Raw genomic sequence first — 56,403 nt, 5'->3', positions numbered from 1 at the left:
AATATTGTTCTCATCGCTGATGAATTTATTAAGTACTTCAGCAGCTTCGTTCAATTCTGTACGGATAATATCCAGGTACATGGCAACCTCGTAGAGTTTCTTAGGCAAATATTCTGCGGTGCAGTGTAGCCGAAAGGGCAAAAGGCTAGAAGTCTTCCAGCCGTCTTACCTACGATACTTTACGCTTTTCACTCTTCGTGCTGTGACTTTGTGACGTAAGTTGTAATTAGAATGTAAACGCGTTGATAAAGCCATTGTCCTGGTCTAAAACCATAGTATCACCTCAACAGGTCAGACCTCCTACAACTTCAGGAGTTTTACTATGATAGTCCTTAGCATCGTTGCTTTATTCGTGCTGATTGGTGCCCTGTTTTATCACCGCGTCAGCCTGACATTAAGTAGTATTGCCCTACTGGTTTATACCGCTGCCTTGGCCGTTATTGGCTTATGGACTCCCTGGCTACTGCTGCCTCTGGCAATCATTCTACTGCCTTTAAACCTCCCTTCTTTACGTCGTTCCCTGTTTTCAGGCCCTGCGCTGCGTGCTTTCAGCAAGGTCATGCCGAGTATGTCGCGTACTGAAAAAGAAGCGATTGAGGCCGGCACGACTTGGTGGGAGGGCGATTTGTTTAGCGGTACGCCAGACTGGAACAAGCTGCATGGCTATCCGCAACAAACCCTGACCGAAGAAGAACAGCGCTTTATCGATGGGCCGGTCGAAGAGGCCTGCCGGATGGCCAATGACTTCCAGATAACCCATGAACTGGCAGACCTGCCGCCCGAACTTTGGGCCTACCTGAAAGAACATCGCTTCTTTGCGATGATTATCAAGAAAGAGTATGGCGGCCTCGAATTCTCTGCTTATGCTCAGGCCCGCGTGCTGCAAAAGCTGGCGGGCGTTTCAGGAATTTTGGCGATTACCGTCGGCGTGCCAAACTCCCTCGGCCCGGGTGAACTGCTGCAACATTACGGCACCGAGGAACAGAAAAATCACTACCTGCCGCGTCTGGCGAAAGGTCTTGAGATCCCGTGCTTTGCCTTAACCAGCCCGGAAGCCGGTTCTGATGCCGGTGCAATCCCGGATTTTGGCGTGGTGTGCATGGGTGAATGGCAAGGCGAACAGGTTCTTGGCATGAAACTGACCTGGAACAAACGCTACATAACACTTGCTCCAATCGCGACCGTGCTCGGCCTGGCATTCAAGTTGAAAGATCCTGAACATTTGCTGGGCGATACCGAAGAGTTGGGCATTACCTGTGCGCTGATCCCGACCGATACCCAAGGGGTCGAAATTGGTCATCGCCACTTCCCGTTAAACATTCCTTTCCAGAATGGTCCAACCCGTGGCAACGCAATTTTCGTACCTATCGACTATATTATTGGCGGTCCAAAAATGGCCGGTCAGGGCTGGCGCATGCTGGTTGAATGTCTGTCGGTAGGTCGCGGAATTACCCTGCCTTCCAACTCTACCGGCAGCCTGAAATCCCTGGCCGTTGCTACCGGTGCCTACGCCTATATACGTCGTCAGTTCAAACTGCCGATTGGTAAAATGGAAGGGATCGAGGAGCCGCTGGCGCGCATCGCGGGCAATGCTTACGTGATGGATGCCGCCGCTACGCTTATCACCAACGGCATTATGCTCGGTGAAAAACCGGCCGTACTGTCGGCAATTGTGAAGTATCACTGCACCCATCGCGGTCAGCGCGCGGTGATGGACGCCATGGACATTACCGGTGGTAAAGGCATCATGCTCGGTAACAGCAACTTTGTCGCCCGTTCGTATCAGGGTGCGCCAATCGCCATTACTGTTGAAGGCGCGAATATTCTCACGCGCAGCATGATTATTTTTGGTCAGGGTGCTATCCGCTGCCATCCTTATGTACTAAAAGAAATGGCCGCGGCTGAAAGCAAAGATTTAACCCGCTTTGACCGCGCCCTCTTTGGACATATCGGACATATTGGAACCAATAAAGTACGCAGCCTGTGGTTAGGCTTAACCCACGGTCGCACCAGCCGCGCGCCGGTTAATGACGCGACTCGTCGTTACTATCAGCATATCAATCGTCTGAGCGCCAACCTCGCGCTGCTGTCAGATATTTCGATGGGCGTGCTTGGGGGTAGCCTCAAACGTCGCGAACGTATTTCGGCGCGTCTTGGCGATATTCTCAGTCAGCTTTATTTAGCCACCGCTACGTTAAAACGCTATGACGAAGAGGGTCGCAACGAGGCCGATCTGCCGCTGGTGCATTGGGGCGTGCAAGACTGTCTGAATCAGGCCGAGACGGCGATAACCGATCTGCTGCGCAACTTCCCGAACGGTTTTATTGCTGGGTTGATGACGCTGGTGATTTTCCCGCTGGGTCGGGTACATCGCGCGCCTTCAGACTTACTAGATCATGAACTGGCTCGCATCCTTCAGGTGCCTTCTGCTACTCGAAGCCGCATTGCCCGCGGTCAGTATCTGGTGCCAAGCGAGCATAATCCAGTGGGTCAGCTGGAAGAAGCTTTACGAGATATTATTGCCGCCGAGCCGGTGCATAAAAGACTGTGTGAAGCGATGGGTAAAAAACTGTCATTCACTCGTCTGGATAAGCTGGCGCAGATGGGAATGGATGCCGGTCATTTAAGCGCCGAAGATGCTCGTATTCTATCCCGCGCGGAGGAAAGTCGCCTGCGCTCAATCAACGTCGATGAGTTTGAACCGGACCAGTTGGCGCAGCAAAAAGCGCCAGAGGAAAAACCATCGCCTAAACATACCGAAGCCGCTTAATAGATGGAAAATAGCCACCCTCACAGGTGGCTATTAGCTTACTTGCTCGTTGTGGTAATGATCACGTTGAGAGAGTTATTGGAAATATTCCAGCTCCCCTTTCCGAGGCTCACTGCCACAGCCGAAACAATGATGAAGATACAAAGGTATCTTTTCATTGCGCGGTCCTTGCTCAGACCGCTTCACGGAACCACCACCGGAGATAAAACCGTGAAACAAGCACTTAGGCGTGCCTGCGGTTACGGCCATTAGATATCCTTTTCTAAACCCGGTGCCCACTTGCTTAAGGTGGCGAAAAGGCCAGCGGCCATCCTACACCAATTTGGCTTAGGGATCGCTTGACAGAGAATAATATTAAGGTCAAAATTAAATCACTAATCTGTGCTTGCGTTAAGTTAGTTCAAGCCCGCTGGAAAGGCCGCTTACCGGACCAGCACAAAAAAACCGCCATTGGCGGTTTTTTTGTGGGCGGTGCACAGGGCGATTTTCAGAACTTTTTTCATAAAAGTCAGGAAATAATCAGCCTTTTTTCGGGCGAACGCGCATAGTAAGACCTTTCAAGAAGTAGGTCATTTAAACGCCTAAACCTACCGAAGCCGCTTAACAGATAGAAAATAGCCACCCTCACAGGTGGCTATTAGCTTACTTGCTCGTTGTAGTAATGATCACGTTGAGAGAGTTATTGGAAATATTCCAGCTCCCCTTTCCGAGGCTCACTGCCACAGCCGAAACAATGATGAAGATACAAAGGTATCTTTTTATTGCGCGGTCCTTGCTCAGACCGCTTCACGGAACCACCACCGGAGATAAAACCGTGAAACAAGCACTTAGGCGTGCCTGCGGTTACGGCCATTAGATATCCTTTTCTAAACCCGGTGCCCACTTGCTTAAGGTGGCGAAAAGGCCAGCGGCCATCCTACACCAATTTGGCTTAGGGATCGCTTGACAGTCGATATTATTAAGACCAAAATCGTCTTGCTTAGGCGTGCTTGCGAAACAATGAAATACATGAATATGATACCGCTGGAAAGGCCGCTTACCGGACCAGCACAAAAAAACCGCCATAGGCGGTTTTTTTGTGGGCGGTGCACAGGGCGATTTTCAGAACTTTTTTATAAAAGTCAGGAAATAATCAGCCTTTTTTCGGGCGAACGCGCATAGTAAGACCTTTCAAGAAGTAGCGCAAAACCTGATCACCGCACGGGCGATAGTTCTTGTGGCCTTCTTTACGGAAGAACGCGCTCAACTCACCTTCAGAAACTTTAAAATCAGCAGCAGCCAACACGCCCTGCAAATCTTCAGTTTTCAGTTCAAAAGCCACGCGCAACTTTTTCAACATCACATTGTTGGTTACACGCTTTTCAACTTCTGGAGCCGGGAAGCGATCGTCTTTACCACGTTTGAAGAAAATCAGACCATTGAGGAAGTTCGCCATCACTTCATCCGGGCAAACCATATAGTCCGCTTCGTCTTCTTTTTTCAGATAACGCGACATCACCGCCGGAGTAATAATTGTGCCGGTAGACGCCAGAATCTCAATCAGCCGGCCTTCGCTCAAGTCGAGCATATAGCGTACGCTGCGCAAGACATCGTTATTCATCATAATTCTTTATTCCCGTGTGGGTGATTGGTAACCGAGGAACTGCTTGGGGATTACCCGCTGGCGCCTCGTAGCCGGGCATTATACAAGTCTGGGACGCAAGCGCCCCTTCTTTCTGATGAGATATTTGATGTATCACGCAGCCTGAATCAAGGTCAGGCTGCTTTTAAACAATTAAGTGAAGGAAAATTAACCGTTTTGACGGATGCGAGCGATCAGCCCTTCGATATCATCAATTTGTGGTGCAGTAATAATTAGCCACTGGCCTAGACTTAAAGCATGACGCTGGCATTCGTGGCGCATTTCTTGGTCGGCAATGTTTTTCAGGTCAGCAACGTTCGAAAAGCCAATAGTGCGACGTATCAATTCAGAACCGCAATAGCCTACCGCATCATGCCAGATATGCTTGAGATAATGTTCCGCATAGCCCGGAATCTTAAAGGCCAGGTCCTGAGTTTTATCCCGTGCCAGTTGCAGGAAGCGCTCGGAGAAGCTCAGCCACAGATCACGTAAATCCTGTAAACGCTGTTCACGCCCGTCCGCCGCCTCACGCGTAGCCACCAAACCTGGTAATCCACAGTAATTCAGCAGCAGATTCCCCATGGCCGACCCCGGATCAAAACCAATCGGCCCATAAAAACCAAATTCGGCGTCGATCACTTTCAGACGACCTTCAGCGACAAAAATTGAGCCACTGTGCACATCACCGTGCAATAAAGCCTCAGCATTGCTGAGAAAACGCTGTTTAAGATCCCCTACCGCAATACGTAACGATATATCGGCGCGAAGTTCATCAACAGTAGGTTGCAAAGCAGCGTCATAACAATTGCGCTCATGCTCGATATACGGATCGGTAAAAAACAGATCTTCAGTGATCAGACAAAGCTCAGGGTTAAGAAAGCGGCCAACTTCCGATTTTTTATGCTCGGCGTTCTGATAAAGATCTGAAGTATGGAACAGAGATTGCGCCAGATATTCGCCAAGCTGGCTCGCAGCCTGAGGATAGTATTTGCCTTTTACCAGCTCACCGCGCCAGATTTCATAATCAGAGAGATCTTCTTGCACCATCACCGCCAGCTCAGGGTCATGATGAATAACTCTCGCCGTGTGCTGAGGGCAATGCTCATAATGGACAATCAGCGTTTCAGCTTCGATTCTCGAGCGGTCAATAGTCAAAGGCCAGGACTCACCTACACAACGCACGTACGGCAATGCCTGTTTCACAATGACTCGACTAATGCCCTGAGTATCGCGGATTTTAAATACCAGATTCAGGTTGCCGTCACCGATTTCATCGGCAGTTATCAACGACAGTGGATCGTCCACGCCACCAAACTGACGGGCATATTCCACGGCATCCGCGGCGTTAAATGTGTAATAACGTGACATCCTAACCTCTCGTAATCTTTCTTGTGCAACCCGACATGTTATGTGGTTCAACAAAGCCTGAAACCAGAATGGTGCTCGGCAAAAGCAAGTAGCCATAAAAGCATTTAGACGTCTATACATCCGAAACTTATGTTGGCAGAATAAGCAATCAGATGCAACCGCGCAACAGGGATTTCAATCACAATGCAGACTCTCACTACTACCAGTTTACGTATCCGTAAAAGTCAGCTGTGGATACTGGATCAGCAGGCTTTACCACAGCGCGCTGAATGGCATCTTTGTCGCAGCGTTGAAGATTTGGTCGGGCACATTCAGGCTCTGCGCGTGCGCGGTGCTCCACTGATAGGTTTATCCGCCAGCCTGCTGCTCGCACAGCTGGCCGAAGGCGGCATGCCAGTTGCAGATCTGCATCAGGCTCTGATTACGCTTCGGGAATCGCGTCCGACCGCGGTAAATCTGATGAACAATCTGGATCGAATGAAAACTGCACTGGAACAACGTTTTCATGTTCCGGCGATGGTGCAAGAAGCAGAAGGGCTGGTGGGCGAAGATCGTGAGCTGTGTAATCGCATTGCCAGCAACGGCGCGCAGCTGGTAGCTCCGGGTAGTCGCCTGCTAACCCATTGTAATACTGGCGGACTGGCCACTGCGGGCGTCGGCACTGCACTGGGCGTAATCCATCGTGCGCATCAACAGGGTAACGTTTCACAGGTATGGGTCGATGAAACCCGTCCTTTATTACAGGGCGGACGCCTGACCGCCTGGGAATTAGGCGAGCTGGGCATTCCTTACAAGCTGATTTGTGATTCGATGGCCGCCAGCCTGATGGCAAAAAAACAGGTCGATGCGATTTGGGTCGGCGCTGACCGCATTGCCGCCAACGGTGACGTAGCTAATAAAATCGGCACTTACAGTTTGGCGGTACTCGCGCGCTATCACGGCATTCCGTTTTACGTTGCCGCGCCGCATACTACCCACGACTCACACTGCCCTAATGGTGATGCAATACCAATCGAACAGCGCGCAGCGAGAGAAGTTACGGGCGTTTCTGGCAGTTTCGGCGACGTGCAGTGGGCACCGCAAGATGCGCAAGTTTACAATCCGGCATTTGATGTCACACCGGCCGAGTTGATCAGCGGGTGGGTGCTGGACAGCGGGGTAATATTACCCGAGCAGGTCAGAGACGGGATTTTTAAAACAGCCTTGAAAGCTTAGCTACGATTGAGACGCGAGTTCTCCATCCTGGCCGTCCTCCACTGTAAAAAAAGTGGGGGACGGGACTTTAAAAGCTGCTCCCTGCCTTATAAATTAACTAATTCCATTCACATCAATAAGTTAGATAAGTTTGCGAGAGGACTTTTTATTACTCACCGAGTCGCGGATAAGCATCGGCAATCGCGTCGCCAGTAAAATGTGCGACCCAGCCTTCTGGATTGTCGAACAGGCGTATTGCGGTAAATGACGGCGAACCGCCCATATCAAACCAGTGGCGGGTGTTGGCCGGTACCGAAATCAGGTCATTCTTCTCGCACAGGATCTGGAAAATCTTGCCTTCAAGATGCAGGCAGAATAAACCTGCACCATCGACAAAAAAACGTACTTCATCTTCGCCATGAATATGTTCGGACAGAAACTTGGTACGCAGAACCTCGCGCTGTTCATGGTCCGGACTCATGCTAATCACATCCCAGCTTTGATAGCCCTTCTCGGCCACCAGTTTGTTGATTTCATGCTGATAAGCGGCGATCACCTGTTCAGATTCAGGATTGCTGCCCAACTCGCGATCCGCCTGCCAGCGCTCGAAGCGAACATCGATTTTCTTCAATTCGGCGGCGATAGCATCACCATCACGACTTTCCCAAACAGGTGCTGAAGGATCGCTATCGCTGAAAATAGTCAGTGCACTCATTGCAAACTCCTGGTGAATGAGATCAGTTAAGTTCTATCTGATCAAAACGGTTAACCTGCCTGTGGTCACTCACTTCGTCTGGCTCGTCGCGAATCAGCTGCACCGTTTGCCAACCCGCTTCACGCGCGGCATCCAATTCCTGGCGAATATCAGACAAAAAGAGCAAATCCTGCGCCGGCAGCAGCAACTGGTCGGCAATACTTTGATAAGACGTTACTTCGCGCTTGGCACCGACGCGGGTGTCGAAATAGTCAGTGAACAGCGGCAGGAGATCCCCTTCTTCGCTGTAGCCAAATAGCAGTCTTTGCGCATCGACCGAGCCTGAAGAATAAACATAAAGTTTGATCCCCTGCTGCTGCCACTGCACCAACTGCGGCACGACGTCAGGATAAACGTGGCCGCGGAAATCCCCTTCGGTATAACCCGTGCGCCAGATAATGCCCTGCAACGTTTTCAGCGCCGGTGACTTCTCGTCTTTATCCATATAAACATACAGTTGGTCAACCAAGTCGACAATTTCTGCCTGCGGCTGGTTAATCTCTTCGCGCAATGCATCGAGCGCCTGCAGTACTTCCAAATCCTGTCCATGCCGGGTAATAAAATCGGCAAGGCGCGCTCTGGCATAAGGGAAAAGCACCTGATGCACGAAGCGGATGTCGGTTGTGGTCCCTTCAATATCAGTCACGATGGCACGGATCATTTAGCCTCCAACAGGCGAAGTTGCAGCTCACACTGGAATAAAAACTCCAGTCCTTCAAGATGACGGCGCGCGTGGGCAACAGTTTTGCCCCAACAGGTCAGGCCGTGTCCACGAACCAGAAAACCATAGTGTAGCGGATGAGACTGCGCCCATAAGGCAATCTCTGCTGCCAGAGCGGTAATATCCTGACTATTATCGAAAATTGGGATGATGACCGTATCAAGATGCGTGTGTTGGCCAGCCAAAGATTTCTGCATTTCATAGCCCTGCAATACCAGCCCGTCGCTGCGTTCAAGGCGGGACAACACGGTAGAATTTACCGAATGGGTGTGCAGCACCGCGCCAACTTCAGGAAACAACTGGTAAATCAGCGTATGTAACCCGGTTTCCGCAGACGGCCTTCTGCCGCTGGGTGCGTGGTTGGTCGCAATCTCGACGCGCAGAAAATCATCGCTGGTCAGCGTGCCTTTATCTTTACCGGATTCAGTAATCAGACAGTATTGATTATCTTCGCGCACCGACATATTGCCGCCAGTGGCCGGGCACCAGCCCTTGTCGCCAATCCAGCGGCAGGTAGCAAGCAAAGATTCCAAGGGGTTATTTTCGGTCATTGTTGTTCCCGCAAGCCATGCATTAAGGAAGTCCATCTCGCACTGATTCTACTTATTATGCTGATTCGCTATGAGCTAGACGATAAAAGCATTTAGCCGTTTAAACATCTAAGCGTCTCGATTGCCAAATATTATCATCGTGCGGTAGTATCAACCAATAGGTATCTATCATATTGGTATCGATGAGTACTATCACGATACGACTTTTTATCGCCCAGACAGCGACCGGAGCAAGAAAAGCCATGAGTACAGCAGCACTTATTCCACAGAGCAAACTGCCCGCATTAGGAACCAATATTTTCTCGCAAATGAGTGCGCTGGCGCAAAAGCATAATGCTATCAATCTGTCGCAGGGATTTCCCGATTTTGACGGCCCGGAGTATCTGCGCCAACAGCTGAGCGTGCACGTTGCGGCGGGGTCTAACCAGTACGCGCCAATGACCGGCACGCCTGCGCTGCGTAACGCGATCGCCGATAAAACCGAGCAGGCCTATGGCTATCGTCCCGATGCCGAAAGCGATATCACTATTACTTCAGGCGCTACCGAAGCGCTGTACATTGCCATCACCGCGCTGGTCTCGCAGGGTGATGAAGTAATAAGCTTCGATCCGAGCTATGACTGTTACGCCCCGGCGGTTCAACTGGCAGGCGGCATCAGCAGGCGTATTCAGCTTCAGCCGCCAGAGTTCAAGGTTGACTGGGCGCATTTCGCCGACCAAATCACCGATCGTACCAAAGTGATTATCATTAATACGCCGCACAATCCGACCGCGACTGCATGGAGCAAGCAGGATGTTGACCGACTGTGGCAAATCATCGCCGAACGCAATATTTTCGTGATAAGCGATGAAGTCTACGAACATATTTGCTTCGCCAAACAAGGCCATGCCAGCGTGCTGCTGCACCCGCAGCTGCGCCAGCGTGCGATTACCGTTTCTTCGTTCGGCAAGACCTTCCACATGACCGGCTGGCGTGTGGGTTACTGTCTGGCTCCTGCGGCAATCAGCGCCGAACTGCGTAAAATTCACCAGTTTCTGACCTTCGCAATCACCACGCCGGTACAGTTGGCACTGGCCGATATGTTACGCGAGCATCCCGAGCACTGGCAGGAACTGCCTGAATTTTATCAGGCCAAGCGCGATCGTTTGGCCCAGGGGCTGGCGAAAAGCCGTCTGAAAGTGCTGCCAAGCGAAGGCACCTATTTCCTGTTGGTGGATTACAGTGAAGTCTCTGATTTGGATGACGTTGCATTCTGTCAGTGGTTGGTTGAACATGTTGGGGTGGCCGCAATACCGCTGTCGGTATTCTGCGCCGAGCCTTTTCCCCATAAACTGGTCCGCCTGTGCTTTGCCAAGAAGGAAGCCACGCTGGACGCTGCCGCGGAGCGCCTGTGTCAACTTTAAAGATTTCGCTGTTGCAACAACCACTGGTTTGGCTGGACGGAGAAGCTAACCTGAAGCACTTCGACTCGCTGCTTGCACCGCTGGTTAATCGTGATTTAATCGTACTGCCGGAGATGTTTACCACCGGCTTCGCGATGCAGGCGCCGGAACGTGCATTGCCGGAATCTCGGGTGATCGAATGGCTGCATCAGTGGGCAAACAGGCTTAATGCCATGGTCGGTGGCAGCGTGGCGCTGTCGACGCCAAAAGGCGCAGTCAACCGTTTCCTGCTGGTTGAACCTCAGGGCAAGGTCCATTTTTACGACAAACGTCACCTGTTCCGCATGGCCGGAGAGCATAACTATTATGTCGCAGGTAAACGCCGGGAGATTGTCGAATGGCGCGGCTGGCGTATCCTGCCGCAGGTCTGTTATGACTTGCGCTTCCCGGTTTGGTCGCGCAACGGCCAGGATTACGATTTGGCGCTGTATGTCGCCAACTGGCCTGCTCGCCGCACTCATCACTGGCAAGCGCTGCTGACCGCCCGCGCGATTGAAAATCAGGCTTATGTTGCCGGTTGCAACCGCATTGGCGACGACGACAATGGCCACCATTACAGCGGCGACAGTCTGATCATCAACCCGCAGGGTGAAGTTTTGGCACGCGCCGAACCGAGTGCTGCGATGACTATCGAAGCAGAGCTCTCTCTGGAAGAGCTACAGGATTACCGCGAAGCCTTTCCCGCCTGGCGAGATGCAGACAGTTTCCTCCGCCACGAATAATTCAACTGATTAATTGCTGATAATTTCCTGATTATCAGCAAAATCCTTTGCCGTTAGCTGAACAATCAATAACAAGTTTTGATTCTGCTCATCATCCCTGAACGCCAATCTATAACCTTCAACAAATGTAAACTCACAATGCTTCAGGATAGCTGGTGTAATTCTTGCATTAAATACCCCCGTTAAAACATCTGACAGAGGGTAACTGATGACAATCACGTTTATTGCACACTCCACACCTGAACCTGCATTTTATGGTGCGCTGGCCGCGATACTTGCTGAGTTACGGGCGTTGCCGCTGTGCCACCTGCCGGTTAGTTACGACAGCAAACGCTTTATCAATGCTCGCCAATATATCTCTCCACAGGGACAGCAGATTGCCAGTGGCTTACTGTGGCTCGAGCGTTTGACTGGTCGCGGAGCCGGTGCTGAATTTGACATGGAATCTTTGATAAATCGGGCGCTTAGAGAAGATATTGTTGTCCCGCTAAATCAACCGCTTTCCTGCTCCTGCTATCAGGATATGTTGCAACAGATCCGCGAAAAAGACATCTCCATCGAGTCATTGCAGGTGGTGAAAAATCAGGACCGTTACCAGTTGGAAGACTGCGAAAGTGGCAAAGTACGCAGCAACGGCTGGGCGCGTGACAGCTTTGGCCGCTGGGTGCTCGGCTCAGTAACACAGCCGGTGATGCGCGGTGGAAAACATCTTCATTTGGCAATTTTAGGCGATGCCAGCGAGCATCGCGATAGCTATCCCGCCACACTCGCTGCACTGGGTGATGCCGCCGATGCACTGGCAATGAACATTCAGGTCACTTATATCCCGGCAAATTTAATGGGCAGCCAGCTCGAAAGTACGCTTTTCGATATTGACGGAATTATCTTGCCGGGCCTGGCGGTGCTAGGGTCGGAAAGCGTTCATACCAGTACCGCTAGCCAACTGGCGGTGGCGAAATGGGCGCTCGACAATCAAATGCCTGTACTGGGCATTAACGGCGGCATGCATATGATGGTGGCAGCGCTTGGCCAGAAAGTATTGGGAGACGAAGCGATCGCCCTGCCCGGCCCGTCAACACTGGGGGCGGTGCAATCCCGCCTGCCATTAATGGATGAGCCAGTGCGACAGGGAAATTACAAGGTAATGTTTAAGTCGGGCAGCAAGTTGGCAAAAGCCATGGGGAGAGAAGTGCAGATGCGCTATAACCAGCGCTGGCGGCTTAGTCCACATTTGCTGGACAAACTGTCGTGTGAGGGTTTGCAGGTAAGCGGCACCGATGAGTCAGGCCTGTCTGCCGAGTCGATTGAGCTTGAAAATCATCCGTTTTTTGTCGGCGTGCAGGGAAATCCCGAGCTGCAATCTCGCCGTGAACGTCCCCATCCGCTGCTGATGGCGTTCCTGCAACAGGTCCGCCAAAATAACAGAGAGCGGGACGTCAGCCACGATTCGTTGACTAAGAGTGTGCGGTTAAAGCATCCGTATTTCTTAATGGGTTAAACAAGGCGTTCAAAGTCACCGCTGCCAGGCAGGCGGCGCTTATCCCCGAATGCAGCAGAGTTTGTACCCAGTCCGGAAAGTGATCGTAGAAGGTAGGCATCACAATCGGGATCATCCCGAAAGCTATCGAAGTTGCCACCACCACCAGGTTCATATTGTCTTTGTAATCCACTTTCGACAATGTGCGGATCCCGCTGGCCGCCACCGATCCGAACAACACTACGCCAGCTCCGCCAAGCACGGGTGACGGAACCGATGCCACCATCGTGCCCAACTCTGGCAACAGCCCCAAAGCGATTAAAATTCCGCCTCCGGCCGCAACTACAAAACGACTTTTCACCCCCGTGAGTGCCACCAGCCCAATATTCTGGGCAAATGAACTCTGTGGAAATGAGTTAAATACCGGCGACAACGCGCTGCTCAGCATGTCCGCGCGTAGCCCTTTGGCGATGCGTTTTGAATCGACCGGCGAGCCGACGATCTCGCCGATCGCCACCAGACCAGCGGTAGTTTCAGTCAACAATACCAACACAATCAGTAACATGGAAAGAATTGCGGCGATATTAAACGTCGGTAAACCGTAAGCAAATGGCGACGGTATCGCCAATAATGGACCGTGACCCAGCTCTGAGAAATGTGTCTTGCCGAGAAACACCGCAACTACAGTAGCAAGCACCATGGCCAGCAACACCGCAACGCGGCTAATAGCCTGATTTCCAAAGCGGTTAAGTAGCAAGATCACTGCCAAAGTGAAAGCTGCCAGACCAATATTGCCGGTCGATCCCCAGTCTGCTGCGTGGGCATTGCCGCCCATCGCCCAACGCACCGCCACTGGCATCAATGACAAACCAATCACAGTCACTACCGTACCCGTAACTATTGGCGGGAAAAAACGGATGATTTGTGCGAAATAAGGCGCGATAAACAGACCAATCAATGATGAGACGATGACTGCGCCAAACACCTCTGGGAGACCACCGCCGCCGGTCACGATAGTGACCATGGTGGCTACACCCGCAAATGACACGCCCTGCACCAATGGCAGGCGCGCCCCCACTCCCGGCAAGCCCAGCGTTTGCAGCAGTGTTGCCAGCCCGCTAACAAACAGCGCGGCGGTGATAAGCATCCCGATTTGTGGAGCGCCCAAACCGGCGGCGCTACCAATAATCAGCGGCGGAGCAATGATACCGCCGTACATCGTCAGAATATGCTGCAAACCATAGGCAAAAGTTTTACCCGCCGGCAAACGGCAGTCTTCGGGGGCCTCACATGCGGCGTCGGGTCTGGAATCGTCTTTCATTGAGCCACTCCCCGCTGTCAGCTTCCGCGATAAGTTGAATAAGAATAAGGGCTGAGCAAGATAGGCAAATGATAATGCGCCTGATCGGCATAAATAATGACGTCAATAATCGCCAGGTTATAAAGAGTTTCACGACCTGTAGCCGCAAAATACTGACCGATGTCGGCATACAAACGATAATTACCCGCTTCTACGCCATTTGGCGTCAGGTCAGTCGCTCGCCCATCGTTGTCGGTGGCTGTTTCACTCATTTTCAGGCTGTGTGGACCGTCGATTTTCTCCAGCCAGACGCGAACCTGAGTTGCAGGTTTACCTAAAGAAGTATCAAGAATATGCGTGGTGATTTTGGTCATCAGTTAAATAACTCCTTAAAGCGCAGCACGGTTATCTGCTGTAACTGTTCGGCGGTTTCCTGCCATTCCTGCTGATCGCTGTTGTGTAAACGACGTTGCAAATGTTCAAGAATTTCAGCTGGCGTTCTGCCTTTGGCACGAATCAGAAACACTCGGTTAAAGCGCTGCTCGTACTGCTGATTGCCCGCAAGCAGGGCCTGAGTCGCTTGCTGTTCGAGTCCTAAAGATGCCTGCTCGGCGCGAGAAAGCGCGGCCTCTTTGCTTTCACCCGTCATCCGCTCACCAATCCGCGGATGCTGGGCCAGAGCGCCGCCGACTGCCGCTGACTGCCAACCGCTGCTGGCTTGAGTGGCAAAATCTACGGCATCATCGACAGAATTAAACGGGCGAGCGCTGCTCACCGCGTTTACCCACTGCGGGATATTCACGCAAGGGCTTAGCACGGCACGCACCTGCTCCGCTGACAGTGCATTAAATTCCTCTAAGGTCATCTTCGATCCCTGATTAATTTCTGAGTAATTGCAGATTTTTTACTGATTAAAGCTTAATACCGTATCGATATAGGCCTGCGTAGCGTAAGCCACGTCTTCAACAGTCACGGATTCATCCGGATGATGACTGATGCCATCCTTGCAGCGCACAAACAGCATGCCTACCGGCCAACGTTCGGCAATGGCGATAGCGTCATGCCCTGCTCCACTTGGCAATGGCATTGATGCGCCTTGCAGGGCCTCCACACTTTGCGCCAGTCGCTGTTGCAGGCTCGCATCACAAACCGTAGCCTGAATACCGTAAAACTGTTCAGCATTGAAAGTCAGGCCACGACGAGCGGCGATTTCTTTGGCTTTGTCCAGCAGCGTGGTCAGCAGTTCACCGAGCGCAACGTCTTCCGGCCCGCGCACATCGAGGGTCAGCTTGACTTCGCCGGGGATCACATTCACCGCGCCGGGGAAACTCTGGATATGTCCGACGGTTGCCACCAGATTTTTACCCCGCGCTGTCGTCAGGGTTTCAATGGCTACCATCCACTCAGCGGCGGCGGCCAGGGCATCCTGACGATGCCCCATCGGCACGGTTCCAGCGTGACCTGCATGCCCGATAAAACCGCAGTTAAGGCGGCGTGCGCCGTTGATTGCCGTTACCACGCCCAGCGGTAATTCGGCCGCCTGCAGGCAAGGACCCTGTTCGATATGCAGCTCAAGATAGGCACAGAAATCGTTGATATCGCGCTGTGAGGTTAAAATATCGGCTGGATTCAGCCCCAGACCGAGCATCGCCTCGGCGACAGAAATACCCTGCGCATCGGTGCGTTGCAGCCAGTCCTGTGGCCAAGTGCCGGTCAGACCGCGGCTTCCCAGCAGAGTGATGCCAAAACGCGTGCCTTCTTCGTCGGCAAAACCAACAATTTCCACCGCCATCGGCAGGCGAATGCCTTTCGCATGTAAATGCGTGACCACTTCAATCGCGGTAAGCACGCCCAGCGGGCCATCATAGCGACCCGCGTTGCGAACACTGTCGAGATGTGAGCCTAGCAGCAGCGCCGGAGCCTGCGAGTCAAGGCCTTCATAGCGCCCGCAAATATTCCCCACGCTGTCCTGCCAGGTCATCATGCCCACCGCGGCCATCCATTCGCCAACCAGCCGGTTAGCCTGAATATGCTGAGCGGAGAGATAAACGCGGGTCAGTTCGCCCGGAGTTTCGCTCAGTTCGGCCAGCGTGTCGCACCGTGCCATCACTCTGAGCGCCGCCTGCTCTGCTTCTGTACTCAATGGGATGGCTGCAATCATTACTGGCCTCCTGCCACGCTGGTATGAGTTGCCAGGGAATAGTGATCCCACGCCGCCTGAGAACCTGCGCCGTATTTAGAAGCGAAGCCCAGACGATTCAACACGGCTTCCAGCGCGACCAGAGTTTGCATCACACAGTCTTTGCGCGCGTTGTAACCCATGGTGCCGATACGCCAGATTTTGCCGCTCAGCGGGCCAAACGAGGTGCCGATCTCAATGCCGAAATCATTGAGCATAGTCGAACGAACCTGCTCGCCGTGCACGCCCTGCGGGATAACAACGCCAAGCACGTTATTCATACGGTGATTAAGGTCGCCAAATACCTCAAGCCCCATGCCCTGAATACCGGCCAGCAGCGCGTCGCCGTGCAGCTTGTGGCGCGCAATAGTGTTTTGCAGACCTTCTTCGAGGATCACGCGAGCGCATTCACGGGCGGCAAACAGCATGCTGGTCGCCTCGGTATGGTGGTTTAGGCGCTCAGGCCCCCAGTAGTCCATGATCATGCCGAGATCGAAATAATTGGAATAGATCATCTCTTCGTCGCCGTCGGCGTGATCGGCGGTGCGGATCCCCTCTTCAATGCACTTACGACGGCGGATCTGCTCTTCAAATTTTGGGCTGATGGTCACCGGCGAACTGCCAGACGGGCCGCCGAGACATTTCTGCAAACCGGCTGAAACTGCATCAATACCCCAGGCATCGGTTTCCAGCGCGTTTCCGGCAATCGACGCCGTAGCATCGCAGTAAAACAGCACGCCATGACGACGGCAAATTTCGCCCAGCTGTTCCAGCGGTTGCAGCATGGTGGTGGAGGTGTCGCCCTGCACAGTCAGCAGCCAGCGCGGTTTAACCGATTGAATTGCATCTTCAATCTGTTGCGGATCAAACACTTCGCCCCACGGCACTTCAATAGTGTGAACTTCAGCGCGGCAACGGCGAGCAATCTCGCACAGCAGATGGCCAAAGCGGCCAAATACCGGTACCAGCACTTTATCGCCCGGACGAATGCCAGACAGAAGCACGGCCTCGATTCCAGCGCGCGAGGTGCCGTCAATCAGGAAGCTCCACTGATTTTCGGTTTTGAACACCGCGCGATACAGCGCCATGACTTCATTCATGTAGTTGGTCATCGCCGGATCGTACTGGCCAAGCAGCTGGCTCGACATTGCTCGCAGCACGCGCGGGTCGGCGTTGATCGGGCCCGGCCCCATCAGCAGGCGGTTAGGCGGATTGATTTGACCTAATTTTGAGATGTCCACAGTAATTATCCTTTTTAATCAAAACATTATTAAATATCCAACATCATTCGAGATTCAGGCAGGCGGCATCTCAGTGCTTGCCCATTAACTGACTCTGCATCCTGAAAGATAAAGGATATTAGGAGGTGGCTTCGTTCAGGCCACGCACCGACGCAATAAACTGTTTAAATTCGGGAGTTTGCGGATTGGCAAACAGCGCCCGACTTTCGCCCTGCTCCCAGACGGTGCCCTGATGCATAAACACCACGCGGTCCCCGACTTCGCGGGCAAAATTCATTTCGTGTGTTACCAGCACCAGCGTCATACCTTCTGCCGCCAGCTGCTCCAACACTTTCAAGACTTCCCCCACCAGCTCGGGATCGAGCGCGGAGGTAATTTCATCACACAGTAAAACTTTGGGATTCATCGCCAGCGCGCGGGCAATGGCGACGCGCTGCTGCTGGCCGCCGGACAGATTAGCCGGATAATAATCCACGCGATCGGCAAGCCCGACCTTGGTCAGCATCTGAATCGCCAGCTCGCGGCATTCGGCGGCGCTTTTACCCAGCACCCGGCGCGGCGCCAGCATGACGTTTTCCAGCGCAGTCATGTGCGGGAACAGGTTGAAGTTCTGGAATACCATACCCACCGAACGGCTGATTTCACGCGCCTGTGAATCGCGACTGGAGATAGTCATGCCGCCGAGTTTAATGCTGCCGTCCTGATAGGCTTCGAGGCCGTTCATGCAGCGCAGCAGCGTACTTTTACCCGAGCCACTGCGGCCAATGATGCAAATCACCTCACCGCCTTCGATATCCAGATCCACGCCTTTCAGTACATGGTTCTGACCGTAATATTTTTGAACCTGATTTATAGTGATCAGCGGCATTACTTTTTATCTCCAAGCAATGTTCTTTCCAGATAGTGGCTGTAAAGAGAGAGTGGATAACACATCAGGAAATAGCCGCAGGCGACTAATCCAAAGACTTTAAACGGCTCGTAGGTCACGTTGTTAAGCATGGTTCCGGCCTTGGTCAGCTCGACAAAACCGATAATCGACGCCAGCGCGGTACCCTTGATGACCTGTACCAAAAATCCCACCGTCGGCGCGATGGCGATGCGCAGCGCCTGTGGAGCAATCACTCGCCACAGAGTTTGACCAAAACTCAGACCAAGGCAGCGGCACGCTTCCCACTGTCCTTTTGGCAAAGCATCAATACTGCCGGACCAGATATCGACCAGATACGCGCTGGAATAAAAGGTCAAGGCAAAGGCGGCGGCAGTCCACGGGCTGACGTTGATGCCAAACAGGCCCAGTCCGAAGAACGCCAGAAACAGCTGCATCAGCAGCGGTGTGCCCTGAAAAACTTCAACATAGACACGCACGACATTGACCAGCCAGCGGCGGCGCGTCAGGCGCATCAAAATGAGTGGAATAGTCACCACCGTGCCGCCAATAAACGCCACCAGCGACAGCATAATAGTCCAGCGCGCCGCGAGCAGCAGGTTGCGCAGAATGTCCCAGTCGGTAAAGGTCATCATCAGCTGTAACTCCCAAAGAAGCGGCGTCCGACGAGCAATAACAGCTGACGCATGGCAATCGACAGAGCCAGATAAAACAGCGTACAGACGAAATAAGTCTCGAAACTCAGGAAAGTGCGCGACTGGATCAGGCTGGCAACAAAGGTCAGCTCCTGATACGACACCTGCGACACCACCGACGATCCGAGCATCACGATAATGCACTGGCTCACCAGCGCCGGATAAATACGTTTCAACGACGGCGGCAAAATTACCCGAAAGAAAGTCTGGCTGCGGGTCAGGCCCAGCACGCGCCCGGCCTCCCACTGCCCTTTTGGCGTTGCCTGAATACCGGCGCGGATAATCTCGGTGCTGTATGCGCCGAGGTTAATCAGCATTGCCAGCAACGCAGCCTCACCGGCGGTCATTTTCAGACCCAGAGTCGGTAAACCAAACACGATAAAGAATAGCTGCACCACGAAAGGCGTGTTGCGGATAGCTTCCACATATACGCCCCACGCGCGTCGCAGTGCGACCTTGTTACCGCAGCGAATCGCCGCGCCAAGGATACCGATGGCAATACCACCGATAGTCGCCATGAATGTCAGCTCGATGGTGGTCCATAAACCGGCCAAAAGCTGTGGCAGATAGGGCCATAATGCTGTGAAATTAAGCTGATACGTCATGAAGATCCTCCGTTGCGCGCGACAGTTTTTTCATGGCAGATCAGGCACCCAGATTGGCTGGCAGTGGGGCTTTCATCCATTTTTCAGACAAAGTGTTTAAGGTTTTGTCCTGCAATGCCTGGTCGATCAACGCGTTAACTTTCGCCTTCAATGCCGGTTCGTCTTTACGCATGCCGATAAAGCACGGAGAGTCTTTCAGCAACACTTTGGATTCAGGCGCTTTCTGCGGGTTCTGACGGGCAATCGCCGCGACGACCAGATTACCGGTGGCGATAAACTCCACCTGACCTGACAGATAAGCAGACAGCGTGGTGTTGTTGTCTTCGTAACGTTCAATTTTGGCGTCTTTAGGTGCGATATCGCTTAATACCAAATCTTCTACGGCCCCACGAGTTACGCCGATAGATTTACCAGACAACTGCTTAACATCGCTGAGTGCGTCGCCTTTGGCACCAAATACGCCAAGGAAGAACGGCGCATAGGCCTTGCTGAAATCGATAACTTTTTCGCGCTCTGGATTTTTGCCCAGGCTAGAGATCACCAGGTCTACTTTGTCGGTCTGCAAATATGGCACGCGGTTGGCGCTGGATACTGGCACCAATTGCAACTTAAGTTTCATTTTGTCGGCCAGATAATGGGCCATGTCGATATCGTAGCCTTGCGGCTGCATATCGGTGCCAATCGAGCCGAACGGCGGGAAGTCCTGCGGGATCGCCACGCGCAGCACGCCACGTTGTTGAATATCTTGTAACTGATCGGCCAACACCAGCGGTGCCTGAACCATCAACATCGCTGCACCTACCCACGCCAACAACCGTTTGTTCATCTTCATTTACGACTCCCCGGGATTTAATAGTTTATGAAACGATAGATTCTTATTCCAGGCATTCTGCAACTAATGTGCCAAAAAATTAAAATAGCGCCGATGGCGCAGCAATACTGCGCTAGCTCAAGATTTACAAGGGGAAATAAGCAACGGACGTGAAACGAACTTTGCCCCGGAGTAGAGCAAAATGAGCAAACTCGAAAAAACATAGCGCACTTTTATTGTGCAAAAGCACCAATTCAGGGCTTTATTTTGATCTGTCTAGCGCTGTTCCAGCTCGTCCAGATCGTTATACAGGTCAGTTATCTGATGAATTCTCTGACGACCAGAGGCCAGCATTTCATGCAGCAAGGCGTTACTTAGTAAATTGGCGAGACTCATGGCGGCGGAGTAAGAGTCAAAGGCTGAAACACTGTCCAGCGAGGCGGCAAGATGCCAGCGCGCTAACGGGATCAATGATTGCGCCTGCGGTTCACAAATCAGCAGCACGGGAACATTCATTTGCTGCAGCTGGGTGAGAATCGCGCGGGCGGTGCGCGGGCGGCGACGGAAGGCGACAAAAACCACCACGTCTTGCGGCGTTAGATCAACCAACTCCTCGGACACCGTCTGGCCCGGCTGCGGCATCATGATCACCTGATTTCGCACCTGCAACAGCTGCTGGCGCAGGTGTAGAGCGACCGGATAGCTGTTACGCAATCCCAGCAAACGCACCTGTCGGGCCAGGCTTAGCGCGGTGATCACCGCAGTAAACTGGCTGCCGTCAATCTGGTTAATCCACTGCGTCAGGTTGGCCATTTCCTGCTTGTAATGACGTGACAGCAGCGTGTTGCCCTGCACCGCATCACGGCTGTCAGTCAACGGCATCCCGCTCTGGCGCAAAGTGCGCACTTCATCGCGCATGTCGCGATAGCTCGGGTAGCCGAGGCGTTTGAACAAGCGGCTGACGGTGGCTTTGGACACGCCGCTAAGCCGCGCCAGCTCGGCGCTGTTGTAGCTCATCAGGTCATCAATGTGATCGAAGATAAAATCGGCAACCCGCTGTTCCTGCGGCGTAAGCTCGGCGTAATATCCGCGCAGACGTTCATCGATCTGTTTCATTTGCTGTTTCCTGTAACCATCGTTTCAGCCGAAGATAACACGCCCAGTATTGGCTTGGGCAAATTAATTTTATCGGCTTTATCTCCTGCCGAGGTTCACATTTTTTAAATTTTTATCCATAAGGGGAGGATCTGGAACACCTCTTGCTTGTATGAATAGAGAAACGAATACAATCCGATTTTGAAAAGGAAGATGGCATGATTAACAGCAACAGCGCCCCGCTGGGTATGGCGGTTACCCCTCACCACCTCGCCAGCCAGAGTGCATTGGCGGTTCTGCGTGAGGGTGGCAATGCCATTGAGGCCATGGTAGCTGCCGCTGCCACCATTGCGGTGGTTTATCCGCACATGAATGGTCTTGGCGGAGATGGTTTCTGGTTAATCGTGCCGCCGCAGGGCAATCCGGTGGCTATCGACGCCAGCGGTGCCGCAGGCTCGCTAGCGTCGCTGGATTTTTATGCCGGCGAAAGCCACATTCCGCATCGCGGGCCAAAAGCTGCGTTGACAGTAGCAGGCACCGTTGGCGGCTGGCAGGAAGCGCTAAAGGTTTCAGCGGAATTCGGCGGCGAGCAAAAGCCGTTATCCCGATTACTGCGCGACGCCATTCGCTACGCGGCCGACGGTTTTCCAGTCACCGCCTCGCAGGAAGCGGCGACCCGTAGCAAGCGCCACGAACTGGAATTCATGCCATCGTTTGCCGAAGTCTTTGTGCCGCATGGGCACGTGCCATTGTGCGGGAGTCGTTTCACCCAACCGCGACTGGCCGCTACGCTGCTGCAATTATGCGACGAAGGGCTAGACAGTTTTTACCGCGGCTCGCTGGCTGACAGCATGGCCGCAGATATGCAAAAGCTCGGCATGCCGCTTACCCGTGATGACCTGGCCGACTATCATCCGCAGCGCCGCACGCCGCTGAAACTCAAACACAGTAAAGGCGAAATCTACAACCTCACACCGCCGACACAGGGTCTGGTCTCACTGGCCATTCTCGGCCTGACTGACCGCCTGAATCTTGAGGCGATGGACGAAGGCGCCACCATCCACAGCATTGTTGAAGCCACCAAGCTGGCATTTGGCCTGCGCGACCGCTTTATTACCGATCCGCGCATCATGTCTCAAGATGCACAGGCACTGCTCGACCCCGCCTACCTCGATGCGCTGGCGACGCGTATTAATCCTCATCGTGCCGCCGATTGGGGCAAAGGCAAGGGGCCGGGCGATACGGTATGGATGGGTGTGATGGACAGCAGCGGTTTGGCGGTGTCATTTATCCAGAGTATTTATCACGAATTCGGCAGCGGCGTTATTTTGCCGGACAGCGGCATCATGTGGCAAAACCGCGGTGCATCGTTCAGCCTTGATGCCGATCATTTGTTGGCTCTGGCTCCGGGCAAGCAACCCTTCCATACTTTGAATCCAGCCGCTGCGCGCCTTTACGACGGCCGCACCATGGTGTACGGCTCGATGGGTGGAGACGGCCAGCCACAGACACAGGCAGCCGTGTTTATCCGCCATATTATTCAGGGTAAATCGTTACAGGAAGCCATTAGCGGCCCGCGCTGGTTACTTGGCCGAACCTGGGGGCAAAGTTCAGATTCATTGAAACTTGAAAGCCGCTTCAGTCACGCAACGCTGGCTGGTTTACGTCAACGCGGTCACGACGTCGAGATGCTTCCTGAATTCAGCGAGGCCGTCGGCCATGCCGGGGCAATTATTCGCCATACCAACGGCATGTTCGAAGGCGCCTCCGATCCGCGCAGCAACGGCAGCGCAGCGGGTTTTTAATTTACAGAAGGGAGTGTTTACTCCCCAACCTTAGCCCTGCTCCAACGCAAAAGAGGCGGGGATCGATGAGAGGAAAATTTATGAAAGCGACACCTGCTGCAGCACCGGCCGACTGGGCGGCCTATATCAGCCAGATGGAAGCCGTGCTGGCTCTGGAACTGGACGACACGCGCCGTCAGGAGCTACTCAATCAGTTCACCCGTATCGCGCAAATGGCGCAGCCTTTGATGGACTTGCCGCTGGACCCGCGCCTGGAAATTGCCGGGGTTTATCACGCATGAAACCTTTACATCAGGCCAGCATTAGCGACATTCAGCAGGCAATCAAAAATGGTGAAGTTTCAGCCACCGAGATTGCCCGGCAAACCTTGGACAACATCGAGAAAGCCGATCCAGCGATCAACGCGTACACTCATGTCACTCATGCACGCATGCTCAGTGAAGCAGGCAAAATTGATAAACTGCGCGCCAGCGGTGCGACCTTACCGCCTTTGGCCGCAGTGCCTTACGCAGTGAAAAACCTGCTGGACGTTACCGGTCAGGTCACTCTGGCCGGGGCGAGCCTCAACAGCAGCAATCCGGTTGCCAAAGAAGATGCCTGGACGGTTTCGCGTCTGGCCGAACAAGGCGCGCTGCTGTCCGGTATGTTGAACATGGATGCCTACGCCTACGGTTTTACCACTGAAAACAGCCATTATGGCGCGACCCATAACCCGCGCGACCTCACACGCATTGCGGGTGGTTCTTCGGGAGGATCCGCCGCTGCGGTGGCCGCCGGACTGGTGCACTTTACACTCGGCAGCGATACCAACGGTTCGATTCGTGTCCCCTCTTCGCTCTCCGGCATTCTGGGCCTGAAACCCACTTTCGGGCGCATCTCCCGACGCGGTAGCCAGCCGTTTGTCGCCAGCCTGGATCATATCGGCCCGATGGCGCGCAGCAGCAGCGATCTTTCGCTGGTTTACGATGCCTTGCAGGCGTCTGATGCTGGTGACGCATTTCAGGCGCATAAGCCGAGCGTAGAAACTTTTTCACAGCTTTCTCGCGGTCAGCAAGGTTTGCGTACTGCCGTATTGGGCGGCTATTTCGATACCTGGTGTAACGATGATGCCAAAGCTGCTGTGAAACGTGTGGCACAGGCGCTGGAATCTCAGGAAGTAGTGGAAATGCCTCAGGCCGAACTCGCCCGTTCAGCGGCATTTATTATCACCGCTTCCGAGGGCGGTAATCAGTATTTGCCGTTGTTACGCACTATTCCCGAACAGTTTGAGCCGCTGTCGCGCGAGCGTTTGCTGGCCGGGGCGATGATCCCTTCAGCCTGGTACGTGCAGGCGCAGCGTTTCCGCCACCAGTTCCAGCAGCAAGTTCTGCCGATGTTTGAACACTGGGATATTTTGATCGCCCCTTCCACTCCGTGTCCGGCGACAATCATTGGTCAAGAAAGCATTGAAATCAACGGCGTTTCGCTGCCAACGCGCGCCAGCATGGGCATGCTCGCTCAACCCATTTCATTCCTCGGCCTGCCGGTAGTTTCGGTGCCATTAACAACTGCCAATGGGCTGCCGATTGGTTTACAGTTGATAGCCCCGCCGTGGCGCGAAGATTTATGCCTGCGCGCGGCCTGGGCATTGGAACAACAGGGGATCGTCAGTGCCAGCGCTTCGCTGGTTGGCTGATAAAGTGTTTTTAAATGAGCATCGAGAAAAAAATGAAAAGTGAAAATATCGATCGTCCGGCGATCCTGGCAGAAGTGAATGCGGCTTTTTATCGTTACGAGCAGGCGCTTATCACTAACGATACTGTGGTATTAGATGAACTTTTTTGGCATGACCCACGCACTGTTCGCTTTGGGGCCGGTGAGAACTTGTATGGCATCGACCAGATCCGTGAGTTTCGCGCCTCACGTCCGGCGCAGGGTCTGGATCGCAGTCTGCAAAACACGGTGATCACGACTTATGGCGACGATATGGCGATCGCCAGCACCGAGTTTCGTCGTGAAGGCAGCGATAAAACTGGCCGCCAGATGCAGACTTGGATCAAAATGCCCAGCGGCTGGCGGATAGTGGCAGCACACGTGAGCCTGATGATCTAAATTCCTATTTTTATATAAAAGTCAGGGATTTAAACCCCCTTCCCTCCGCCTGCGGGGGAAGGCTGGAATGTGGGAGCAAACGACTCAGAGCTTATCCAGCAACAGGTCTATCGCCATTAACATTCCTGACGAGCCAAAAGCCTGTTGCGGGCTTTCTTCGATGGCCAGCAACGTACTGGCCCGCGCGGCTGCCGGTGAATTCTCAGGTACGATGGCGATAACCTGTGCGCCGGAACTGACCGCAAGCCGCGCTATCTCGGCTAATCCCTGGTTTTCAGTGCCCACCGAAAGTATCAATACCGCCTGCTGCGCCGTCAGACCAGTCGCGCTCAGCCGCATCAATTCTGCATCATGAAAAGCATAAGCCGGATGACCCGCGCGCAGTAATCGACTCTGCAACTCGCTGGCAAACAGCGTACAACGGCTTTCGGCCGAGAAAATATACACTCCCTTAATTGCCGCTGAAATTGTTGCTGCTGCCTGCAAAAATGCCTGTTCGTCAAAAGCTGCCAGTTGACGATTTGCCTGCTGCTGACGTTGAATAATATTTTGCTGCCATGATTCAGAACCTAAAGCGGCAGATTTTACCGGCTGAGCCGCCATATATTGCGAACCCACCGCGCTGGCCTGCGCGAGTTTCATTCGCAGATCGCGAATATCGTCGCAGCCCATAGATTTTGCGAAACGGGTAATGGTCGCCGGACTCACTCCAGCCTGCGAGGCAAGCTGCTCAATGGTGGCCGAAGAGGCAAAAGCAACATCGTCGAGGATCGCCTGTGCGACCTTGCTTTCCTGTTGGCTGAGCTGATTTTGCTGCGCGCGTATTTGATAAATAATATCGCCAATGTCTTCGTAGCCGATTGATTTAGCAAACCGACGCATCATCTCGGCACTGACACCGGGCAATTTACCCAGCGAAGTCGCGGAAGCAAAAGCGATGTCTGTCCCGCCAGGCACGGGTTTCGAGACCAGCGTATTTGACGCTGGCGGCGAATGCTGTGCCCGCATGTGAGTCATAAAATCATTAATATCCTGACAACCCAACGACTTAGCGAAAATCGCTACCGTCGCGGTGCTCACTCCTGCGCGCGCCGCCAATTGCTCCAGCGTGGCAGCAGAGGCGAAAGCCGGGTTTTCGAGAATAACCTTGCCGACCTTTTTTTCCTGCCGGCTGAAGGTTCCCTGCAAGAATTGAATTTGATAAACAATATCCACTGCTAAGTTGCCCTTGTTCATTCATCGGCTGGTGACGACGTGCTGCATCTACCCTGATAATCCGCATAATTTTCGCACAGCGTCGTCTCTAAGCTCAGACTAGCAAAATGAAAATAATTTTCAAAGGGATTATCTAACTATTATTTCGATTTGCTTTTAGATACATCATAAAAACACAACCAATTGATAAATATATAATTTAATAAAACCATTAAACTTGCCGACGCAAAAATAAATCGCAGATCACAATCATGAAAAAAAATTTCACTCACATATTCAACCTATCCAACTGTTTTATATGATTTTTATTCAAAGTCATAATTAAAACCTATGAATTAGCCTATTTACTTCACCTCTCGCCTGGCGTTTTATATTTCCACGGCCACTGAATCCTACAAATGAGAAAATGAATTATGCAAAAGATTTTCCTATGCTGCGCCGCCGGTATGTCTACCAGTATGCTGGTGCAAAAAATGAAAAGTGAGGCCAATAAGCGTCAATTATCTATCGACATTGAAGCGGTTCCGGTTGCCGAATTCGAGAGAATTATTTCTTTGGCGGATATCGTTTTACTTGGCCCACAGGTTAAATATGAACACGCTCGCTTATCTGATATTGCCGCCACTCACGGCAAACGGGTTGAAGTCATTAATATGATGGATTACGGCACCATGCGCGGCGATAAAGTATTAGATCAAGCTTTGAGCCATATTTCCTGACCTCTGATTAATTAGATAATAAAACTTACCTATTTTCAGACAAAAGATAATGACGCCACTGTTCAAGGAGCTTTTGTGACGCTGGAAAATTTAATATTAGAAAGCGCAGATTTAGAAAATAAGCTGATGGAATTATTAGTGCAGGCAGGTAGCGCGCGCAGCGCATTATTGAGTGCCCTGCGCGAGGCTAGAGGAGGTGAAATTAGTAATGCACTGATTCTGGTAGACGAGGCTAAATTATTTATATCTGCTGCGCACAAAATACAAACTGAATTAATTGGTCTGGATGAAGGAACAGGGAAAATCCCCGTGAGTCTGATTCTGGTTCATGCGCAGGATCACTTGATGAACGCCATGCTTATTCAGGAACTCGCCAGCGATATGATTGAACTGTATCGCCGTAACCCACAAGGAAATTGAGATGACCAAGATAACCGTTATCGGCGGTGGCAGCAGCTATACGCCCGAACTTGTCGATGGACTTATTCAGCATCACGGTGAAATCGGCTTAAGCGAACTCGCACTGGTTGACGTAGAAGCCGGACGAGAAAAGGTGCAAATTATTGCCGACCTGACACGGCGAATGTTTACTCGCAACGGACTTGAGCAAGTCAAAGTTACAGTGCATTTTTCACTGGAGGAGGCGATAAGCGGTGCCAGCTTTGTTTTGACTCAACTGCGCGTCGGACAGCTCGCCGCCCGCGCAGCGGATGAACGGCTAGGTCTTAAATTCAACATGTTGGGTCAGGAAACCACCGGCGTCGGCGGCTTTGCCAAGGCGCTGCGCACTATACCGGTGATGCTGGATATCGCCGACGCGGTGGAAAAGTTTGCGCCAAATGCCTGGATTATAAACTTTACCAACCCTGCGGGCATTGTTACCGAAGCCGTTAGCCGCCATAGCAAGGCTAAAATCATCGGGCTTTGTAACGTGCCAGTGAACATGCATCACATGGTCGCCAATATGCTCAAGGCGGCTTATGAAGATGTCGAGCTACGTTTTGCCGGACTCAACCATATGGTGTGGGTGCATCAGGTGACTTTGCGCGGAGAAGATGTCACCGAGTCGGTGATTGAGCGACTGTGCAACGGTGAAACGCTAACTATGAACAACATTAAAGATACTCCCTGGCCACCGGCTTTCCTGCGCGCGCTGGGCGCAATCCCTTGCCCTTATCATCGCTATTTTTATCAGACCGAGGCGATGCTGGCCGAGGAGTTTACAGTGGCTGCCGAGCGCGGCACTCGCGCCGAGCAGGTGATGAAGGTGGAAGCCGAGCTGTTTAAACTGTATGCCGATCCCAATTTGGCTGAAAAACCCGAACAGCTTAATTTTCGCGGTGGGGCTTTTTATTCCGAAGTAGCCGTCGAACTGATCCGCGCCATTCACGGTAATTCCGGTAAAGTGTTAGTGGTCAATACGCAAAATAAGGGGGCAATTGCAGGACTTCCTTTTGATGCGGTTGTTGAAACTAACTGTGTTATTGATGCACAGGGCGCTCACCCTTTGTCATTTGGTCCTCTGCCGTTGGCTATGAATGGACTAACTCAGCAGATAAAGGATTTTGAACGCCTGACTATTGAAGCCGCCGTAAAAGGCTGCAGGAAAAGTGCAATATTGGCGCTGGTTACTAATCCATTAATTGGCAATGCCAATATTGCAGAAGAAATGCTTGAAGAAGTACTCACACTTAATCGTCGTTACTTACCGCAGTTTAATTAATACTTTTACCAAAATATTTCGATTCGCAGAAAGGCGGTCACTACATGGCTACTCAACGGCTGACTCTACTAATTAGCTGAGGTGAAGACAAGAAACCTACCAATCTGCGGATTGAAATATAAAGATAAAAGAAAGGGGGGACTATGGCTAATATAAATACACTAATAGAGCGTTACGTATTACCGGCTGCATTAAAAATAGCCGGACAGAAACATATATTATCCGTTCGCGATGGTATTATTCTTAACATGCCGTTTATGCTGATTGGATCGTTCTTTCTTATTTTTGCCTATCTCCCCTTCCCTAGCTATGCCAATTTCATGGGGGATTTATTCGGGGCAGCATGGCGCGATAAGCTGCTTTATCCTGTTAAAGCCACCTACGATATTATGGCAATTATCTCCAGCTTCGGTATTGCCTATCGGCTGGCAGAAAAGTATCGCGGGCTGGACCCATTAAGTACAGGCGCTGTATCCCTGGTGGCCTTTCTGCTGACCATTCCACAGCATACTTTATTTGCTCCAGTGGTTGGCGCAGAAGCCATGATGGTGAAAGGCGTACTGCCCATGAATTTTATCGGCAGTCAGGGCCTGTTTGTGGCAATTCTCATTGCGCTGCTTTCCACCGAGATCTACCGTTTTGTACACAATCGAGACCTGGTGATCACTATGCCCGAGGGTGTTCCGCCTGCAGTGGCAAAATCGTTTCTCAGTCTGGTGCCGGGCTTTTGCGTATTAGCGGTAGTGCTGGCGCTGAGGCTGATTGTCGAGGCCACGCCGTTCGGCGATATTAATACCATGATCGCCACGATTATCGGCATTCCGATGCATCACATTGGCGGCACTCTGCCGGGCATGATTTTCTCGGTAGTTCTCATCGGGCTGCTATGGACGCTGGGGTTGCACGGAGATGCCATCGTGCTGGTATTTATCCAGCCGATTTGGCTGTCGAATATGTCCGAGAACCTGACTGCGTTTCAAAATAACCAGCCGATTCCGCACATTATTACCCAGCAATTTTATGATTTATGGATAGCGCCGGGAGGAACCGGGGCACTGTTGGGATTAGTGATTTTTATGCTGATCCGCAGTCGCAGTGCGCAGATGAAACAGCTGGGGCGCATCGCTGCACCGGGCTGCCTGTTTAATATCAGTGAACCGATGGTGTTTGGTATTCCGCTGGTAATGAACCCGTATTTCTTCCTGCCGTTTATCCTTACGCCGGTGGTGCTGGTGATCGTCACCTACACCGCGATGGCGACCGGCTTGGTCACGCCGCCAGTGGGCATTGCTTTACCGTTTACTACGCCGATTTTCATCAGCGGCTATCTGGCAACCGGCGGGCATATTTCCGGCACGGTTATTCAGGTGGTGAATCTGGCTATCTCGATGGTAATTTACTACCCGTTCTTCCGCGTATGGGACAAACAGAAATATCGCGAAGAGCAGCAGCACATTTCCACTCAGGCGGCTCAGGCTCAGGCCGAAGTGAATGGCAAAGTCACGGTAGGGTAAAGTGATTGCAGGCCGAGAGCTTATAAACACTCGGCCTGTAAAGCATCAGGCTTGCTCTCGCCTCAGCTTCTGATGCTGTTCGAGCTCATAATCAATAAATGCGCCGATCATTGTGCGGTAAACTTTCTCAATAATTTCTTCGGGCAATCCTTCATCGGCGGCTTTGATACACACTTTATCGAGCACCTGCTGAACGCGATCGGGCGCGCGCACGTCAGCGTGGTCGGTTTTAAACGCCGCAGCGGCCTTAACACATTTTCCGCGCTGGGCGATCAGTCTGACCAGTTCATTATCAAGTTGGTCGATCTGATTTCTGACATCCTGAATTGACGAAAACTCCACTTAATGATCTCCATAGCTAGTACATGAGTTCGTTAGATTACAGGCAATTCGGGTTAAATCTAGTATTAAATCGAAGGGCAAAAGCGAGGCCTACGGCTCTGCCTATCCAGCCCTTCATTGAAAAGGCTATTAAAATAAGCAGAGCGTGTTTAGCTTTGGAGGATCGGGATGATTTACTTCACCGGATGATGCTTAACCCAGTGATCGGCGATTTCCTGGCGTTTACAGACCCACACTCGGTCATGTGATTCAACGTAATCCAGGAAACGCTGCAAGGCACGAAAACGCCCCGGTCGGCCCAAAATGCGGCAATGCATGCCGATTGACATCATTTTTGGCGAGGTTTCCCCTTCGGCGTAAAGCACGTCAAAACTGTCTTTCAGATAAGTATAAAACTGCTCACCGGTATTGAAACCCTGCGGCGAGGCGAAGCGCATGTCGTTGGTTTCAAGAGTATAAGGGATAACAAGGTGCTGGCGGATTTCGCCGGAATCCAGCTTTACCGGCGTCCAGAACGGCAGATCATCGCCATAATAATCGCTGTCATATTGAAAACTACCGTGCTCGGCCACCAGCTTGCGAGTGTTTGGACTATCGCGACCGGTGTACCAGCCCAGCGGTTTTTTGCCAAACAGATCGCCCAGAATTGCCACGGCTTTCTGCATATGCTCGACTTCTTGCTGCTGACTCATATCTTGATAGTGAATCCAGCGCCAGCCGTGGCTTACTACGTCGTAATCCGCCTGCTTAATCGCTTCTACCACTTCAGGATTACGCGCCAGCGCCATCGCCACGCCAAACACCGTTAACGGCAGACCTCGTTTTTGAAACTCTTGATGGATACGCCAGAAACCGGCACGAGAACCGTATTCATACAAAGAATCCATCGACATATGGCGGTCCGGGAAACTCGCGGCACCAATAATATCGGAAAGAAACTGCTCGGAACCGGCATCGCCGTGCAGAACATTATTTTCGCCACCCTCTTCATAATTAAGCACAAACTGCACGGCAATGCGCGCATCGTTCGGCCATTGGGCGTGAGGAGGACGGCCAGCATAGCCAATCAAATCGCGTGGGTAATCCTGGGTGAAACTGTAATCAATATCAGACATAAGATTCTCTGCTTGTTGCCAGTTATTAGGGTCTTAAATGGCTTTATAGGGTCTGCCAATCAGTTATTCAGACCTTTAAAGCGCCCGGAAAGGGGTTTGGAAATCGGATAATCGAGGTCACCAAATTTACTGGTGGTCAGACGCAGAGCATGCAGGGATTCAATCAGGCGCACTGCAGCACTCACGCCGTCGATCACCGGAATACCCAGTTCCAGGGTCAGCTCTTGCGCCAAATCGGCCATGCCACCGCAGCCAAGAACAATTGCTCCGCTGCCATCATGTTGTTTAGCTTTAATACATTGGTCACGGACTTTCTGCTGTGCGATTCCGCTGCCATCATCCAAAGATAATACTGGAAGATCAATCGCATGAAGGGCTGCACAGTGACGCTCAAAACCGTATTGATGCAAAAGATGACGGGCAATCACCAGAGTGCGTGGCAAAGTTGTAACCACAGAAAAACGCGTCGCCACGAGTGTCGCCATGTGCATCGCAGCTTCGGCAATGCCCACCACCGGTGCTCGGGCAATTTCACGCGCGGCGAACAATCCAGGATCGCCAAAACAGGCAATAATGTGCCCGTCAACGCCCGCTTCGCGCCCTGCCTTGACCTGCTGTAGAACGCCAATCGCTGCAATCGCCTCATCAAAATGCCCCTCAATCGAGGGCGCGCCCTCTTCTGGGCATACAGCGAGGATTTCAGTTCCCGGCGCAGCAACCTGACGCGCGGTTGCAGCCATCACTTCGGTCATACCAATACTGGTATTAGGATTGATTAATTGTATACACAGCGAACGGGGGAAGGATTCGGCCATTACTGCACTTCCTTATCGTGGGTCTGCGGCATCGCAATGCTGGAAAACATCTGCGTAAAGTCGGGTGTCGGGCCTTCGTTGTTCTCAAAACGCAGGCTGGCAACGATATTGTCAAAATGGCGGGCCATTTTATCCGCGAGCGCCGGAGCATCACGTTTTTTAAGCAGATCTAAAAGATCGTCGTGATCGTGGCAACGACATCCCTGCTGCCACGGAGCGCCCCAGGCGGCGATCGCAAGCGAGGATCGCAACGTCAGCTGGGAAACAGTCTCGGTTAACACTTTATTGCCCGAAATCGCCTGTAACTGCACATGAAAAGCGGCCGAAAGGCGGATCGCCGCTGTACCGTCGCGATCTTCGTGGGCTTTCTTCTCTTCACTCACGATCTTCTTCATGGCTGCCAGATGTGTTGACTGGCAGTGCGCAACAACTTCGCTCATGTTGGCGCACTCTAAAATCTTGCGTGTAGTAAAGACGCTGCGTGATTCTTCTGCATCAGGAACCGTGACGTGCGCACCACGTTTGGGCAAAAGTGTCACCAGCTGCACTGCGGCAAGGCGTTGTAGCACGCGACGGATCCCGGTACGACTCACGGAAAACGCTTCAGCCAACGCTTCTTCAGGCAGTTTGTTGCCCGGTAAAAGTTTATGTTCAACGATCGATTTTACCAATGCGTTGTAAATGTGGTCGTCCTTATCCTCAGTAAAGTAAGCCGTATTCAGGCCATTCCAGCTGGTCATCGTCACTACTCCGTATACCGAACATATAACTTATCGTATACATGAAATTCTTTTTTTGTATACAAAAAATGAGATTTGGCCTAATTCCTGCAATGAACATTTGAATGGTTAATTTTTTGGATTGCCGGACACCGGCCTCTCTTCTTTCAAATGTTGTTATGACAGGAGCACGATTTATGCCAAACAAGGGAAACACCTCTGCGGCAGCCCCGGAATTAAGTGCTGGTATCATCAAACCGCACTATAGCCCAAGGCTATGCAACGACGATCTGGCGCCAACTCGCGATCAGAATTGGAGCTGGTACAACATATTTTCATTCTGGATGTCAGACGTACACAGCATGGGCGGATACGTGGTTGCCGCAAGCTTCTTTACTCTCGGGCTGGCAAGCTGGCAGGTGCTGATTTGCCTGCTGTGCGGGATTTGTATCGTGCAGCTGTGTGCCAACCTGGTGGCCAGACCAAGCCAGCAAGCGGGCGTTCCCTACGCGGTTATTTGTCGTCAGGCGTTTGGCGTGTTCGGGGCCAATATTCCGGCGGTGATTCGTGGGCTGATCGCGTTTGCCTGGTACGGTATCCAAACTTATCTGGCAGCAAGCGCGCTGATGCTGGTACTACTGAAATTCTTCCCGGCGCTTAATCCGCTGACTCTACCGCATTGGCTAGGTCTTTCTGCATTGGGCTGGATTTGTTTTGGCGTGATGTGGGTGCTGCAGGCGATGGTTTTCTGGCATGGCATGAGCGCCATCAAGCGCTTTATCGACGTCGCCGGTCCAGCGGTTTATGTGGTGATGCTGATGCTGGCAGGTTGGATTGTGTACAAAACCGGTCTGAGCAATATCTCCTTTACCCTGGCCAGTAAATCACTGAGCGTTGGCCAGCAAACCTGGGAAATGATCACAGCAACCGCGCTGGTAGTGTCTTACTTCTCTGGCCCGCTACTCAACTTTGGTGACTTCTCGCGTTACGGTAAAAACATGAGCGAAATTCGCCGTGGTAACCGCTGGGGCCTGCCGTTTAACTTCCTGCTGTTTTCGATCGTCACTGTAGTGATTGTTTCTGGAACTCAATCGCTGTTTGGCACCATGATCACCGACCCGATTGAAACTGTCAGCCGCGTGGGTAACAGCGTTGCTGTCGCACTCGGCCTGCTGACTATGATTATTGCCACTATCGGCATTAATATTGTTGCCAACTTCGTGTCACCCGCGTTCGATTTCTCCAACTGTTCACCGCAGAAAATCAGTTTCCGTACCGGCGGGATGATTGCCGCTGTCGGCTCTGTATTGCTGACTCCGTGGAACCTGTTCCAATCGCCAGAGCTCATCCACTACACGCTGGACGTGCTGGGCGCCTTTATCGGGCCACTGTTTGGGATTTTGCTGGCAGATTACTACTTAATCAAACGCGGTCATCTTGACGTGGATGCGCTGTTCAACGCCACGCCTGCTGGTCGTTACTGGTATCGCAATGGCTTCAACCCGAAAGCAATCGGTTCACTTATCCCGGCGGTATTGATTGGGCTGGTCATTAGCTTTACGCCGAGCCTGCATCAGGTGGCGAACTTTAGCTGGTTTATCGGGGCATTCTTGTCGGGCGGTTTCTATCGCTTTATTGCCCGTCACGATCGCGCGGCCAGTACTTCAATGGGTTATGTAAAAGCCGAACTGGGCAAAGAATAGTTTAGGCCGGTTTAGAAACAGCGAAGCCCTGATTCATTGCTGAATCAGGGCTTCTGAATGTGGCGGAACGGACGGGGCTCGAACCCGCGACCCCCTGCGTGACAGGCAGGTATTCTAACCAACTGAACTACCGCTCCACTTTCTTACTGCTACTGCCGCTCCATGTCACTGGAACGAGGCGAATATTACGGTTGGTCAGTGATTCCGTCAATGCTTTTTCTGCCAAAAAAATTCATTCGCCTAGTATTTCGTCATCACGGTGATATAACCGCCAAAAAGCCATTAATTTTATTCAGTTGCCGGTGGCGCAGGACGCCATAAACAGCTGCCGCCTTTCTTCTGCACCAAATCGAGACGCGATTCATGCGCGACCAATTCTTCGTCGCTGGCCAGCAGCACCCGTAAACCCGATGCAGGACGCATAATGGGTTGAATATCAAGACCATCGGCACCGGTATTCTGCTCGCCCTCGTGGGAGAACTTCATTAGCGTCTGCCCACCGGTCATCATCAGATAGACTTCGGCGAGGATTTCGGAGTCAAGCAATGCGCCGTGCAGGGTTCGCTTGCTGTTGTCGATTAGATAACGGTCACTGAGCGCATCGAGGCTGTTGCGCTTGCCGGGAAACAGCTTGCGCGCCATAAACAGGCTGTCGGTTATCTTGCAGAAGGTTTCGGTTTTGGGAATGTTGCGTCCCAGCATGCCGAATTCGTAGTCCATAAAGCCAATATCAAAGTTGGCATTGTGGATGACCAGCTCGCCACCGCGAATATATTCAAGAAACTCATCGGCAATTTCGGCGAAGGTCGGTTTGTCGGCAAGAAATTCGTCGCTGATACCGTGAATGCCAAACGCTTCAGGGTCGATCAGGCGATCCGGCTTGAGGTACATATGGAAATTGCGACCGGTCAAACGCCGGTTGATTACCTCAACGGCACCGATTTCGATGATCCGGTGCCCTTCATAGTGGACACCCAGCTTATTCATACCGGTGGTTTCGGTATCGAGAACAATCTGTCTTGTAGGGGTAGTTAGCATATTGCAGTGCTCATAGCGCTCGTTTATGTCAGACTTGGCTTTTACATTCTGATGGAAGAGTCTACCAGAGATGCGCAAACAGGTAGAAATTTTCACCGACGGATCTTGCCTCGGCAATCCGGGACCCGGTGGTTACGGCGCAATATTGCGCTACAAAGAACACGAAAAACCCTTTAGTGCCGGTTATCGGCTGACCACGAATAATCGCATGGAGCTGATGGCGGCGATTGTCTCGCTGGAGGCATTAACCACGCCGTGCGACGTGACGCTGAGCACCGACAGTCAGTATGTTCGACAGGGCATTACTTTATGGATCCATAACTGGAAGAAACGCGGTTGGAAAACGGCAGATAAAAAACCGGTTAAAAATGTCGATTTGTGGAAACGTCTGGATGCCGCCATTCAAACCCACACTCTGAACTGGATGTGGGTCAAAGGCCATGCCGGGCATCCGGAGAATGAGCGCTGTGACGAGCTGGCGCGCGTTGCTGCCGGTAATCCTACGCTGGAAGATGTCGGCTATCAGCCCGAAAAATAACAGACTACGTTTACCCCGCCATACCTTGCGCAAATTTGTTTACGGAAATGAAAATAATTTGCGCATTTCTTCCCCCCAAAAGGAATCATTCCGCCTATTTATTGGCAATAAAAAGCCTATCCTTCAGGAGTAATATTAATTTAACTTTGTTGATTCAATTTAATATTCATCAGGCATGGTGCGAATTATATCGGTATCAGACAAGGTTTTTGAATATCAAAAAGGAGATACTATGTATAAAAGTTCAAATTTACCCGTGACTAATAGTGTCAGGGAGTTATCAAAACGATTTGGTCAGGCCTTGTGTGTCAACACCATTCAAAGCTCTGTTAAGCCCACCAACCCTGCAAGTAGTCGAATTATCGATAAAAAAATACATTTGATTTGGGTCGGTGATGACTGGCAAGGTCTAATAAAGCACAAAGCCAACATTGAAAATACAGCCCGAAAGAATCCGAAGTATCAGGTTGTTATTCATATTTATATAAAAAGCTCCGCAGGTAGTAATTTTTCGGATTTAAAGTTTGCAGAGAAAAATATCGAAACTGTTGATATGAATAACGAAACATGGTTTTCAATTTATAAAAAAAGCAAATATTTTAGGCAAGCAGAGCAGTCGATGAATGGCGAAAGGAAAAATTATGCATCCACCTCTGATATCTTGCGAAAAATTCTGATCCGCAATTTGGGCGGTATCTATAGTGATGCGGATGATATCTACACTGGCTCATTACCTGAAAAATTGATAGCCGATCCGCATGAGATCCTCACCACCAAGGGAACCACGTTTTCACGTTGGGGCAATGTGAAAGGCGTTCACAGTAGTGCCTTCGCCAGCCACAAAGACAATAATATTCTTATAAAAATTATCAAAAGCAGTTTTGAAGAGTTCGTTAAAAATGAGGACATTATTTATCGTAAAAATTCGACAACTAATCATCTAGATAATAATTTCCGGCTGAATTCGGGAACCGCAGGATCATTGCATTTTTCAAAATTTGTTATGAATCAGAGTGAAGCTTTCCAAAAGGCCTATATTCTTTCCGATCAAGATCCTGAACATCGTCTTGTCAAAAGACACATGCCGTTCGCGAGCATATTAAAACAGGTCGTTACCTCCGGCATTGGCGAGTTCGATAAAGACCAACAGCTTCGTATGGTGGAAGAGCTTGCCAAAAGCTCGGGCAGGATCATAATCTGAAAACCAACCATATATGATATTCCTTCCGACAGCCCCCTCATCTCTGTGAATTGAGCTTTTGCGCTGACCAGCAGAAACTTAAATCCTCAAAGCGTGCCTTTAATCCTCATGCTTTTTACGATAGCTTTTGTTGGCTCCCACCGGCTGGGCAATCGACTGACGACGAGCAGGCATTTTCTTGGCCGTCGGTAGCAGCGGCAACGTGCGTTTTCTCGCGACGATCACCGTCATACAGCCAAGCGCAGGAAGATGCGCGCTAAGCAAACGCCCCCCCTGCCGATGCCATGGCAACACTTGAAAACGAGCTTTAAACATCACCTCGTAGTTGAGCAGGCTTAGCCAGTCGATTAAGCGTGTCTGAGTGAACATGCGGCTATTAAATGGCTGTCGCTTGCGGAAAAAAGGCACGCATTTGCCTATTCCCAGTAAACTGAATGGGGCAAAGCCGCTCAACACCAGCCAACCATCGTCAATCAGCACTCTGTCGACTTCGCGCAGAATGCGGTGTGGGTCGGTGGCATAATTTAGCGTGTGGCACAGCAGGCAGGCATCTACCGATTTTTGCTCAAAAGGCAAATAGTACGGATCGCCCTGCACATGCAGGCTTTCGCCCTCTGGGGCAACGTTGACTTGATGCGAGATCGGGCAGTCTTCGCTGTTGATTTCAACACTTAAATTTCCGATTTTAAGCAAATGAAAGCCGTACAACTTGCTCCACCAGGGTTGCAGTTGCTGTTCAAGCGCGGCACGGTAGTAATCACCACGAGGAATATCATTCCACGATGAAGGCACCACCAGCTTTTTATGAATTTGGGCTGACTTCATATTTTGTGTTCAACTTTCAGGCAATTGCTTAAGGAGTATGTCATGAATCTTATCAGTATTCCGGCGTTACAGGACAATTACATTTGGCTGCTGGATGACCAAAAAGGTCATTGTGTGATCGTTGATCCCGGCGAAGCAGCACCCGTGCTCAAAACGTTGGCCGAACGCAATCTGACCCCTTCCGCTATCATGTTGACTCACCATCACGGTGACCACGTCGACGGCGTTAGCTCAATTATCAAACAGTTCCCTACTGTAAAAGTATACGGCCCAGAAGAAACTTCGAGCAAGGGAGCTAAGATAATTCTTAAAAATGGCGATCGGGTCGAAATTGGAGGGGTAAACTGGGCAATTTTTGCTACGCCAGGGCACACATTAGGTCACATTTCATACTATAGCGCGCCTTACCTTTTCTGCGGCGATACGATGTTTTCGGGCGGATGCGGAAGATTGTTCGAAGGGACGCCCGAGCAAATGTACCAATCGTTTCAACGCTTAGCTGAACTTCCTGACGATACGCTTGTCTGTTGCGCGCACGAATATACAGTCTCAAATCTTAAGTTTGCACGCTCAATTCTCCCAGATGATTCTGATATTTTGGTACATGAACAATCTGTGCTGGATAAGCGTAAAAACGGACAATCATCTCTGCCTACAACCCTAGGTTTGGAACGTAAAATCAACCTATTCTTACGATGCCATGACTCTGATTTACAAAACAATTTAAACCTTAACGGAAGCATTACATCTGACTGGCAAGTTTTTGCTCATTTGAGGCATCTCAAAGATACCTTCTGAACCTTTTAGTTGTCTTTTTTGACAGGGCAAAGTAGTATTGCTCGTCTTTTAAGCAACTATGACACACACATGAAGGCTAAAGCGATTATCTTCGCCTCAGTGTTGCTAGTGGGTTGCCAGGCGTCCAGGCAGGACGTCAAGGTACCAGAACAGCATGCACAGAGTTTGTCTTCGGCAAGTCAAAGTGAAGCAGGAGAGTACGCAGACGATGGGCAGTCGACATCGGCGCATTGGTTGGGCACTAGTGACCCCAATGCGCAAAAGAATCTGTGGAACTTCATTGGCGACGAGCTGAAGATGAAGGTTCCGGATAATTCCCGGATCCGTGAGCAAAAACTAAAATATTTAAAAAATAAGAGCTATCTCCACGATGTAACATTACGGGCAGAGCCGTACATGTACTGGATCACCGAGCAGATTAAGAAACGTAATATGCCGATGGAACTAGTACTGCTACCCATAGTGGAGAGCGCTTTTGACCCCAAAGCAACTTCAGCAGCCAACGCCGCTGGGTTATGGCAGATTGTGCCAAGCACGGGTCGAAACTATGGTTTGAAACAAAACCAGTGGTATGACGGTCGCCGCGATGTTGTGGCATCGACAACTGCTGCGCTTGATATGATGCAAAGCCTGAACAAAATGTTCGGCGGTGACTGGTTACTGACCGTTGCAGCCTACAACAGCGGTGAAGGTCGCGTGATGCAAGCGATAAAACAGAATAAAGCGAAAGGTCGACCGACAGATTTCTGGTCATTGGCGCTTCCTCGGGAGACGTCGATTTATGTACCGAAGATGTTGGCACTTAGCGATATTCTTAAGCATAGTAAAAAATACGGTGTTAGCTTACCGAAACCTGACGAAGACCGCGCATTGGCGCGTGTTGAAGTGGGCCAGCAGATGCAGTTAACTCAGGCGGCTGAGATGGCGGGCATGTCACTGACTAAGCTGAAATCGTATAATACCGGTTACAAGCGTAATGTAACGGCCCCTAACGGCCCTCATTACATTGTGTTGCCAAAAGCGCATGCAGATCAGTTTAAAGACTCTCTGGCTGATGGAGACATCAGTGCGGTGCAGGAAACAAAACTGGCGAGCAACAGCACGTCTGGCGCAGCTTCTTATAAGGTCCGCTCCGGCGACAGCCTGACAGGAATTGCAGCCAAACTGAATGTGAAGTCCAGTGACTTACAGCGTTGGAACAATTTACGCTCGGCGAGCGTGCTAAAAGTTGGGCAAACCCTGCAAGTGGCAGACAGCGGCGTTAGTGGCAGCAGCGACAGTATTACTTATCAGGTGCGCAAAGGTGACTCGTTATCGAGCATTGCCAAGCGCAACGGCGTGAACATCAAAGATGTGATGCGTTGGAACACGGGTCTGGACAACCTCCAGCCGGGCGAGAAGCTGACACTCTATGTCAGCGGCAAGCAGAGTCCTGACAGCTGATATTACTGTGAAATACTCGCTGTGATCGTTAGTAAAAGCACCTTCGGGTGCTTTTTTATTACCTGAAATTCAACGAATTTTCATAACACTCACAAGTTAAGAAATAATCCCCTTCCAAGTTTAAATCTGCAAAAGAAACGAGTTGAATCAGTGCGAAAACCGCCCCTTTAAATAAGATGACTCCACACTGGCCGTTACTATTAAAATAATACCCTCCTTCATAAAATAATATTTATCTCACCCATCAATTTAACCTTGAAAATACCCCCCCCACGCCACCTCGCCTTGCAGAATATTATTTTCCAAAAAGTAAAACTCATAGGCCATATGCTCTTTATCCTTCGAAATTCTGTGATTAGAGTCACAAAAATATGACATTAGGAATCTAAGCTGCTATATCTAATTAACAGTGAGAAACAGACCCGACCAGATAAAACACTTAATGGAGAGGGGATAGACAGTATTGCCGGCCTATATTTCTCACCTGCTACCACCTTGATTGGCCACCTATTTTTCCCCTCACACTCTTTCGCAAGGATGTATTTGAACCACTGATATAAAACTAGAAAATAAGGTACTTATGACGCAGATTAATCTAGAAAAGATTGAACCACTCTCGGAGACGCAGGGGGGCGAAAATAACGTTCCTGCCCAGGTTGAAAATAGTGAATCCAACAATTTTCTTAGCGCAGATGCGTTTCTCCTTACCGCCACAGGCATCGCTGCCATCGCTGGTTTTTTATATGGGTACGACACAGGGATTATTTCAGGCGCACTGCTGCAAATAACCCACGACTTCTCCCTCACAAGTCACGCGCAGGAAATGGTCACCAGTGCCATTCTTGTTGGTGCGGTTATTGGCGCTTTATGCTGCGGTAAACTGTCCAGCGTGATTGGTCGCCGCTATACGGTAATGACTGTCGCAGGTATTTTTGCCGTTGGCGTTATCGGCTCAGGTCTTTCTCCTACCGCTCTCTGGCTCGGTATGGCGCGTATCGTGCTTGGCTTTGCCGTTGGTGGAGCTTCGCAAATTGTTCCGGTATATATCGCCGAGCTGGCACCGCCGGCAAAACGTGGTCGACTGGTGACCTTTTTCAATATTTCTATCGGTATCGGCATCCTGACCGCTGGCCTGGTTGGCGCGTTTATGCAGGATATCTGGACCTGGCGCACGATGTTCTCGGTCGCTGCCATTCCGGCGCTAATCCTGCTTTTCGGCATGCTGCCAATGCCCGAGAGTCCGCGCTGGTTAGTGGGTCAAAAACGAACCAAAGAGGCGCGTATTGCGCTGAATATGGTCCGTGAGACTGACCGCGAGGTTCGCCATGAACTGCGAAATATTCAAAAAGTGCACGATAAAGTCGAGCGTAAAAGTGTCGCAGGCTGGAAAGATTTAAAACAACCCTGGATGCGCCCTGCCCTGTTTGCAGGTCTGGGAGTTGCCGCCTTTACCCAGCTTTCGGGCATCGAGATGATGATTTACTATACCCCGACCTTCCTGACCGATGCCGGATTTAGCCGTGCAGCGGCATTGCACTCCGCGCTGGGCGTGGCTGTGATCTATCTGGTGCTGACAATAATCGGCAAGTTGGTGGTTGACCACGTTGGCCGCCGTGCATTGACGCTGTGGATGATGCCAGGCGCGATCATCAGCCTGTTCCTGCTGGGCCTGATGTTTATGCTCGACAGCCATGGTCAGCAATACGGCTGGTTAATCGTGACTTGCCTGTTTGCCTTTATGGTGTTTAATTCCGGCGGGATTCAGGTAATCGGTTGGTTACTGGGTTCAGAAGTGTATCCGATGGGGATAAGAGAGAAAGCCACCAGCCTGCATGCTGCAACCTTGTGGGGTTCAAACTTGCTGCTGACCGCGACTGCGCTGTCATTGGTTAGCGTATTGGGAATTGGCGGTGCGATGTGGTTTTACGCCCTGCTTAACCTGTTAGGTTTCCTGTTTATCTTCTTTATGGTGCCAGAAACCAAAGGGCGCTCATTGGAGGAGATTGAAACTTCTCTGAAAGAGGGGCGTTTTTATCCTCGCCAGCAGAATAAAAAGTCCAAGGCAATGAAGCCCGTTGATGAGGCTGCCTAAAATTTAGATTAAATAGCATTGCTACACCATGCCCCGGTCCAGCATCCGCTGAGCGGGGCATTTTTATAGCTCGATTCCCGGCGACGGGCTCTGCGCCAGAAACTCGACCAGCAGTGGATTGTGATCTGAGGCACGAGTTTCAAGCACCTGCGCGCTGGTGACACTTAAACCACGATAAAAGATGAAATCCAGCGGTCGGCCAAAAGCGGTACGACGCAGATCGGCCGGGAAGCGAACTTCCTGCAAATTGACATTATTGGCGAAGCCGAATAGCGCATTAATACGTTGGCGGCTCCAGGCGTTAAAGTCTCCCGCCATCACTACCGGGCCTTTGTGATTGGCAATTTGCTCGCCAATCGGGTCCAGCTGCTTACTGTAAACGTCTACACCAATACTGAAATTTACCGCATGAATATTGACCACCATTAACAAACGCCCATCCACCAGCGGATAAACCGTGACCAGCGCTGATTTTGCCAGGCGTAACAGAGGTTCACGTTCTCGCAGTGGGCAGCAATAGACCGGATGCGCGGCGGCAAGCGTCATAACCCCGGAAGGGTGTTGAGGCAAGTCAAAAGCCGGTACCTGATCGGCAGCAAGGTAATGTGACGTGGCAAAATGGATTAGCGCCGGAGTGGTTTGCGCCTCCTGCAACAGCACTAGCTGCGCATCTTTACCAAAGCTCTGCAATACGGATAGCCAGTCAGCGCGCTGCTGCTTAAAGATATTCCAGACCATAATCCGCAAGATGTTCGAATTGGGCAGTGCAGCTCCCGGCGGCAGATCCGGTCCCAGATGTGCGAGCACACCAGGGAATATTTGCTCGACCGGTTGACCTGCAACATACCTCATTGCATACGTTTTTTTCGGCACACTGTTAACCCATTCTACCCAGCGTTGTTTTTTGAAAACGAACGCTGGCGATATCAATATCGTGAATCTGCTGTGCGGAAAATTTCCCTTCAGCGGTATTTGTCAGTATACGCCGCCGTTGGGTAAGACCCAATTTGTTTACATTGGTATACATCCTGTAGGTAAAAAAACCGATTTATCCGACGACGCATCAGCACTGATATGAGTAATGCGGACAGTATTCAGACAATTATCAGGTTTTACTCAGAGCATAAGAATTGGGAAAACTTGTGATTAAATGATAAAAACAGCCATAGTTGATAATTACTCATGCTGGAGAAGCAACAATGAAAGCAAGCTCAGAAGAGCTGATGGTGTTTGTGACTGTGGTGGAAAGTGGCAGTTTCAGCCGTGCGGCCGAGCAGCTTGAACAAGACAATTCAGTCGTTAGCCGAACCATTAAAAGGCTGGAACAGAAGCTTGGCATCCAGTTGCTTAACCGCACAACCCGGCAAATTAGCCTGACCCATGAAGGCGAACGTTACTTCACGCGAGTACAAAAAATCCTGCAGGAAATGTCGGCGGCGGAAAACGATCTGCTGGAGCATCGTAATGATCCTCAGGGTTTGTTGCGCATTGATGCCGCAACCCCGGTTATCCTGCATGTGCTTTCACCGCTGGTAGCAGAATTCCTTGAACGTTATCCCAAAATGACCCTGTCGCTCTATTCTTCCGAGAGCAATATCAATCTGATTGACCAGAAAGTTGATGTCGCAATTCGCGTCGGTGAACTGGAAGATTCAAGCCTGCGTGCTCGTAAACTGATGCTGAGCTACCGCAGCGTACTAGCATCCCCTGACTATCTGCAAAAATGGGGAACGCCAAAAAGTGTGGATGATTTGGCTAACCACCGTTGTTTGGGATTCAACGAGGTTATGGCATTAAATAAATGGCCGCTGCTGTGTTCCGACGGTCAACAACTGACTATTACGCCGTTTATCAGCGCTGGCAGCGGCGAAACGTTGCGCCAGCTATGCCTGGCAGGGAATGGTATCTCCTGTTTGTCTGATTTTATGACTCGCAAGGACGTCGTGAACGGCGATTTAGTCGAGCTGCTGGTGCCTGACCTGATGCGAATAGCTATGCCGCTGCATGCGGTGTATTACAGCGATCAGTCAGTAAGCACACGGATTCGCTGCTTTATTGATTTCCTGAGTGAAAAGCTGAGTTAAACAGGCTTTCTCTTGATACTGCCGATTTCATGAAAAAAGCCCAAACCTGGATCAGGGCTTTAGAGTGATGGACCGTATAAACTCAGAAATAAATCAGGAAAAAATCAGTCCCAATCTGGCGCTAACCCTTGCGGACTGACTAAACGCCCGTCGCGCTCCAGTAAGGCAATCTGCGCCAAATCTTCAGCAGTCAACGTCAGTTCCTGTGCCAAAAGATTACTTTGCAGATTGGCACGCTTGGTCGATGAAGGGATAACCGCATACCCCAGTTGCAACGCCCAGGCCAGTACCACCTGAGCAGGCGTGGCGTTACGACGCTCTGCGATTTGAATGATAGTTGCCTCTTTTAACGCCTCTCCGTAGGCCAGCGTCATGTAAGAAGTAATGGCGATGCCGTGTTGAGTCGCGAATTCAACCACTTTATTATTCTGCAGGAACGGCGATAGTTCTATTTGGTTGGTGGCAATTTCTGCCGCGCCTACCGCGTCGATAGCTTCCTGCATTAGCGCCACGGTAAAGTTGGAGATGCCAATCTGGCGAGTCAGCCCCAGCGCCTTTGCCTTGGCTAGCGCCTGCATGGTTTCTGCCACGCTGACCGCCTTGTTCGGCGACGGCCAGTGAATCAGCGTAAGGTCAACATAATTGGTTTTCAGCTTGCCCAGGCTGATTTTGAGGCTGTCAATCAGCGCATCGGCGGTTAGGTTTTCAATCCAAATCTTGGTGGTAATAAAGATATCTTCACGAGGAACCCCACTTTCACTAATCGCCTCACCCACTGCGGCTTCGTTGTCATAAATTTGTGCAGTGTCGATAGCGCGATAACCCAGTTCCAAAGCCGTAGTTACGGAATCTTTGACAATTTTATCTTGTAAACGGAAGGTCCCCAGACCAAAGGCAGGTATGTTCATTTTTACTCTCTCAATGTTGTTGTCAATAATCTGTGACCCCGTGAAAGGGTCAATATGGCGAGAGTATGAACGGGGAGTTAATGGATAAAAATAGCCCTAATCGCATAATACTTTTGATTAATATGCAACAGTCTGGCAACTACTCTTTGTGCTGATAGCACAGCCAATCGATATCAGGAACGGCCACTAAACGCGTTACCAGGGGATCATAATGCAAGCACTCAATTTCTTTGACATCGCCAGGCAAAGCGAGAGCCAAAGAATTCCCATCCTGTAAACCATGGAACAACCTACCCGTTGCTGAAGAAGAGAAAGTCTGCAGTTGCGGATTAATACTCAACTCAGCCATGGCCCAAATTCCCGATCCCTGCTGTTTTAATGCGGCTTCACGCAGGCACCAGAGCTGCCAGAATGCCTCCTTGGGCTGGGGCTGATGGCTTAACCAACTTTGTTCTTCCACGCTAAAAACTGCCTGAGCCAAGCGCAGCATGTTAGGCCTATCACGATGAACCTCGATGTCGCAACCTACAGCCCCATGCTTAGAGATCGCCACCAGCAGCCGATTGCCACTGTGGCTCAAGCTGAACTCAGGCTGTGCTGGATCGGCAAAAACGGGTTTTCCACCGGGCTGGATAACAATTTCAGCCAGCGTTGACTGGTTGAAAAGGGTAAACATAAGCTCGGCGAGCAGCGCCCTGCCTGCCAAAAAAGTTGCTGCGCGCTGTGGGCTAAAGCTCTTGGCGGCGGCCAATATGGCAGAGGGTAAACGCGCTGAACAACAAAGTTCGCTGACCAAACCGGTTGCCAGTGTAGTTTTCATCGTTATGGCCAACGACGGAATATAAGCGAAGTATTGATGCCGCCAAAGGCAAAGTTATTTGACTGGATAAATTCCGTATCAATTTGACGATTTTCGCCGATGATGTAGTCCAGATCGCCGCATAAATGATCCGGCTCGGTCAAATTAAGCGTTGGGAAAAATTGCCCCTCGTTCATCATCTCAATCGACATCCAGGCCTCCAACGCACCACAGGCACCCAAAGTATGACCAAAGTAACTTTTCAATGAGGATATCGGCGTCGTGCTGCCAAAAACTGCAGCCGTCGCGTTACTTTCGGCAATATCACCGCGGTCGGTCGCAGTACCGTGGGCATTGACATAACCGATTGCTGCAGGCGAGATCCCGGCCTGATTAATTGCTTTGGCAATACAAATTTGCATGGTTTCCTGCTGCGGCTGAGTGATATGCGCTGCATCGCAGTTAGTGGCAAAGCCGACAATTTCGGCGTAAATTTTTGCTCCGCGCGCTTGAGCGTGTTCCAGTGACTCAAGAATCAGCGTGCCGGCCCCTTCGCCAATCACCAATCCGTCGCGCTTTTTATCGAAAGGACGCGGTGAAAGACTGGGTGTATCGTTTTGCTGACTAGTGGCGAACAAAGTATCAAACACTGCCGCCTCTGAAGGACAAAGTTCTTCTGCACCACCGGCAATCATCACCTTCTGATAACCGTGACGGATAGCCTCATAGGCATAACCGATGGCCTGACTGCCCGAGGTGCAGGCGCTGGAAGTCGGGATAACCCGCCCCTTCAAGCCAAAAAATAGCCCGGTATTTACCGCCGTAGTGTGTGACATCATCTGCACGTAAGTAGTGCCGGTGATGTTATTGGTATGCTGTTCAGTCAGCATGGTAGCAAATTCGCTGACCGGTTTAGTGCTACCGGTGGAGGAGCCGAAAGCAATTCCCGTTTCTCCGCCAGTCAGTATAGGGTTACCAATCAGACCCGCCTGTTCCAGCGCCAATTCAGTAGAACGCGTGGAGAGCAGCGATACGCGGCCCATCGAGCGGATGCGTTTACGGGTGTAGTGTTCCGGCAGAGTAAAATCGTCGATGGGCGCGGCGATATGAGTATTTAAGCCCTTGTAGATCAACCACTCATCCATATGGCGCACCGCATTTCGGCCTTCGAGCAGGCGTGCGGAGATTGACTCCCAGCTATTGCCGAAGGCGGTAATTCCTTTCATTCCGGTGACAACAACTCGTTGAATACTCATACCATACCGCCGTTAATCGAAATCACCTGTCGGGTAACATAGCCCGCGATGTCTGACATCAAATAGCTGGCCAAACCGGCGACTTCCTCTGCAGATCCCATGCGTTTCAACGGGATGATACTCATAGCGGCCTCTACGGCCTGCGGCTGCATGTCGAGCATTCCAGTATCAATCAGGCCAGGGGCGATACAGTTCACGGTAATCTTGCGCTTGGCCAGTTCCAGCGATAGCGCTTTGCAGGCGCCAATAATGCCTGCCTTGGCGGCGCTGTAATTGACCTGCCCGCGATTACCGGTAATGCCCGAAACGGAGGAAAGCGCAATAATTCTTCCGCCCTGTCGCAGGCCAATCATCGGCATGACACAAGGATGCAGGACATTATAGAAGCCATCGAGATTGGTATGAATCACGCCATCCCAATCTTCATCGGTGAGTGCGGGGAATGCACCATCGCGAGTGATACCGGCATTATTTACCACCCCGTAGTAAGCACCGTGCGCGGCGATATCGGCTTCAATCGCCACCCGACACTGCGAACGATCGCTGATATCGAAAGCGATCGTTCTGGCGCTGCCGCCCGCCTGGCGGATCTGTTCGGCAGTATGCTCTGCGCCAGCAAAATCGCGATGATAATGCACCACCAGGGTGAAGCCGTCTTTTGCCAGTTGAATAGCAATCGCCTGACCAATGCCCTTGCTGGCACCGGTAACCAATACTGAACGCGTCATGTGGCTGTCCCCTGTAATAATCTTTTTGCTTCTTCAGCTTCAGGCTGATAAGTGTTCAGCCTGGCCTGCACCAGCTGCGTATCCACCTGAGTTTGGCTATCTCTGGATGCAATGGTGCATTCAAAGCACGCAAGCTTGTCGTCCTTTAACAGCTGGCTGACGTGAATGACCAACAAGCTGCCCGCTGGAAATGCCGCAATGCTGCATCTCATGCCGCGTCCGCCCAAAAGCATGCCAAGCTGCGGCTCACCCCCCTCTTGCTGGGCATGCCATCCATTCCACACGCCTACCGTCTGCGCCATCAATTCAATCGCAAACCACACAGGCAGCTGACCATGCTGGTCAAGAAATGGTGCCAACAAACCATCGGCGCTGACTTTTACCTCGCAACAGGCGGAGTCTTTGCCGACACCGAGGACATTTTCCAGCATCACCATCGGTGCTTCATGCGGTAAATAATGTTCTGCGGCCAGAAAAGTCATCACGGTTTACCCAACAGAATGCTGGCGTTATTACCACCAAAAGCGAAAGAATTGGAGAGGATTACCGGTTTTTTCAGCCGCTGTGGCTGTAAAAGCAGGCCAAACGCTCCCAAACTGGTATCCAGCTCAGCCATGGAAAAATCCTGTGGCGGCAACGGCAAATCACGCTCCAGGATAAGCCATCCCAAAGCAGCCTCTGTCGCTCCGGCGGCTCCCAGAGTATGTCCGGTGAGATGTTTAGTCGAACTACAGGGCGTAGCGCCTGCAAATAGTCGCTGAATCACCTGCGCCTCTACCCGATCGTTTTGCTCGGTCGCGGTACCGTGGAGATTAATATAGCCAACATCCTGTGAACTCAGGTCCGCTTGTTCCAATGCCATGCGCATCGCCTGTTCCGCGCCTTCTCCCTGCGGATGCGGGGCCGACATATGCCAGGCATCAGAAGATTCGCCTACGCCCAGTAACGCCACCGCAGCAGGTTCGCGGGTCAGCAGAATAAGCGCCGCGGCTTCACCAATATTGATGCCGTCCCGGTCGGCAGCAAACGGCGTGCAGCGGCCCTCAGACAATGCTTCGAGGCTGTTAAAGCCGTTGATTGGCATGCGACACAGGCTATCCGCGCCACCCACCAGCGCAACGTCAGCCAATCCAGATTCGATTAAACGCTGACCGCTGATGATTGCTCGGGCACTCGATGAGCAGGCGGTAGACAGCGTATAGGCCACGCCGCCAAGGTCCAGCAGCTTGCTCAGAAACTGCGAGGGGTCGCCCAGTTCCTGCTGCTGATAGTAAAATTCGTGTGGGAAAACGCCCTCTGGCTGGCTAAATTTTACCGCATCTTCACCCTCGGCAATACCAGAGGTGCTGGTGCCAAGGACTACCGCAACGCGATCTTTGCCGTATTTTCCGATCGCCCTCTCAACCTGTGGGCGTATCTGTTGCAGCGCGGCCATCAGCAGCTGATTATTGCGACTGCGATGACACGCAAGAGCTTGTGGTACTTCCGGCAATGCGCCTGATACTAGCCCAAGCCAAATGTTTTTTTTGCTGGTTAGCCATTGATCTTGCTGCTGCATACCCGGAGATTGCCGGGCGACAAGGTTTGCAGCGATCTCGTCAAGCTGTGATCCCAAAGCATTGACCATGCCGACGGCGGAGAAATAAATCATGCATCACCCCCGACGTTTTGAATCGCAATGTGGTAATGGAACACATGTTGAGTAATGGCCACCGGCTGCCGACTACTATTTTGCACGAGGTAATCAATTTGCGTAATAATCTGCCCTTTATCGTCATACAGCGTGCGCTGAGCGACTGTATCTACTAGCTTCCAGCCCACCGGCAGCAAAGGTTGCCAACGGTTTATCGGCCAGTAGCTCAGCATGATATCTGCCAGTACCTGATTGGCAGGCGGCAGTTGCGCAATCTTAATCGCCTGCTCGGTGTGAATGCCGTTTTGATCGTAGAGCACTTTAAACAGGCGGATCCCTACCGGCGAAAGTCCCGCCAGCTGCAGAGTTTGTCCGTCGGCTACCAGCAACACCAGCATCGATTGCTGCTTCCCGTCGACGGTGGCAGTCAACAGCTGTTGCTGTTCGAGCTTTTCATTCAGCTGTGGCGCTGGCAGCAACACCCGCACGCCAGGCTTTAGCCAAGCCTCCGGGCGCATATCAGGTTGAGAAGGCGTGGCGCATCCCGCGAGTAGCAGAGTGATTATCAAAAACAGCAACCTGCCTTTAATCATTTTTTTATTCCTCGTTTTTTCACCGGCAAGGTCAGCGGGGAAAGTAGAAAAGCGGTAAATATGCCGCTGCTTAGCACAATACCAAAACTGCTAATCGCCTGCGTTGAGCTGAACACCAACATGCCGAAAGTTAGCTGGGTGGTGACTACTGCCATAAAAATCGCAAACATCGAGGTTGTCGGCGTTCCCCGTGGATTGGTAAAGAACAGGGTGTAATTGATGCCAATTCCCAATACCAGAATCAGTGCCAGCAGCGAGAACAGATTTAAACTGTGCCCGCTCAGACCCAGCGCCGCGACACCCATTGCCAGCGATAATAGCGTTGGAATACAGCAAATCAGCCCGTGCGGCCAACGAAAGCGCCACAGGTAAATCGCAGCGATAACACCGGCGGCCAATGCTAATAGCCAGGAAAGCATCACGCGGTATTGCGCGAACAGGTCGCTAAATTCGGTTTTACGATCGATCCAGCCGACACCGGGCAGCGATTGCGCCAATGATTGCATGGCGGCGCTGTCGGTAACACCGTTGACCGGCACCAGCGCTGCGCTGCGCCCGTTTGGCAAAGATAGCCACAATAGTCGCCAGCCTTGACTCACCACACTTTGCTGCCATTGACCGGGCGAGACCCATTGCGCTGCAATATCGGCAGTCTTTACGCTGATCCCCGCCTTTTGCAGCTCGGCAGCGACCTGCGGGGCTCGCTCGGTTATCAAAGCCAGATCGGCTTTTTGTCGCTGCATCGACGGCAACCCTAGCAGACGATAACCCGCCACCAGCCCCTGCTTTTTGGCGATGATTAATTTAGGCTGCAATGCTTCTACACGCTGCAAAGTCAGCTCTGCGCTTGAGCCGTAAACCACCAACCATTTCTGGTCGTTGGACTGCCCGGTCAGCGCGGCGATTTGCCGCTCTTGCTTGAGCAACTTGGCAGGCAACGCTTGCAGTTGCCCGATATCATCGTTGGCGTGAAGTCGCGACCAGCCAATTACCGCCAACATCAGTACCGCGAGCGGCAGCCCGATTCGCAACGCTTTAAGATTGCGCCAGGCGTGCAACCAGCCAAGAATCAACGATATACTCGGCGTTGGGCCGACCGGTAGATGCCTGGAGAGATACGGATACCAGCAGATCACGGTAATACAGGCCGCGCTCAAACCTGCGGCGGCAAACACTGCCAACTGCTGCATGCCGGGGAAAGGCGCAATCAGCAGCATCAGATAAGCGACTACCGTTGTCAGCATCGCCATCGACAGCGCCGGAAACAGTTTTCTCAGGCTTTCCAACGGCGTGGACTGTGCGCCATGCACTCGCCGCTCGGTCAGAAAATACAGCGTGTAATCAGCGGAAATACCGACAATGCTGGTACTGAGCACCAGCGTCATAACGTGGATTTCGCCAAATGCCAACAGCGTGCTTACCGTGCCAGCCAAAGCACCAATGCCAATCGATAACAGGCTCAAAAACATCGGCACTACAGAGCGGAACATCAATAAAATCAGAGCAAAAACGCCAATCACCGAGGCCAGCCCCAGCGTTGAAATATCATGTTCTGCCTGTTGGCTGGCATAATTGCTGTAGAAAACAGTCCCACGCTCCAGCACTTCAGCCCCCGGCCACTTAATCTGAAACTGTTTTTTCAACTCTTCGAGCTGGTCAACAATCTGCTTGCTGCTGGTTAAATCGTAGGACGATGCGCGAAGCTCGGCGTGAAGTAAGTACCAACTTTGCCCTTTACTGTCTTTGGCTCTTAACCAGCCGTTATCCAACGCCATGCCAGCGCTGTTTTGCTGCTGTGCCATCTGCGACGCTCGCACCAATAACAGCGGATCGTTAGCCAATTCCTTGCCACTAACGCCAGCAAACGCAGAGTATACCTGGCCCATTATCCACTGAGACTGAGTGCTGGCGCCGCTGATTAATCGTGCGCGCGTGGCATCATCGAGCATCGCATTTCGATGCTGATAAAAGAACTGCCCCCACTGCTGTTGGTGGGCGTCATCCATCGGGCCTTCGACCTGTTGCAGCGCAGGCAGCTGGCGCAGGTGACTCAACCACCAGTTCAGCGCTTCATCTCGCTGCTCATTTTCAGGCGGGTTGACCAACCACATCAGCTGGCGGTCGAGCCGCTGACTAAAGGCCGCAGAAAGATCTGCTGGCACATCGGCCAGTTGCTGTTTGGGCAATAATGCCAGCACGCTGCTGTTGACCTGACTGCGGGGTATCAGCCAAAACAGTGTGGCAATCAGCGCCAAACAGATTAGCAGCCAGCCGATAGCCAGCTGACGATGGCGTTCAGGAAGAAAAATGCTGCTTCTCGGCATCAGTTAAAGTCTTAGGCTCGGTACGTTGATTAAAGAAGCGAATTTTCGTGCTGTCGCCCTGCATGTCATTGATATCGATATTATTCAGATAATTTTGGCCATCTAAAGTGATCGTTTTGAATAGACGGTTTAAAGGTGAGGTTTTAGGTTCAAGCACCAGCCTCCAGTTGCCCTGCCCAAGATCGCTGAAATTCAGGGTAAAGTTTTGCTCCAACGCCCGATGATCGGCATGAAAAAGCGCCGTTAGCAGCGAGTTAAACTGGAACATTTGCGGGTTATTTTGCGCTGTCACCACCTGCGGCGCCTGACCAGCCATAGTTTGCACCATTTTACTGTCTGTCAGTAACAGGCTCAGCGGAAAGGGTTTTTGTTGCTGCCACCAGAGACCATCGCTGCGTGAAATCAGCAAATTTCCGCTTGAATTGAGCTTCTGATCCATTCCGCTGACGCTGCGCTGCTGGCTAAATTCAGCGCGCAGCACCGGTTGTTGACTAAAGCGCTGCTGAAGCTGGTCGAGAGTCACGGCCTGTGCGCTTAAGCTAACTAAAGCGATAATTGTCAATAGAAAACGCATCACTGACTGATCCCCATTTTATCGAATAAAACTGGCGGCGAAACAAAACACATCTCTTTGCTTTCGATGTGAACTGCAACTTGCAGCGTATAGCCGCTGGTGGTGCGTTTGCCGGTTTGTAAATCGAAAATCTGATAGTCAATTCGCAAACGGTTTTCGAACTCTGTCACTTCCGCCTGCACAATAATCTGCTGCTCAAAGGTGACCGGCCCGCTGTACTTCACGCGCGTATCGACAATCGGCCAGACATAGCCTGAGGCTTCCATCTCGCGATAGCCGTAAGCAAACTGCTTAAGCAGCGCCTCGCGAGCAACCTCGAAATAGCGAAAATAATTGCCGTGCCAAACTACGCCCATGGGGTCAACATCGTGAAAAGGGATGGTTATCTCAACGCGTGTAGTGAAACGAGGATCGGATAAACGCAGATCTTTTTTCTCGGCCATTTCAATCAGACTCTCTATCAACGGGCACATCTTCGCGATGCTGCCAAAAATCGTAAAAATTGAACCAGTCATGAGGTGCGAGCAGGCTGTAATGCTCGAGGCGACGGGCATAGCTGTCGATAATACCCTGTAAACTTTGTTGCCGCGCCGCGCGTGGGATCAGCAGCGGATCGGCAAAAGGTTCAAAATAGATATTCAATTTTTTCTGCTGCATGATGCCAAACATCAAAAATACCGGCACGCGCAAGGCTGCCGCCAGAATGAAAGGCCCTTGCGGAAACGCCGCCGGAGAGCCAAGAAAATCGGAAAAAATCAGCCGCTGTTGCCCGCCACGCTGATAACCACCTGCCGACGTACGATCGCCGACAATTGCCACCCATTCACCGCGGTCTAATTTTTCACGCAGCAGAATTGCGGTTTCTGGCCCCATATTCGCCACTTGGATGAGGTTGACGTTAGCCTGCGGATTGATTTCTTTCATCACCTGATTGAATCTTTCAGCGTGTTGAGTAAACACGAGCGCATTCACTTTAACATTCTGGTCCAACTCGCCAAGCGCGCGGCAGGATTCAATATCACCCAGATGGGAAGCAATAATCAGCGTGCCTTTTCCGGTCGTGATTTGCGCCTCACAGCGTCCATTATCGACCAGTATCGCATCGCGCCCGAGCCGCGTGTCACCCCGCCAAGTCGCCAGCTTACTGAGCATCGCCTCGCCGAAACGCATAAAATGCCGAAAACTGCTTAATCGATAAGGTAACGTGACACCGCGAGTCGCAGCGAAATCAGATAAACGCCGCAGGTAATCTTTAGATGCACGGCGCTGACGTGCTCCGGACAGCCAAAAATAGCCAATTACTGGATAAAGCAGCAGTTGAAAGCTCTGCCGTCCCAGCACGCGATAAACGTTCATCATCAGGCGAATACCCCACAGCCCTTTACGCTCCTGGGTTTTAGACCAGTGAGGATCGCGGCTGGCGCTGTTGCGCAATCGCAGTAGTTTGGGGATCCGTGGCAACATGCCTAAAAAGAGCCTGGTATGCATCCATGAAATGCGCAGATTGTCTTTTAGCGCATCAAAATGCGACAGACCGTCAGGCGGATAAATCACTTGAGTGGGAATAAAGCGGCTGCGCGTGCCTTGCCAATACAATCGCACCATAATTTCGGTATCGAAATCCATTCGCTCGCCAATTGTATGCTGCTGCATCAGGGCCAGCGCCGGTCGCAGAGGATAAACGCGAAATCCGCACATACTGTCTTGCAACGAAAACGATAGAGTTTCGATCCAAACCCAAAAATGAGTGACATAGCGCCCATACAGACGTGATTTTGGCACCGAGTCATCATAAAGCGGCTTGCCAGAAATCAGAAACTCGGGGAATTCCTCGGCCTGTTTAAGAAGTTTGGGGATATCGCTCAGCTGATGCTGACCGTCAGCATCTACCTGCAAGGCATGGCTAAAGCCCATCCTGGCGGCTTCGCTCATGCCCCTCATTACCGCCGCCCCTTTGCCGCGATTTTGCGCCATCCTCAGTAGAGTTACCCATGAATACTGTGCGGTCAGGCGGTCGAGTTCTGTTGCCGTTTTACTGTCGCTACCATCGTCGACCACGATACAGGGAAAATTAAAAGGCTCAATGTTTGCTAACACCGCAGACATCGTGCCGCCGTGGTTAAAGCAAGGAATGAGAATACACGGGCGGAATGGCGCTTTCAGGGGCATAGGTTAATCTTCCCGCTGCTGGCCTGCCGCTCACCGCTATCGAAACTGAAAATCAGTTTATTTTTATCCTGAAGCCATTCTATCGATAGCGATACTTTCTGCTCTGGCAACAACGGCCGCTGAAACTTGATCACGTCAAATCCGGCAAAATTATTGATTACGCCAAGATCCTGGCGGGCGAAATGTATCACCCAGTTGAGCTGACTG

The 56,403-nt window shown here is 51.6% G+C and carries 58 protein-coding genes and 1 tRNA gene (2 of these 59 cut by a window edge); 21 read left to right on the top strand and 38 right to left on the bottom strand.

All coding sequences use genetic code 11. The features are described from left to right. A protein-coding gene (lpcA, locus tag AB3G37_RS05155) for a D-sedoheptulose 7-phosphate isomerase (protein WP_017491492.1) crosses the window boundary here: on the bottom strand, positions 1-81 show its start. It extends 501 nt beyond the left edge of the window; the window shows 81 of its 582 coding nt (coding positions 1-81); it begins with the start codon at positions 79-81; its stop codon lies off the left edge, out of view. A gap of 241 nt (positions 82-322) precedes the next feature. Between lpcA and fadE the strand changes: the two genes are divergently transcribed. After that, positions 323-2,770: an acyl-CoA dehydrogenase FadE gene (gene fadE, locus AB3G37_RS05150; RefSeq protein ID WP_369789911.1), complete on the top strand. Its 2,448-nt coding sequence runs from the start codon at positions 323-325 to the stop codon at positions 2,768-2,770. A 338-nt stretch (positions 2,771-3,108) separates the two neighbouring features. Beyond that, the gene (locus tag AB3G37_RS05145; RefSeq protein WP_369789910.1) at positions 3,109-3,318 is read left to right on the top strand and encodes a hypothetical protein; all 210 of its coding nucleotides are present in this window, start codon (positions 3,109-3,111) and stop codon (positions 3,316-3,318) included. A 584-nt stretch (positions 3,319-3,902) separates the two neighbouring features. Here AB3G37_RS05145 and AB3G37_RS05140 read toward each other — a convergent pair. Both AB3G37_RS05140 and mtnK read right to left on the bottom strand, forming a co-directional pair. Next, complete coding sequence (locus AB3G37_RS05140) at positions 3,903-4,373, bottom strand: DUF1456 family protein (protein WP_009638204.1); 471 nt, start codon at positions 4,371-4,373, stop codon at positions 3,903-3,905. Positions 4,374-4,559: 186 nt separating this feature from the next. Further along, positions 4,560-5,759 carry an S-methyl-5-thioribose kinase gene (gene mtnK, locus AB3G37_RS05135; RefSeq protein WP_369789909.1) on the bottom strand — a complete coding sequence of 400 codons (1,200 nt, stop codon included), beginning with the start codon at positions 5,757-5,759 and terminating at the stop codon, positions 4,560-4,562. A 183-nt stretch (positions 5,760-5,942) separates the two neighbouring features. Here mtnK and mtnA point away from each other — a divergent pair, with 183 nt between their 5' ends. Then, positions 5,943-6,974, top strand: a complete 1,032-nt coding sequence (gene mtnA, locus AB3G37_RS05130) for an S-methyl-5-thioribose-1-phosphate isomerase (RefSeq protein WP_369789908.1) — start codon at positions 5,943-5,945, stop codon at positions 6,972-6,974. 148 nt (positions 6,975-7,122) lie between these two features. Here mtnA and AB3G37_RS05125 read toward each other — a convergent pair whose 3' ends face one another. From AB3G37_RS05125 to AB3G37_RS05115, 3 genes are read right to left on the bottom strand one after another with little or no spacing between them, the layout of a single operon-like run. Continuing rightward, positions 7,123-7,668: an acireductone dioxygenase gene (locus AB3G37_RS05125; RefSeq protein WP_009638201.1), complete on the bottom strand. Its 546-nt coding sequence runs from the start codon at positions 7,666-7,668 to the stop codon at positions 7,123-7,125. A 22-nt stretch (positions 7,669-7,690) separates the two neighbouring features. Continuing rightward, positions 7,691-8,368, bottom strand: a complete 678-nt coding sequence (gene mtnC, locus AB3G37_RS05120) for an acireductone synthase (RefSeq protein ID WP_369789907.1) — start codon at positions 8,366-8,368, stop codon at positions 7,691-7,693. After that, positions 8,365-8,979 carry a methylthioribulose 1-phosphate dehydratase gene (locus tag AB3G37_RS05115; RefSeq protein WP_369789906.1) on the bottom strand — a complete coding sequence of 205 codons (615 nt, stop codon included), beginning with the start codon at positions 8,977-8,979 and terminating at the stop codon, positions 8,365-8,367. The genes mtnC and AB3G37_RS05115 overlap by 4 nt, the downstream gene beginning before the upstream one ends. 242 nt (positions 8,980-9,221) lie before the next feature. On the opposite strand from AB3G37_RS05115, the gene AB3G37_RS05110 reads away from it, so the two are divergent. Together AB3G37_RS05110 and AB3G37_RS05105 are read left to right on the top strand one after the other, a co-directional pair. Then, the gene (locus AB3G37_RS05110; RefSeq protein ID WP_369789905.1) at positions 9,222-10,382 is read left to right on the top strand and encodes a pyridoxal phosphate-dependent aminotransferase; all 1,161 of its coding nucleotides are present in this window, start codon (positions 9,222-9,224) and stop codon (positions 10,380-10,382) included. Continuing rightward, positions 10,370-11,143, top strand: a complete 774-nt coding sequence (locus tag AB3G37_RS05105; RefSeq protein WP_009638197.1) for an amidohydrolase — start codon at positions 10,370-10,372, stop codon at positions 11,141-11,143. Before AB3G37_RS05110 ends, AB3G37_RS05105 begins: the two co-directional genes overlap by 13 nt. A gap of 9 nt (positions 11,144-11,152) precedes the next feature. On the opposite strand, the gene AB3G37_RS05100 is transcribed toward AB3G37_RS05105, so the two are convergent. Continuing rightward, positions 11,153-11,362 (bottom strand): hypothetical protein, encoded by a 210-nt coding sequence (locus AB3G37_RS05100; RefSeq protein WP_369789904.1) that lies wholly within the window; start codon positions 11,360-11,362, stop codon positions 11,153-11,155. Between AB3G37_RS05100 and AB3G37_RS05095 the strand changes: the two genes are divergently transcribed. Further along, positions 11,352-12,641, top strand: a complete 1,290-nt coding sequence (locus tag AB3G37_RS05095; protein ID WP_369789903.1) for a gamma-glutamyl-gamma-aminobutyrate hydrolase family protein — start codon at positions 11,352-11,354, stop codon at positions 12,639-12,641. The genes AB3G37_RS05100 and AB3G37_RS05095 overlap by 11 nt on opposite strands. Here AB3G37_RS05095 and AB3G37_RS05090 read toward each other — a convergent pair. From AB3G37_RS05090 to AB3G37_RS05045, 10 genes are all read right to left on the bottom strand, one after another. Next, a complete protein-coding gene (locus tag AB3G37_RS05090; protein ID WP_369789902.1) occupies positions 12,598-13,941 on the bottom strand; it encodes a nucleobase:cation symporter-2 family protein in 1,344 nt (447 codons plus the stop codon). The genes AB3G37_RS05095 and AB3G37_RS05090 overlap by 44 nt on opposite strands. 17 nt (positions 13,942-13,958) lie before the next feature. Further along, complete coding sequence (gene uraH, locus AB3G37_RS05085) at positions 13,959-14,294, bottom strand: hydroxyisourate hydrolase (RefSeq protein ID WP_009638194.1); 336 nt, start codon at positions 14,292-14,294, stop codon at positions 13,959-13,961. Further along, on the bottom strand, positions 14,294-14,785 hold the full coding sequence (gene uraD, locus AB3G37_RS05080) for a 2-oxo-4-hydroxy-4-carboxy-5-ureidoimidazoline decarboxylase (protein ID WP_369789901.1): 492 nt from the start codon (positions 14,783-14,785) through the stop codon (positions 14,294-14,296). The genes uraH and uraD overlap by 1 nt, the downstream gene beginning before the upstream one ends. A 39-nt stretch (positions 14,786-14,824) precedes the next feature. Continuing rightward, entirely contained in the window at positions 14,825-16,081 is a 1,257-nt protein-coding gene (gene hpxK / locus AB3G37_RS05075) for an allantoate amidohydrolase (RefSeq protein ID WP_369789900.1), read from the bottom strand. Continuing rightward, complete coding sequence (locus AB3G37_RS05070) at positions 16,081-17,292, bottom strand: alanine--glyoxylate aminotransferase family protein (RefSeq protein WP_369790895.1); 1,212 nt, start codon at positions 17,290-17,292, stop codon at positions 16,081-16,083. The genes hpxK and AB3G37_RS05070 overlap by 1 nt, the downstream gene beginning before the upstream one ends. Positions 17,293-17,458: 166 nt before the next feature. Beyond that, on the bottom strand, positions 17,459-18,208 hold the full coding sequence (locus AB3G37_RS05065) for an amino acid ABC transporter ATP-binding protein (RefSeq protein ID WP_009638190.1): 750 nt from the start codon (positions 18,206-18,208) through the stop codon (positions 17,459-17,461). Next, entirely contained in the window at positions 18,208-18,858 is a 651-nt protein-coding gene (locus tag AB3G37_RS05060) for an amino acid ABC transporter permease (protein WP_369790894.1), read from the bottom strand. Before AB3G37_RS05060 ends, AB3G37_RS05065 begins: the two co-directional genes overlap by 1 nt. 2 nt (positions 18,859-18,860) lie before the next feature. Beyond that, entirely contained in the window at positions 18,861-19,526 is a 666-nt protein-coding gene (locus AB3G37_RS05055; protein ID WP_009638188.1) for an amino acid ABC transporter permease, read from the bottom strand. A gap of 40 nt (positions 19,527-19,566) precedes the next feature. Next, entirely contained in the window at positions 19,567-20,358 is a 792-nt protein-coding gene (locus tag AB3G37_RS05050) for a transporter substrate-binding domain-containing protein (protein WP_009638187.1), read from the bottom strand. Positions 20,359-20,613: 255 nt separating this feature from the next. Further along, positions 20,614-21,453 (bottom strand): MurR/RpiR family transcriptional regulator, encoded by an 840-nt coding sequence (locus AB3G37_RS05045; RefSeq protein ID WP_009638186.1) that lies wholly within the window; start codon positions 21,451-21,453, stop codon positions 20,614-20,616. Between the two features lie 197 nt (positions 21,454-21,650). On the opposite strand from AB3G37_RS05045, the gene AB3G37_RS05040 reads away from it, so the two are divergent. The 4 genes from AB3G37_RS05040 to hpxZ all read left to right on the top strand — a co-directional run bounded on the left by AB3G37_RS05040 (position 21,651) and on the right by hpxZ (position 25,328). Further along, positions 21,651-23,237: a gamma-glutamyltransferase family protein gene (locus AB3G37_RS05040; protein WP_369789899.1), complete on the top strand. Its 1,587-nt coding sequence runs from the start codon at positions 21,651-21,653 to the stop codon at positions 23,235-23,237. Positions 23,238-23,317: 80 nt separating this feature from the next. After that, positions 23,318-23,518, top strand: a complete 201-nt coding sequence (hpxX, locus tag AB3G37_RS05035) for an oxalurate catabolism protein HpxX (RefSeq protein WP_009638184.1) — start codon at positions 23,318-23,320, stop codon at positions 23,516-23,518. Beyond that, positions 23,515-24,912 carry an AtzE family amidohydrolase gene (locus AB3G37_RS05030; protein ID WP_369789898.1) on the top strand — a complete coding sequence of 466 codons (1,398 nt, stop codon included), beginning with the start codon at positions 23,515-23,517 and terminating at the stop codon, positions 24,910-24,912. Before hpxX ends, AB3G37_RS05030 begins: the two co-directional genes overlap by 4 nt. A 32-nt stretch (positions 24,913-24,944) precedes the next feature. Beyond that, positions 24,945-25,328, top strand: a complete 384-nt coding sequence (gene hpxZ / locus AB3G37_RS05025; protein WP_009638182.1) for an oxalurate catabolism protein HpxZ — start codon at positions 24,945-24,947, stop codon at positions 25,326-25,328. Positions 25,329-25,412: 84 nt separating this feature from the next. On the opposite strand, the gene AB3G37_RS05020 is transcribed toward hpxZ, so the two are convergent. Further along, complete coding sequence (locus tag AB3G37_RS05020; RefSeq protein ID WP_369789897.1) at positions 25,413-26,564, bottom strand: MurR/RpiR family transcriptional regulator; 1,152 nt, start codon at positions 26,562-26,564, stop codon at positions 25,413-25,415. A 392-nt stretch (positions 26,565-26,956) separates the two neighbouring features. Between AB3G37_RS05020 and AB3G37_RS05015 the strand changes: the two genes are divergently transcribed. From AB3G37_RS05015 to celB, 4 genes are all read left to right on the top strand, one after another. Next, entirely contained in the window at positions 26,957-27,262 is a 306-nt protein-coding gene (locus tag AB3G37_RS05015; protein WP_009638180.1) for a PTS sugar transporter subunit IIB, read from the top strand. Between the two features lie 126 nt (positions 27,263-27,388). After that, a complete protein-coding gene (locus AB3G37_RS05010; RefSeq protein WP_369790893.1) occupies positions 27,389-27,682 on the top strand; it encodes a PTS lactose/cellobiose transporter subunit IIA in 294 nt (97 codons plus the stop codon). After that, positions 27,678-28,985: a 6-phospho-beta-glucosidase gene (locus AB3G37_RS05005; RefSeq protein WP_192807958.1), complete on the top strand. Its 1,308-nt coding sequence runs from the start codon at positions 27,678-27,680 to the stop codon at positions 28,983-28,985. Before AB3G37_RS05010 ends, AB3G37_RS05005 begins: the two co-directional genes overlap by 5 nt. 143 nt (positions 28,986-29,128) lie before the next feature. Further along, positions 29,129-30,499, top strand: coding sequence for a PTS cellobiose transporter subunit IIC (celB, locus tag AB3G37_RS05000; protein ID WP_369789896.1), 1,371 nt, complete (start codon positions 29,129-29,131; stop codon positions 30,497-30,499). Positions 30,500-30,544: 45 nt separating this feature from the next. Here celB and AB3G37_RS04995 read toward each other — a convergent pair whose 3' ends face one another. The 4 genes from AB3G37_RS04995 to AB3G37_RS04980 all read right to left on the bottom strand — a co-directional run bounded on the left by AB3G37_RS04995 (position 30,545) and on the right by AB3G37_RS04980 (position 33,511). After that, positions 30,545-30,841 (bottom strand): chorismate mutase, encoded by a 297-nt coding sequence (locus AB3G37_RS04995; protein WP_369789895.1) that lies wholly within the window; start codon positions 30,839-30,841, stop codon positions 30,545-30,547. A 173-nt stretch (positions 30,842-31,014) separates the two neighbouring features. Next, positions 31,015-31,956 carry an allantoinase PuuE gene (gene puuE / locus AB3G37_RS04990; protein WP_369789894.1) on the bottom strand — a complete coding sequence of 314 codons (942 nt, stop codon included), beginning with the start codon at positions 31,954-31,956 and terminating at the stop codon, positions 31,015-31,017. Between the two features lie 59 nt (positions 31,957-32,015). Next, positions 32,016-32,771, bottom strand: a complete 756-nt coding sequence (locus AB3G37_RS04985; protein WP_369789893.1) for an aspartate/glutamate racemase family protein — start codon at positions 32,769-32,771, stop codon at positions 32,016-32,018. After that, complete coding sequence (locus tag AB3G37_RS04980) at positions 32,771-33,511, bottom strand: GntR family transcriptional regulator (protein WP_369789892.1); 741 nt, start codon at positions 33,509-33,511, stop codon at positions 32,771-32,773. The genes AB3G37_RS04985 and AB3G37_RS04980 overlap by 1 nt, the downstream gene beginning before the upstream one ends. A gap of 176 nt (positions 33,512-33,687) precedes the next feature. Here AB3G37_RS04980 and AB3G37_RS04975 point away from each other — a divergent pair, with 176 nt between their 5' ends. Continuing rightward, a complete protein-coding gene (locus AB3G37_RS04975; RefSeq protein WP_369789891.1) occupies positions 33,688-35,193 on the top strand; it encodes an NCS1 family nucleobase:cation symporter-1 in 1,506 nt (501 codons plus the stop codon). Between the two features lie 60 nt (positions 35,194-35,253). On the opposite strand, the gene AB3G37_RS04970 is transcribed toward AB3G37_RS04975, so the two are convergent. Together AB3G37_RS04970 and dnaQ are read right to left on the bottom strand one after the other, a co-directional pair. After that, positions 35,254-35,330 (bottom strand) — tRNA-Asp (locus AB3G37_RS04970). Between the two features lie 151 nt (positions 35,331-35,481). Continuing rightward, positions 35,482-36,231 carry a DNA polymerase III subunit epsilon gene (dnaQ, locus tag AB3G37_RS04965; RefSeq protein ID WP_369789890.1) on the bottom strand — a complete coding sequence of 250 codons (750 nt, stop codon included), beginning with the start codon at positions 36,229-36,231 and terminating at the stop codon, positions 35,482-35,484. Between the two features lie 70 nt (positions 36,232-36,301). On the opposite strand from dnaQ, the gene rnhA reads away from it, so the two are divergent. Both rnhA and AB3G37_RS04955 read left to right on the top strand, forming a co-directional pair. Next, positions 36,302-36,769 (top strand): ribonuclease HI, encoded by a 468-nt coding sequence (gene rnhA, locus AB3G37_RS04960; protein ID WP_009638170.1) that lies wholly within the window; start codon positions 36,302-36,304, stop codon positions 36,767-36,769. A gap of 232 nt (positions 36,770-37,001) precedes the next feature. After that, positions 37,002-37,970, top strand: a complete 969-nt coding sequence (locus tag AB3G37_RS04955; protein WP_369789889.1) for a glycosyltransferase — start codon at positions 37,002-37,004, stop codon at positions 37,968-37,970. 99 nt (positions 37,971-38,069) lie between these two features. Here the strand turns inward: AB3G37_RS04955 and AB3G37_RS04950 are convergent, their stop codons facing one another. Continuing rightward, positions 38,070-38,795: a class I SAM-dependent methyltransferase gene (locus AB3G37_RS04950; protein WP_369789888.1), complete on the bottom strand. Its 726-nt coding sequence runs from the start codon at positions 38,793-38,795 to the stop codon at positions 38,070-38,072. A 42-nt stretch (positions 38,796-38,837) separates the two neighbouring features. Between AB3G37_RS04950 and gloB the strand changes: the two genes are divergently transcribed. From gloB to AB3G37_RS04935, 3 genes are all read left to right on the top strand, one after another. Next, complete coding sequence (gloB, locus tag AB3G37_RS04945; protein WP_369789887.1) at positions 38,838-39,593, top strand: hydroxyacylglutathione hydrolase; 756 nt, start codon at positions 38,838-38,840, stop codon at positions 39,591-39,593. A gap of 69 nt (positions 39,594-39,662) precedes the next feature. After that, entirely contained in the window at positions 39,663-41,036 is a 1,374-nt protein-coding gene (mltD, locus tag AB3G37_RS04940) for a murein transglycosylase D (RefSeq protein ID WP_009638167.1), read from the top strand. A gap of 580 nt (positions 41,037-41,616) precedes the next feature. Next, positions 41,617-43,128: a sugar porter family MFS transporter gene (locus AB3G37_RS04935; protein ID WP_369789886.1), complete on the top strand. Its 1,512-nt coding sequence runs from the start codon at positions 41,617-41,619 to the stop codon at positions 43,126-43,128. A gap of 63 nt (positions 43,129-43,191) precedes the next feature. Here the strand turns inward: AB3G37_RS04935 and AB3G37_RS04930 are convergent, their stop codons facing one another. Next, a complete protein-coding gene (locus AB3G37_RS04930; RefSeq protein ID WP_369789885.1) occupies positions 43,192-44,001 on the bottom strand; it encodes an endonuclease/exonuclease/phosphatase family protein in 810 nt (269 codons plus the stop codon). 326 nt (positions 44,002-44,327) lie between these two features. Between AB3G37_RS04930 and yafC the strand changes: the two genes are divergently transcribed. Next, on the top strand, positions 44,328-45,212 hold the full coding sequence (gene yafC, locus AB3G37_RS04925; protein ID WP_369789884.1) for a DNA-binding transcriptional regulator YafC: 885 nt from the start codon (positions 44,328-44,330) through the stop codon (positions 45,210-45,212). A 104-nt stretch (positions 45,213-45,316) separates the two neighbouring features. Here yafC and dkgB read toward each other — a convergent pair whose 3' ends face one another. From dkgB to AB3G37_RS04865, 12 genes are all read right to left on the bottom strand, one after another. Then, the gene (dkgB, locus tag AB3G37_RS04920) at positions 45,317-46,120 is read right to left on the bottom strand and encodes a 2,5-didehydrogluconate reductase DkgB (RefSeq protein WP_369789883.1); all 804 of its coding nucleotides are present in this window, start codon (positions 46,118-46,120) and stop codon (positions 45,317-45,319) included. 139 nt (positions 46,121-46,259) lie between these two features. Next, on the bottom strand, positions 46,260-46,940 hold the full coding sequence (locus tag AB3G37_RS04915) for a 4'-phosphopantetheinyl transferase superfamily protein (RefSeq protein WP_369789882.1): 681 nt from the start codon (positions 46,938-46,940) through the stop codon (positions 46,260-46,262). Positions 46,941-46,942: 2 nt separating this feature from the next. Then, positions 46,943-48,175 (bottom strand): beta-ketoacyl-ACP synthase, encoded by a 1,233-nt coding sequence (locus AB3G37_RS04910; protein ID WP_369789881.1) that lies wholly within the window; start codon positions 48,173-48,175, stop codon positions 46,943-46,945. After that, positions 48,172-48,903 carry a 3-ketoacyl-ACP reductase FabG2 gene (locus AB3G37_RS04905; RefSeq protein WP_369789880.1) on the bottom strand — a complete coding sequence of 244 codons (732 nt, stop codon included), beginning with the start codon at positions 48,901-48,903 and terminating at the stop codon, positions 48,172-48,174. Before AB3G37_RS04905 ends, AB3G37_RS04910 begins: the two co-directional genes overlap by 4 nt. Next, entirely contained in the window at positions 48,900-49,385 is a 486-nt protein-coding gene (locus tag AB3G37_RS04900) for a 3-hydroxy-fatty acyl-ACP dehydratase (protein WP_369789879.1), read from the bottom strand. The genes AB3G37_RS04905 and AB3G37_RS04900 overlap by 4 nt, the downstream gene beginning before the upstream one ends. Further along, positions 49,385-50,554, bottom strand: coding sequence for a beta-ketoacyl-[acyl-carrier-protein] synthase family protein (locus AB3G37_RS04895; RefSeq protein WP_369789878.1), 1,170 nt, complete (start codon positions 50,552-50,554; stop codon positions 49,385-49,387). The genes AB3G37_RS04900 and AB3G37_RS04895 overlap by 1 nt, the downstream gene beginning before the upstream one ends. Next, positions 50,551-51,129, bottom strand: coding sequence for a DUF3261 domain-containing protein (locus AB3G37_RS04890; RefSeq protein ID WP_369789877.1), 579 nt, complete (start codon positions 51,127-51,129; stop codon positions 50,551-50,553). The genes AB3G37_RS04895 and AB3G37_RS04890 overlap by 4 nt, the downstream gene beginning before the upstream one ends. After that, positions 51,126-53,453, bottom strand: coding sequence for an MMPL family transporter (locus AB3G37_RS04885; RefSeq protein ID WP_369789876.1), 2,328 nt, complete (start codon positions 53,451-53,453; stop codon positions 51,126-51,128). The genes AB3G37_RS04890 and AB3G37_RS04885 overlap by 4 nt, the downstream gene beginning before the upstream one ends. Continuing rightward, positions 53,425-54,027 (bottom strand): outer membrane lipoprotein carrier protein LolA, encoded by a 603-nt coding sequence (locus AB3G37_RS04880; RefSeq protein ID WP_369789875.1) that lies wholly within the window; start codon positions 54,025-54,027, stop codon positions 53,425-53,427. The genes AB3G37_RS04885 and AB3G37_RS04880 overlap by 29 nt, the downstream gene beginning before the upstream one ends. Continuing rightward, entirely contained in the window at positions 54,027-54,470 is a 444-nt protein-coding gene (locus AB3G37_RS04875; RefSeq protein WP_369789874.1) for an acyl-CoA thioesterase, read from the bottom strand. The genes AB3G37_RS04880 and AB3G37_RS04875 overlap by 1 nt, the downstream gene beginning before the upstream one ends. 1 nt (position 54,471) lies before the next feature. After that, entirely contained in the window at positions 54,472-56,196 is a 1,725-nt protein-coding gene (locus AB3G37_RS04870) for a glycosyltransferase (RefSeq protein ID WP_369789873.1), read from the bottom strand. Beyond that, a protein-coding gene (locus AB3G37_RS04865) for a hydroxymyristoyl-ACP dehydratase (protein WP_369789872.1) crosses the window boundary here: on the bottom strand, positions 56,187-56,403 show its 3' portion. It continues 125 nt past the right edge of the window; only the last 217 of its 342 coding nucleotides appear in the window; its start codon lies beyond the right edge, outside the window; its stop codon occupies positions 56,187-56,189. The genes AB3G37_RS04870 and AB3G37_RS04865 overlap by 10 nt, the downstream gene beginning before the upstream one ends.

The sequence above is a fragment of the Rouxiella sp. WC2420 genome (assembly GCF_041200025.1).
In the GTDB taxonomy this organism is placed as follows: Bacteria; Pseudomonadota; Gammaproteobacteria; order Enterobacterales; family Enterobacteriaceae; genus Rouxiella.
Note: the sequence above shows the minus strand (reverse complement) of the source record. Positions and strands in the feature narration are given on the sequence as shown.

Bases quoted from the DNA above. Each gene is read 5' to 3' on its own strand.
- AB3G37_RS05065 (WP_009638190.1), bottom strand. From the start codon at position 18,208: ATGCCGCTGATCACTATAAATCAGGTTCAAAAATATTACGGTCAGAAC.
- AB3G37_RS05140 (WP_009638204.1), bottom strand. From the start codon at position 4,373: ATGATGAATAACGATGTCTTGCGCAGCGTACGCTATATGCTCGACTTG.
- AB3G37_RS04905 (WP_369789880.1), bottom strand. From the start codon at position 48,903: ATGACGCGTTCAGTATTGGTTACCGGTGCCAGCAAGGGCATTGGTCAG.
- AB3G37_RS04975 (WP_369789891.1), top strand. From the start codon at position 33,688: ATGCCAAACAAGGGAAACACCTCTGCGGCAGCCCCGGAATTAAGTGCT.
- mtnK (WP_369789909.1), bottom strand. From the start codon at position 5,759: ATGTCACGTTATTACACATTTAACGCCGCGGATGCCGTGGAATATGCC.
- AB3G37_RS05125 (WP_009638201.1), bottom strand. From the start codon at position 7,668: ATGAGTGCACTGACTATTTTCAGCGATAGCGATCCTTCAGCACCTGTT.
- AB3G37_RS04890 (WP_369789877.1), bottom strand. From the start codon at position 51,129: ATGATTAAAGGCAGGTTGCTGTTTTTGATAATCACTCTGCTACTCGCG.
- AB3G37_RS05060 (WP_369790894.1), bottom strand. From the start codon at position 18,858: ATGACCTTTACCGACTGGGACATTCTGCGCAACCTGCTGCTCGCGGCG.
- AB3G37_RS04985 (WP_369789893.1), bottom strand. From the start codon at position 32,771: ATGGCCGAATCCTTCCCCCGTTCGCTGTGTATACAATTAATCAATCCT.
- AB3G37_RS05050 (WP_009638187.1), bottom strand. From the start codon at position 20,358: ATGAAGATGAACAAACGGTTGTTGGCGTGGGTAGGTGCAGCGATGTTG.
- AB3G37_RS04935 (WP_369789886.1), top strand. From the start codon at position 41,617: ATGACGCAGATTAATCTAGAAAAGATTGAACCACTCTCGGAGACGCAG.
- AB3G37_RS04910 (WP_369789881.1), bottom strand. From the start codon at position 48,175: ATGAGTATTCAACGAGTTGTTGTCACCGGAATGAAAGGAATTACCGCC.
- mltD (WP_009638167.1), top strand. From the start codon at position 39,663: ATGAAGGCTAAAGCGATTATCTTCGCCTCAGTGTTGCTAGTGGGTTGC.
- hpxX (WP_009638184.1), top strand. From the start codon at position 23,318: ATGAAAGCGACACCTGCTGCAGCACCGGCCGACTGGGCGGCCTATATC.
- AB3G37_RS04870 (WP_369789873.1), bottom strand. From the start codon at position 56,196: ATGCCCCTGAAAGCGCCATTCCGCCCGTGTATTCTCATTCCTTGCTTT.
- uraH (WP_009638194.1), bottom strand. From the start codon at position 14,294: ATGACCAAAATCACCACGCATATTCTTGATACTTCTTTAGGTAAACCT.
- rnhA (WP_009638170.1), top strand. From the start codon at position 36,302: ATGCGCAAACAGGTAGAAATTTTCACCGACGGATCTTGCCTCGGCAAT.
- AB3G37_RS05110 (WP_369789905.1), top strand. From the start codon at position 9,222: ATGAGTACAGCAGCACTTATTCCACAGAGCAAACTGCCCGCATTAGGA.
- uraD (WP_369789901.1), bottom strand. From the start codon at position 14,785: ATGACCTTAGAGGAATTTAATGCACTGTCAGCGGAGCAGGTGCGTGCC.
- AB3G37_RS04880 (WP_369789875.1), bottom strand. From the start codon at position 54,027: ATGCGTTTTCTATTGACAATTATCGCTTTAGTTAGCTTAAGCGCACAG.
- dkgB (WP_369789883.1), bottom strand. From the start codon at position 46,120: ATGAACATACCTGCCTTTGGTCTGGGGACCTTCCGTTTACAAGATAAA.
- AB3G37_RS04955 (WP_369789889.1), top strand. From the start codon at position 37,002: ATGTATAAAAGTTCAAATTTACCCGTGACTAATAGTGTCAGGGAGTTA.
- AB3G37_RS05010 (WP_369790893.1), top strand. From the start codon at position 27,389: ATGGAATTATTAGTGCAGGCAGGTAGCGCGCGCAGCGCATTATTGAGT.
- AB3G37_RS05040 (WP_369789899.1), top strand. From the start codon at position 21,651: ATGATTAACAGCAACAGCGCCCCGCTGGGTATGGCGGTTACCCCTCAC.
- gloB (WP_369789887.1), top strand. From the start codon at position 38,838: ATGAATCTTATCAGTATTCCGGCGTTACAGGACAATTACATTTGGCTG.
- AB3G37_RS05045 (WP_009638186.1), bottom strand. From the start codon at position 21,453: ATGAAACAGATCGATGAACGTCTGCGCGGATATTACGCCGAGCTTACG.
- AB3G37_RS05070 (WP_369790895.1), bottom strand. From the start codon at position 17,292: ATGGGGCCGGGCCCGATCAACGCCGACCCGCGCGTGCTGCGAGCAATG.
- yafC (WP_369789884.1), top strand. From the start codon at position 44,328: ATGAAAGCAAGCTCAGAAGAGCTGATGGTGTTTGTGACTGTGGTGGAA.
- dnaQ (WP_369789890.1), bottom strand. From the start codon at position 36,231: ATGCTAACTACCCCTACAAGACAGATTGTTCTCGATACCGAAACCACC.
- AB3G37_RS04980 (WP_369789892.1), bottom strand. From the start codon at position 33,511: ATGACCAGCTGGAATGGCCTGAATACGGCTTACTTTACTGAGGATAAG.
- AB3G37_RS04895 (WP_369789878.1), bottom strand. From the start codon at position 50,554: ATGATTTATTTCTCCGCCGTCGGCATGGTCAATGCTTTGGGATCACAG.
- AB3G37_RS04875 (WP_369789874.1), bottom strand. From the start codon at position 54,470: ATGGCCGAGAAAAAAGATCTGCGTTTATCCGATCCTCGTTTCACTACA.
- AB3G37_RS04900 (WP_369789879.1), bottom strand. From the start codon at position 49,385: ATGACTTTTCTGGCCGCAGAACATTATTTACCGCATGAAGCACCGATG.
- AB3G37_RS04885 (WP_369789876.1), bottom strand. From the start codon at position 53,453: ATGCCGAGAAGCAGCATTTTTCTTCCTGAACGCCATCGTCAGCTGGCT.
- AB3G37_RS05090 (WP_369789902.1), bottom strand. From the start codon at position 13,941: ATGAAAGACGATTCCAGACCCGACGCCGCATGTGAGGCCCCCGAAGAC.
- AB3G37_RS05030 (WP_369789898.1), top strand. From the start codon at position 23,515: ATGAAACCTTTACATCAGGCCAGCATTAGCGACATTCAGCAGGCAATC.
- puuE (WP_369789894.1), bottom strand. From the start codon at position 31,956: ATGTCTGATATTGATTACAGTTTCACCCAGGATTACCCACGCGATTTG.
- hpxZ (WP_009638182.1), top strand. From the start codon at position 24,945: ATGAAAAGTGAAAATATCGATCGTCCGGCGATCCTGGCAGAAGTGAAT.
- fadE (WP_369789911.1), top strand. From the start codon at position 323: ATGATAGTCCTTAGCATCGTTGCTTTATTCGTGCTGATTGGTGCCCTG.
- AB3G37_RS04915 (WP_369789882.1), bottom strand. From the start codon at position 46,940: ATGAAAACTACACTGGCAACCGGTTTGGTCAGCGAACTTTGTTGTTCA.
- AB3G37_RS05095 (WP_369789903.1), top strand. From the start codon at position 11,352: ATGACAATCACGTTTATTGCACACTCCACACCTGAACCTGCATTTTAT.
- hpxK (WP_369789900.1), bottom strand. From the start codon at position 16,081: ATGATTGCAGCCATCCCATTGAGTACAGAAGCAGAGCAGGCGGCGCTC.
- AB3G37_RS05055 (WP_009638188.1), bottom strand. From the start codon at position 19,526: ATGACGTATCAGCTTAATTTCACAGCATTATGGCCCTATCTGCCACAG.
- AB3G37_RS05020 (WP_369789897.1), bottom strand. From the start codon at position 26,564: ATGAACAAGGGCAACTTAGCAGTGGATATTGTTTATCAAATTCAATTC.
- mtnA (WP_369789908.1), top strand. From the start codon at position 5,943: ATGCAGACTCTCACTACTACCAGTTTACGTATCCGTAAAAGTCAGCTG.
- AB3G37_RS04950 (WP_369789888.1), bottom strand. From the start codon at position 38,795: ATGAAGTCAGCCCAAATTCATAAAAAGCTGGTGGTGCCTTCATCGTGG.
- mtnC (WP_369789907.1), bottom strand. From the start codon at position 8,368: ATGATCCGTGCCATCGTGACTGATATTGAAGGGACCACAACCGACATC.
- AB3G37_RS05115 (WP_369789906.1), bottom strand. From the start codon at position 8,979: ATGACCGAAAATAACCCCTTGGAATCTTTGCTTGCTACCTGCCGCTGG.
- AB3G37_RS05015 (WP_009638180.1), top strand. From the start codon at position 26,957: ATGCAAAAGATTTTCCTATGCTGCGCCGCCGGTATGTCTACCAGTATG.
- celB (WP_369789896.1), top strand. From the start codon at position 29,129: ATGGCTAATATAAATACACTAATAGAGCGTTACGTATTACCGGCTGCA.